This window comes from Cohaesibacter sp. CAU 1516, from assembly GCF_005771485.1.
Classification (GTDB): Bacteria; Pseudomonadota; Alphaproteobacteria; order Rhizobiales; family Cohaesibacteraceae; genus Cohaesibacter; species Cohaesibacter intestini.
Genome location: NZ_VANT01000006.1, coordinates 115344 through 172856 on the forward strand (window position 1 = coordinate 115344; position 57513 = coordinate 172856).

Below are 57513 nucleotides of genomic sequence, written 5' to 3' on the forward strand. Positions count from 1 at the left end.
ATCGATATTGTTGGCGACCAGATCAATATTGGCGTCTATCGGCAAAAGCTCCAAAGCGATATCGGGATATCGTTGCGTGAATGCCTTGAGATAGGGAACCACGCAGACATGAGCAAAGGAGACAGACGTGGTCATTTTCAGGATCCCCCGAGGTCCCTTGACCACATTGCGAGCCTCCTCCTGTGCCCGGTCAAACTCTTCCAGCAACGGGACAATCCGCGCGATATAGTTGGCCCCTTCCTCTGTGGTCGACAAGATCCGCGTTGACCGCTGGAACAGCCGCAGCCCCAGTCCGGCCTCGACGTTGGCCACGGTCCGCGAAACCGAAGACGGATCAACATCAAGCACTCTGGCCGCTGCCGCAAAGCTTCCATGCCGAGCCACGAGTGTCACGATTTTTAAGGCTGATAGATCCATTCGTGCAGAATACGCACGACTACAATGACAATCAATCTATTTCTCGGATGAACCCGCACGGATATCTCTTGCATCACCAACGCAAACCAATCGGAGATTTCAAAATGGAAATTCAGAACTCAATTGCTTTCGTGACGGGGGCCAATCGCGGGGTTGGCAAGGAATATGTTGCACAACTGATCCTTGGCGGGGCAGCAAAAGTCTATGCTGGCGCCCGCAACGTCGACAGCCTCGCAGACGTGATTGCCATCAATCCAGACAAGGTGGTGCCCATCAAGCTGGACGTGACAAACAGCGAACTGATTGAGAAAGCGGCGCAACAGGCCCAAGACGTCACCCTGCTCATCAACAATGCCGGATCCCTGACCTTCGGCGGTGCCCTTGACATCACAAAGGACGGACTGGACCGTGACATGGCTGTCAATCTCGAAGGCCTGCACAACATGACCCGACGTTTCACGCCTGTGCTGGCTGCCAATGGAGGCGGCACCATCGTCAATATGCTGTCGCTGCTTTCCTTCCTCAGCGCTCCGGGATTTTCAGGCTACAACGCATCAAAGGCCGCAGCCTGGTCCATGACCATGTCCCTGCGGGCCTATCTGGCACCCAAGGGCATTGCGATTTTGAACGCCTTCCCCGCCGGGATCGATACGGACATGCTGGCTGGCGTTGATGGACCAAAGGACAGCGCCCATGATGTCGCCCGCGATGTATTAAAGGCGGTCATTGCAGGTGATGAGGATGTCTATCCAGCCATGGCTGCGGGGGTCTACGAGGCCTGGCGTCAGGATCAAAAAGCCGTCGAGGCTTCCTTTGCACAAATGATGTGACCCGCACCCCCCCCAAAAAAAAGGGCAGGGTTGTTTCTCCCCTGCCCGATTGCTCATCTGGTGGCGATCGTCACGGTCGCATACCGACGAGGTCGGCAGCGTCCTGGGCCGTTTTGCTGTCGTGAATAACAGCGCGACAGGCCTTCATGAGGGCCAGAGGATCATCGGACTGGAAGACCGAACGGCCAAACAGGATGCCCGCAGCCCCCGCGCCGATAATTGTCGAGACCATTTCCAGCGTACCGAAATCGCTGTTTGTTTTTGGCCCCCCGGCCAGCATGATGGGCACCGGCAATTGTTTGGTGATGCGTTTGAGGGCATCGGCGCTCCCGGGCCAGTCCGTCTTGATGATATCGGCCCCCATTTCCATGCCGATGCGGGCGTGAAAGCTGACAAAGTCACCATCATGGATATCAGGTGCCAAAGCATGGCGTGCGCCCATCGTCTCGATAATATGAACAATGCCAAGACGGCGTGCTGCCTGATTGACGTCTGCATTGGCACGAAAGCTTGCCGTTTCGACAGCCGGATCATTGTGCCCGACAAACATGTAGGTGATCACGGCCTCTGCCCCGAGGGCAACCGCATCCTCGACGCAAGCAACCAACCTTGAATGTCCATCTTCGTAGCTAAGGGCCGTGCCTTCTCTCCACATGGTGGTCTGATCAAGCCGCAGGATCAGCGCGGGGCCGCCATTCTGCACCAGCCTTGGCCCATAATGCAGAGCGGATCCAAGCGGCAGAATGACCGCATCCACTCCGGCCTCGTTCATATTGTCCAGCATCTGCTCTGGATGCTCCATGCCCGGACAGGTGCCCAATTGCAAGGCATGGTCAAATGCAATGCAAAAACCACGTCGGGTTGCAGGGTTCAGGATTCGGGACAGGCGAATTTGTTGGCCTAGGGTCTGAAGCATCATCTTCATCCTTGCTATATGAGTTTGAAAGAGAGCGCCGTTTGATGAAGCTGACTGGCGATCGTCTCATCAAGTGTCTTGCTAATCAGGATGTGATCGAACTCAGACAATTCGGCAAACTGGTTGAGCGCCCGCGTCCTGAACTTGCCAGCCGTCAGCAGCAGAGCTGTGCGCTCCGATGCCTGCATGAAAGCACGCTTGACGCGCAAGATGTCCTGATCCTGATGGAACAGACATTCACCAATCACGGACGCTGCGGACAGAAAGGCCCAGTCAGAACGCAATTGGCCGATCACATTCTCACAGACAAGACCCGAAAAACTCTGGTGGGTATCATTATAGTCACCGCCCGTGATGACCAGATGGACATTGGCAACATCCCGCAGGCGATCACACACGGCCAGTGAGTTGGAAATAACGGTGACATTCTCGATTGCCTCAAGATAGTTACACATCATCAGCGTCGTTGTGCTTTCATCCAGCATGATGACATTGCCCGGCTCGATCAACGCCACGGCAGCGCGTGCCAGCTCCCGCTTTGCGCCTTCATCCGTTTGGCGCCGATAATGAAAATTGCTTTCAAACAGCAACGAGCTTTCCGCAGTCACCCCACCGCGTTGTTTGCGCAGAAGGCCCCGACTTTCCAGCACATCCAGATCCCGGTGGATGGTCATGCGGCTGACATTCAGCTCGGTGGTCAGTTGAGTGAGGGAGACGGATTTTTGCGCCTGCACCATCGACAAGATCTTTTGGCGCCGCGCCTCACCTTTTAACCGGGCATCATCCTGCTTCGAAGGAGCCATCGTCATGATGCGTCACCATTCATCGCCCGCCCGAAAAAGTCATCCCCGCCGACCTGCCCGCCTTTCAAGGCCACCTGCAGATTGTTGATTGCCTCATCCTCTGAGTGGATGCGGCACAAAGGAGCACCGACGACCAGCGGCCCCGCAACCTCCAGAGCCTTCACATGCATCGCGCTCATCGCATGACTTGAACTGTCGCCGCCTGCCAGAACCGTACGCTTCAGGTTGGTTTGCTTCACCACCGCATGCAGGACACGCCCAAGACTGCCACCCAGAATGGCGGAGCTGTCAGCCCCTTGCAGTCCATGGCGATCCAGCGCCGCCAATGTCTCAGCAATCTTTGGATCCTTGGGCCCTCTGGCGGTGTGAAGAACAACGCCCGGACGGTCTGAAGTGAGCGCCACCAGCCTTTGCACCAGCGCTTGCTCGGCTTGTGCGCCCTGTTCGATGAGAGCAACGGTGTCGACCGCCTCGACATGAAATCCATGGGCTTCAGCCCATGTGATCTGCCGATCCGTTGTTGGCGAACAACTGCCACAAATCGCAATCAGGCGATCAACCGCACCGCATGGAGCGGGCGGTGGTGCGATGGGCAGGCGTCCTGTGTCTGTAAGATAGTCGGCCAGCGCATATTCCACACCGGACGAGCCAACAACAAAGGCCGGATGGTCTCGACAATGGTCAAACAGCAACTGCCCGGTCTTGTAAGTGGTGGCCTCATCGAACGTATCCAGAATAACCAGATCATTCTGTGCGCATTCCAAGGCAAAGTCGTGTGCAGCATCGGTCTTCAGCATGCGTCTGAAATCGAAAGACCCGATCTTGCGCTGCGTCTGTCGTGCCAGATGCAAACGCAAGTCCGCTTCATCCATGGGCGTGGCAGGATGCTTGCTCATGGTCGGATGGCGGTCGATCCGAAAAGCTTCGCTCTCGCCCGCGACACTTGCTGCGGCAAACAGGGTGGAAAAAACCACATAGCGGCGCAGACGCGTCACCCCGACAACCACAGGAACACAGGTCCCAAAAATGTCCTGCCCGATCTCGATCGCCTTGCCTATGCTGCCGATCCTTGGTGAAGAATCGAAGGTGGAGCATGTCTTGTAGTGACAGAGGGGCGCTCCGAGCGCCTTCAGCTTTTCAAGAATGGGGGCCAAGTCAGTATCCATCCATTCGGGACTGCGGCTCCGACTGGTTCCGGCCACGCCGACCGCGCGCAAGTGCGGATGGGCCGCCAGATCCTCTTTTTCGGGCGGCTCAAGAAACAACATGGACGGAATCCCGGCCATTGTCACCGACTCCAGCGCATCTGTAGAGCCTGTAAAATCGTCACCATAGAAGGACAGCAGCAACTCGGACTGAGCGTCAGGCTTTTTGGTCATGATGGTTTGGAGCCTCCCGACATATTGAGACGTGATTGGATTGGTCCAGTTGCCGGAAAATGTAGCATATGAGACCATTTTTACAACATCATTCCGTTTTATTGTAACTAAATTTGTGATACAAATGCAAACCGTCTGCCATGGCATATTGGCGCAGTCCTGCAAAGGCCGATTGCACCACACAAAAGGACGCATCATGGCAGCAAGACACAAAGGAGTTGGTCGCTATGAATAGAATCGGAATCACAATGGGCGATCCGTCAGGCATAGGCCCCGAAGTCATCTGCAAAGCACTAAGCGCAATGACCCCAGAGGAGCGCTCTGGCGTGCTGGTCATCGGCGACCGGCTTTTCATGGACCGCGCAAGAGATCTGATCAAAAGTGACTTTCAGTTCTCTTGCGAAGAAAAACCAGCAGATGGCGATGTGCCATTTTTGCAGGTCGATGCCCCCAACGCCGCACAGATCCGCCCCGGTGAAATTCAGCCAGATGCGGGCGAAGCTGCCTGCCGGTGCGTGAAGAAAGCCGTGGAGCTGGCCCTCGCCGGAGAGATCGATGTCGTTTGCACCGCATCCCTGCACAAAACCGCCTTACGTGAAGCCGGATACAATCTCAGCGGCCACGCCGGTCTGCTGAAGTTGTTCACCGGCGTTAAAAAGAACTTCGCCGTTCTCGCAGGACCCAAGCTTTCCGTCATTCATGTTTCCACCCATGTTTCTTTGGCAGATGCAGCCAAATACTGCACAAAAGAAACGGTGCTGGAGACGATCCGCGTGGCCAACGAGCATGTGAAGACAACAGGGATCGCCACCCCGCGCGTTGCCATTGCCGGCCTCAACCCCCATTGCGGTGAAAATGGCCACTATGGGTCAGAGGATGACGACTATGTTGTCCCGGCCGTTGCCGCCGCGCGCGCAGAAGGCATCGAGGCGATCGGCCCCATTCCCGGCGACCTGGTTTTCGAGCAGGCAATTGCCGGCAAATACGACATTGTCGTCGCCCAATATCACGATCAAGGCCACATTCCCGCCAAGCTGATTGGCGGCCATGAATGCGTCAACATCACCGCCGGCCTCCCCATCCTCCGCACCTCGGTGGATCATGGAACGGCATTCGACATCGCGTGGCAAGGGATTGCAAACCCGGAAAACATGCAGGCTGCCATCACCATGGCCCGCCGGATGAAACCTCTGAAATAGCCCCATAGGCCCACACATCTTCAAAAAACAACGCCACAAGAAAACCCGCTGAAACTGTTCTCAGCGGGTTTTCTTGTGTGGGGACCGTATAATTTATCAATTATCAGGCAATTTATAACATAAAAAATGTTACATTAGATTTGCGTCAGATCAGGAAATGGCCGGACAGGATCTGTCTTGCCATCCCACCCTTCACTGGTTTCCCGGATCAGGTCGAACATGCGACCCTTGGGACCAAGAACCTCGGACAGCTCGATCACCGTTCCGGGATGACTTTCCTGCTCAAAATAGACGAACCGGCCATCGGCGCCTACTTTGCCGCTCATCTTCACGGTGAAACCCGCATCCAGCATACCCTGAAGATCTTCATCGAAATTCTGCGTCCAGTAGGCAACATGCTGAAGCCCGCGCAGTTGCCGTTCCTTGAAGTCACGATACATCGACGGTGCATCGTTACGCGTCTGGATCAGTTCCACCTGAATATAGCCATCATTGGCCAAGGCGACGGAATTGTGGACCTCGTGATGCTCACCGTCGAACTGATAGTCCTCAATCGGCACGCGAGGATTATAGAACCACGGCCCGACACCCATGACACTTGACCAATATTCCATTTCGGCCTCGATATCGTCGACGACGAATCCGAGCTGACGAATTGGTCCAATATGCTTAGTCATGCGACCCTCCTTACTTAATCATTACACTTGGGAGCCAGTTAGACAGCTCTGGGATTGCGGATACCAAAATCAACGACATCAACAGCGGCAGGAAGAATGGCATCACACCTCGGATGACATTGGCGACCGGCATTTTGGTGATGATCGCCACCATATAAAGGCTCATGCCCACCGGTGGTGTCAGCAGACCGATCATCAGATTGAGAACGAAAACGATACCCAGTTGCAGCGGGTCGACACCGGCCGAAACCAGAGCAGGCGCAATGATTGGCGCAATGATCAAAATGGCAGCGATGGACTCAAGGATCATGCCAACGACCAGCAGAAGAATATTGACCAGCAACAACAACAGGAACGGATTGTCCGTGATGCCCAGCAGCAGAGCAGAAGCCTTCATGGGAACCTGATCAAGGGTAAGAACCCAGGCGAACAAGGCTGCGGCCGCAACAATCATTAGAATATTGGCCGTGGCCTCCACCGTTTCACGCAGACAGTCGAGCATCTTTTTCCACGTCAGGGTGCGATAGATGAAAATGCCGATCACAACCGCATAGGCGACCGTGATCCCGGCCACTTCTGTGGGACCGAAATAGCCACTGAGCAGTCCGCCAACCAGCAACACGGGCGCAAGCAAGGCCGGGAAGGAAAAGACGAACTTCGACGCAACCGCTTTTTTGGTTGGTTTGACCGTGTCGCGCGGCAAATTATAAATCCGCGCCATGATGCCGATCTGGACCATCAGCAGCGCCGTTAGCAGCAAGGCTGGCACGATGCCCGCAAGCAGCAGCTTGACCGCCGAAACGTTGGCAACGCTGGCATAGATGATGATCGGGATTGAAGGCGGAAAGATCGGGCCGATCGTCGCTGCGGCAATCGTCAATCCAGCCGCAAAGTCCTCACGGTAGCCCTGCGCCTTCATCTGGCCAATCTGGATGGCACCAATCGCGCCGATATCAGCCAGAGCCGCACCGGAAATGCCGGAAAAGACGAGGGAAACAAGCACTCCAACCTGAGCAATCGCCCCGCGGATCCGGCCAAGGATCATGCGAACGAGATCAAACAGATGGGCCGTCACCCCCATGCTGTTCAGCAGGTTCGCCGCCAGAATGAACAAGGGGACAGCCAGCAGAGGAGAGCTGTCAAGCGAATTGACGGCGCGTTGCGCCAGAACGCTGATCGGAAGGTTATTGAGATACACCATCAAGGCGGCTGACAAACCAAGCGCCGCCGCAACCGGGGCGCCAACGATCAGCAAGCCAAGAAAGAGGAGAAGAAGCGTAAGGCTCATAATTCAGTCTCTTCTGGTGGCATGGGCGCCGTGCCCGACAGGGTTTCAACAATCAGCAGAATGACAGTCAGGGCCAACATGATCGTGCCGACAAGAGCAAGGCTGTAAAACCACCAGTTGGGCATCCCCATCGCCGGGGTCAGAAACTTGCCCGCACGAGGCAGATAGGCCGCGAAGCCCCACAGCATGAAGCCCGCAAAGGCCAGCAATGCCAGCTCGCTCAACAGGTGCAGCAAGCGCTTGACCCGCTCGCCAACCATTTCCTGCAACAGGGTAACCGACACCATCGAACGCCGCAGCGCAAGAAGCGGAACGCAGAGGAAAACCAGAGAGAAGCTGCAAAAACGTGCCAGTTCATCGGCCCAGGGAAGCCCTTTGTCAAAAAAGTTCCTGGCAACGACCTGAATGACAATCAGACTGGCAAGAAGCGCCAAAAGCCCCACACCTGCCCAAAGGCCTGTCTGATTGAGCCGTGTCATGAAGACACGGCCCTTTGTTGTGACATTCGCAAGCATGGCGTTATTTGACCGCTGCGATTTTCTTGTACAGATCGCCATACTTCTCGCCAAAGCGCTCTTGCACAAGCTTCTGAACCGAAGACCGGAAGGCTTCAAGGTCGAGCCCTTCATCAGGACCGATGACAGTCATACCCAGATCACGCAGGGCTTGGGTTTCTTCCTCTTCCTTGTCCTGAATGGCCTTGGTAGCCTTCTGACGAGTTTCTTCAGCGGCCTGCTTCACAGCAGCCTTCTGCTCATCGCTCAGGCTCTGCCAGGCATCTTCGTTCATGACCACGACTTCGGCGTTGGACATGTGGCCCGTCAGCATCAAATGGCTCTGCACATCATACAGCTTGACGGACAGCACAACATTGACCGGGTTTTCCTGTCCCTGCGCAACACCGGTTGCCAGAGCTGTCGGCACTTCAGACCAATCGACAGGAATGGCAACAGCCCCCATGCCTTCAACGGCGGTGGTATAGATCGGGAATGGCACAGCGCGCACCTTCACCCCGGCAAGATCCGCAGGTGACTTCACAGGCAGGTTGGCGGTCAGATTTCTGCGCCCGAAATAGTGCGCATAGATCACCCGAACGTTGGCGGCTTCGATCAGCCCCTTGTTCAACTCCTGCATGACAGGAGAATCCACATCCGTCACTTTCATCAAGTGATCGATGTCCCGATAAAGATAAGGCGTGTCGAGCGCAGCAAAGGGTTCATAGAGCGAGCCGATGCCGCCTGCCGTGTTATGCGAAAATGCAATGGTGCCGATGGAAACCGCTTCAGCCAGTTCCTGCAATTTGCCCAACTGCGAGGCCGGGAAGACCTGAACCGCGATGTCACCGCCAGATGCTTTCTGAAGGGCTTCGGCGAACCAATCAGCCTGCGCCCCAGCGACAGAGGCTGGCTCGTTATTGTGGCCATAGCGCAAGGTCAGCGATTGCGCATCCGCGCCAATCGGAGCCATTGCCATGATCCCGGCAGCGACACCCAAAGTCAGCGCCATCCGCCGTGTCCAACCATTCGGACGTTTCTTCGAATTTCTGTAAGTCATGATCACCTCCCATGATGCCTTTTGAGGTACTTCTTTCCCTCATACCAACTGTAAAGCTTTCAAACAATTGGCTTGACGTTGAGTGTGAGAGTTGGTCAACTTCAAGTCAAACTTCATTTAATGATGGGTTTTGATGTGCCTGAAGGATCAAACAAGAAAAAGTTCGTCGGCATGGCTGAAGTGGCCGAGCGGGCTCAGGTCTCCCTCGCAACCGTCGACAGGGCTCTCAATCGACGCAAAGGCGTTAAGCCCCGGACGCTACAGCGGGTTTTGGATGTCGCCCTTGAGCTTGGTTTCATTACGAAAGACGAGTTCACCTCTCTGTCCGGCACCAGACCGATGAATGTCGCGGTGCTTCTTCCCGCTGGCACAAATCCCTATTTGCGGTTGCTTGGCGAAAAAGTACACGAGCGCGCCGCCAAGCCAAATCAGGACACTGTATCGCTGCGTTGCTTCTTCATCGAGAGCTTTGATGCCAACGCACTGGCCGCCGCATTGCGTCATCACGCCGCATGGGCAGACGGCATCATCTTCATGGCGATCGATCACCCCACAGTGCGGGCAGCGATTGAAGACATCACCTCGAAAGGCACACGAATCGTCACCATCATCTCGGATGTACCGCACCCCGCGCGCAGTGCCTATGTCGGGCTGGAAAACCAGATGGCCGGACGGACTGCCGGTTTGTTGATGGGTCGGTTCTGCCGGACCGAAGTGGGCAGCGTCGCCATGCTGGCGGGCAGCCGAAACTATCGGGCCCATTCCGAGCGTGTCGCCGGGTTTCATGCCCTGATGGAAGAGATGTTCCCGGGCCTGACGGTAATCGGCATGCGAGAAGGCCACGACAATGCCGCGGAAAACTATCACCACTCGGTTTCCATGATCGACAACACGCCAGATTTGGTTGGGATTTACAATGTCGGAGGATCGTCCGACGGCATTGCCCGCGCCATTGCCGAGAAGCAAAGAGACGATCTCGTCTTCATTGGGCATGGCCTGACCAAAGACACCCGCCGGATGCTGGTTGACGGAACAATGGATGCGGTGATTGATTCCGATCCCGTCTCCATATTTGAAACCGCCTTGCAACTTGTCACCGACACTAAAGACAGCCAGACGCGTCACGCCGTGAAGATGGATATTTTTCTGAGGGAAAATCTGATGCCGATGAACTGTCCCTAGACCTGCGAGCGATGGCAGGGGCAGGTTTTGCACCCCCATCGCGCAACTGACAGATGCATTGCGCAGTTTTTGCATGAAAAATTCAGCACTAAATCTTAATCATCTCGTTAGACTGGCTTAATTTGCAGATAAACTGAAGTGGAGCATACGCTCACCAAGCACGCCTCTCGGCACGCCAATTAGAAGACTGTTTTTTCTTGTCCCAACAATTTATATATATATTTCAATCAACTAAAAACAGATCCATTTGATGGCCAGTCACTTTCACGCCTATCTGGAAATCTTTCCTAGCTGCAATTCTAACAATTTAGATGAATTCATTTCATGATTTTGAGAAATGAATTTGTTTGAAATTCTCTGCCATCAATCTCACAATCATGACAACAAATGATGGTTTCTCCATCTGCGAACCCGCACCGATCGCCTTGGAAAGCGATATGAAACAGTGCGGCATCGACTGGACCGCAGATGCAGACCCTTCACATCATTTCAGGGAGATCTGGGAGGATTGACCATGTGCCCGGCTGAATGGCTGGCGTGCAAACGGTATAACTTTGTCTGCATTCCTCTTTGCTTCTCTCAATGAACGCACCGACGCGTAGATCATCCTCTGATGGTTCCATCTTGAGGGCTTTTCTCGCTCACCGGCGCCCAAGACTGTGCGTAGCAAAGGACTCAGACATGTTCAAACATGCGGTGATTACCCCCTTCCTCGGGCAAACCAAAGACCGGTTTGCCGACTATAATTCTCCGCTCACCCTTGAAGAGAAATTCAAGCTGTTGCGGCAAATTGACGGGATGACCGGCGCTGAGCTCATCTATCCTTATGAAGTGAACTTTGAAACCATCGACGAGGTTTCCGCGCTGCTGAAAAAATATGACGTCAAGCTCGCTGCAATCAACGTCAATGTGAAAGCGGAAGAAGAGTTCAAATCGGGCGGCCTCACCTCCCCCGATGCCGCCATTCGGGCTCGCGCCGTGCAGTTCATCAAGGAAGCAAAGGATTTTGCCGAAGCACTGGGCGCTGACAAGGTCACCTGTTGCCCCTTGAGCGATGGCTATGAGTTTCATTTTCAGGCCGACTATGGAGAGATCTGGAACCACCTGCTCGACACCTTTGCCGAAGCAGGCAGCTACAAGCCGCACATTCCGCTTTTCATTGAATACAAGCCCAATGAAGTGCGCGGACGCTGCTATCTCGAAAATGCTGCCAAGACCATTGTTCTGATCAAGCGGATGGGTGTCCAATCGATCGGCGTGACGATGGATTATGGCCATTCGCTTTATGGCGACAATAACCCGGCCGAAGAACTGGCCCTGCTCCATGCGGAGAGCATCCCGACCTACGTGCATATCAACGACAATGATGGCAAATGGGACTGGGACTTCTTCTGCGGCAGTCGCAACCTGATGAGCTACATCGAGTTCGTCTATTATCTCAAGAAATACAAATATCAGGACTGGCTGACCTCGGACGCGTCCCCGACCCGCGTCGACATCGCCAAGATGTTCGCAGCCAATGTCCGCATCACCAACAAGATCTCCGCTCGCATTGATGCCATCGGCATGTCCACCTTCGAAGAGCTTTTGAAGAAGAAGGAATATATGGACGTCTGGGCCGAGCTGGAAAGTGGTTTCCTCAAACTTTGAACCCTTCACTTTGCGCCATGTAAAGGCGGGAAGGAAACAGAGAAGTCTAAAGTCAATCCAACACTGTCAACCAGGGAGGATACAGTGAAATCTAAGACCCTATTTACCGGACTAGTCATCGCAGCCGCGACGTGGGCAGCAGGCTCTGCGCTTGCCGCAGAGAATTTCCCAAGCCGCAACATCACCGATGTGGTAACTTGGTCGGCAGGCGGGGGCACCGATGTGACCAACCGCGTCATCACTGCCGCCATGTCGAAATATATCGGCACCAACATCAACGTCGTCAACAAAACCGGCGGGGTGTCCGGGTCTGTCGGCCTCTTGGAAGGCTTTGCAGCCAAACCCGATGGCTACACCCTGATCGGTCTTTCCGAATCCAATACGACGGCCGCAGTCATGGGCGGCTGGGACAAGCGCGTCGACGTGTTCGATTTCTTCATCGCGACAAGCTCCCCCGACATTGTCTCCGTTGGCAAAAACACCCCTTGGAAGAGCCTTGATGAACTCGTTGCCTTCATCAAGGAAAATCCGGGCAAGGTCCGCGTCGGTGCCGGTGGCGCAGGCTCCCTGCACCACATCAACGTGCTGGCCTTTGAAAAAGGCATCGAAGGGGAAATGAACTTCATCCCTTATCCTGGATCCTCTGCCAGTCAGAATGCGGCCCTGAGCGGTGAAATCGATGTGGTCATCACCACCGTTGCCGAGCAGAACCAGCTGATCCAGTCCGGAGACTTCCGCCCTCTGGGGACCCTCACGGAAAAACCCTACGCGCTGGGTGACATGGTCATTCCGTCCGCTCTGGAAGCCTATCCGTCCCTGAAGAAGCATCTGCCAATCTCTCAGGCCATCGGCTTTGCCGTGCGCAAGGAAGTGCCAACAGACGTGAAGAAAACCATTGCCAAGGCCTTCATTTCGGCCATTGGCAGCGATGAAGTCAAAAAATTTGCAGCTGAAAACCACTATGAACTGGTTGGTGCCTTTGGCGCTGAAGCCAACAAGAAAATGACACGCCTTGAATCCCTTTTCTCCTGGACCCTCTGGGAACTCGGAGCAGCAAAAGTGGATCCCGCTACCTTGGGCATTCCAAAACCGGAATAGTCCCCCCCAAGAAGGGCAGAGGTGCGCCGAGCGCCTCTGTCCACTTTCAAGCCAGACCTTTTTCCCTCACAGGAAGAAGCACAGAGCAACCTTAAGACCCGCACCCTTCTCTGGCACACATGCCTCACACAGCCAGCCATGCTATTGGCATTGGGAACGATGTGTGCAGCCGCAGACCATCAAGCGGCAAGGACCAGATGAAATACTGGCGGGGAGATGATCATGTCCAATCCAAGCGAGACTTCGCCTCAGCTCGATCCGAGCGAGCAGGAGAAACTGGAAGCAGAGCGGTTGATCGGTTGGGACTTCGTGTTTTCAATCGTCGTTCTCATTTTTTCCATCTTTGTCATTGCCAATTCGCTGACCATGCCCTTTTCGGGCAATGTCGGCGGGGTGACCACTGTCTGGTATGAATCACCGGGCCTGTTGCCGCTCTTCATTGGCTGTTGCCTTTTTCTGGCGGGGATCACGGTTTTCCTCAAAAGTGCCAGAGAAGGGGGCCGCAAGCTGTTCCAGCAGCATTTTGCCGATGTCAATCCGACCGGCTTCCTTCTGTCAGGCGGCGGTATCCTGAGCTACATTTTCGTCTTTATCACCTGGTTCGACTTCTTTCTGGGCTCCTTTGTTTTCCTGCTCTTCTATATCAGCCTCTATTATCTGGAAGACGACAAGCTTTCGCGCAAACTGATTGCCGTCTATTACGGCATCATCCTGCTTTGCCTGACTGTCTTTTTCAGTGGCCTCGATAAGGTGATTAACGCGCAGTATGACTATGCGACGGACTTCATACTGGTCGCCGCCGCCTTGCTGCTCATCCTGATGCTCGCCCACTATGCACACCAGAGCAAAGGGGCCGCGAGCCGCAAGGTGCGCACCGTCATTCTGGTGGCGCTGCTGTTTCCCTCAATTCTGGTGCCTGCCTTCCGCTATTTCCTGCTGGTGCCGATGCCAAAGGAAGGGCTGGTCGTCGAACAGGTCTTCAACCACACCTATTACACCTATCTCGCGCCGGTCAAAGAAGTCGAGGATGGCAATCTCTCCGCTGATCAACTTGATGCGCTAGAGAATGCATTCTGAGGAGGTTCTGATGGATATTCTACCGATTTTCGGCGCGACTCTGTTGGATATATTCCTGTCGCCAACCTTGCTGCTCATTCTGATCGGCAGCACCTTTCTGGGCATTGTCTTTGGCGCCATGCCGGGCCTGACGGCCACTTTGGGCGTCGCACTGCTGACGACCCTGACCTATGGCCTTGACCATGAGACCGCGCTCGTGGCGCTGCTCGCCATTTATGTCGGCGGAGTCTATGGCGGCATGTATACCGCGATCCTGATCAACATTCCCGGCACCGCCGCCTCCGCAGCAACTGCAATGGATGGCTATCCGATGGCCCGGCAAGGGCAAGCGGGGCGCGCCTTTGGCCTTGCCACGACTTCATCCCTGATCGGCTCTCTGACAGGAATGGTCTTTGTGGCCCTGCTCTCCCCGATGATCGCACAGGTCGCCCTGCAATTCACCTCATACGAGTATTTCCTGCTGGCCCTGTTCGGCATTCTGATTTCAGGCAGCCTGACCTCCCCGGATCTGGCCATCAAGGGCTGGATCGCCGGCCTGTTCGGCATCTGGCTGTCAACCATTGGTCAGGATCACATCCAGATGTATCCGCGCTTTACCTTTGGCATGCATGATCTGGACAATGGCATTGACGTGGTGCCGGTGCTGATCGGGGCCTTCGGCATTCCGCAAATCATGATGGTTCTGGAATCCAAGCTCAAACTGGGCAACATGAGCGGCACGAAGCTGGGTCGCCTGTTGCCAGATTTCAGCACAATGCTCAAGAATGGCCGCAACATCATCACCTCCGCCCTGACCGGGGTCGGCATTGGTGCGGTGCCCGGCATCGGCGAGGATATTGCTGCATGGGTGGCCTATGGTTTTTCCCGCAAAAGCAGCAAGGAACCTGAAAAGTTCGGCAAAGGCGCACCGGAAGGCGTGATTTCCACCTCGGTTGCCAATCAGGCCTGCGTCGGTGGGGCGATGATCCCGCTGTTGAGCCTCGGCATCCCCGGCTCTCCGCCAGCGGTCATGCTGCTGGGCGCCCTGATGCTGCACAATGTGGCCCCCGGCCCCATGCTGCTCAAGCAGAATCCCGATTTTGTGCCACAGGTCACCGCCATCCTGTTTGCGGCAGGCATTGCGATGTTCATCTGCGGCATGATCCTGTCCAAACAGGTCATTCACATCCTGCGCGTGCCGCAATCCCTGTTCATGCCACTGATTGCTGTGCTTTGTGTGATCGGCTCCTTCGCACTCGGTCTGCATGTCTTCAACCTGTATCTGATGGGCATCATCGGCATCATCTCCTACTTCTTCATCAAGCTTCAGCTTCCCATCGCACCTTTGGTGATTGGGGTCATTCTTGGCCCAATGGCCGACACGGCCCTCAGAACCGGACTGAAGACGACGGATGGCAGCCTCTGGCCACTGGTTCAGCGCCCCATCTCGCTCATTCTGGTGCTGATCATTCTCAGCATCGTTTGCAGTCAGATCCCGTTCGTCAACAAGGCAATCCGGTCTCTGTTCGGAGCATTGAAGTCGATCTTGTCGCGCAAGGGAGCAGCCTGACCTTCAAAGGAACAAGCCGCACCCCAAGGAAGAGCGTGTGAAGGCGCTCTTCCTATCCAAACCTTGAAAAGCCGTCAGCGCACCGTCCTTTCGGAACGGCACAGGCTCCATGCGGCCTGCGTTAGGCGGAACAAAGACAGATGCAATCCTCAAACCATGCCTGAGATGGTTTGACAGCTGCTGCAAAAAGCAGGCTTAGAAACAGGAGATACCAGTGAAACTTGGACTTGGTAGCTACGCCTTCCGCTGGTCAATCGGGATCAAGGACCGCGTTCCCGCACACCCCATGACAGCCTTTGATGTTCTGCAAGCTGCGAGTGAGTACGGACTGGGCGTTGTCCAATATGCCGACAACATGCCTCTGGACCGCCTCAGCGAGGCAGAGCACCATCGCCTCTATGAGCAAGCCCAGCAAAAAGGCATTGCGCTTGAACTTGGAACCCAGAGTTTCCATGCGGAGGAAATCGAACGCTATCTGGCGATTGGCCAACGCCTCCATGCCCGCATCATGCGTGTCGCTCTGGATGCCGATGACGCGAAGATGCCGGTGTCTGATCTTGTGGACCAGATGCGCCCCTTGCTGGATACCGCACGCAAGGCCGGGATCCGCATTGCGATTGAAAATCACTTCAACTTTCCCTCGCCAAGGATGGTTGAGGTTCTGGAGGTGGCCAATGACGACACCCTCGGGGTTTGCCTCGACGTCGCCAATTCCATCTGTGCGGGCGAATGGCCAGAGGAAACCGTCCAGCTGCTGGCCCCCTATACCATCAATTTTCACCTCAAGGATTATGTCATCATCCCGGATGAGCACGGCGTGGGCTTCACCATTCAAGGGGTGCCGCTTGGACAGGGGCGAGCGCCCATTGCATGGATTCTCGACCAATTGTCCCATTGCGATCCCGACATGAGCGTGCTGCTCGAACACTGGCTGCCCTATGACATGGCAGCCAGCGAACGGCAGTGGCTCGACCAGACGGTGGCGGAAGCCAAGAAGGTTTTAGGAGGACGATGACATGAGCGATATCAGGACAAAGAAACTCATCAATGAGCCTGAAGGCATTATCGCCGAAGCCATTGAAGGCATGATACTGGCCTATCCCGACAGGCTGCGTGTGGAAGGTGCGACCGGACGTGCTGTGGTCGCCATCAACGGTCCGCGCGATGACAAGGTTGGCATCGTTGTCGGTGGTGGCTCAGGCCATGAGCCGATGTTTGCAGGCTATGTGGGACGCGGTCTGGCCGATGCGGCGGCGGTGGGCAATGTCTTTGCCTCCCCAAGCCCGGACCATATCATGGATGCAGCCAGAGCCGTGGATGGGGGAGCGGGTGTCTTGTTCCTTTATGGCAACTATACCGGCGATGTTCTCAACTTTGACATGGCCGTTGAGGAATGCGAGGCCAGCGGCATCCCTGCACGCTCCATCGCGATCCATGATGACGTTGCCAGCGCCCCCGCTGACCGGATGCAAGAGCGGCGCGGCGTGGCAGGCAACTTTTTTGTCTTCAAGGTGGCAGGTGCCGCCGCTGAACAAGGCAGCAACCTTGAGGCATGCGAGGCCATCGGACGGCATGCCCTCGCCAACACCCGCTCGATGGGCGTGGCGTTGACCGCCTGCTCCTTGCCCCAGACTGGCAAGCCCAATTTCGACATCGGCCATGATGAAATGGAAATCGGCATGGGGGTCCATGGCGAGCCGGGCATGCGGCGCGGCAAACTCAAAAAGGCCGATGAGGTCACCGACGAATTGCTCGACACCATCCTTGCCGAGATGCAACTCGAACGCGGCGATAGCGTTTCGGTTCTGGTCAATGGACTGGGCGCAACGGGTCAGTTGGAGCTCTTCATCCTTCATCGCCGGGTTGCCAAGCGTCTTGAAGAGCTGGGTATTTCGATCTATCGCAGCTGGGTCGGAGAATATGCCACCTCGCTCGAAATGGCTGGTGCATCGATCTCTTTGATGAAGATGGATGACGAGTTGAAAAGCCTGCTTTCCGCTCCGTGTCAGGCCCCTTGCCTGACCGTTGCCGGTGCCTTGGCCCCACAAGGCAAACACACCCCTAGAGCGTCTGAAGCCGTAGCCGGGTTCACAGCGATTGATCGGTCCAAGCTGATCACCAAGGGCCCGGTCACCCCGGTTATTTTCCGCGATGCCATGCTGTCCGTAGCGGCTGCCATAGCTGAAAATCGCGACTGGCTGTCAAAGCTCGACGGGGTGATTGGCGACGGAGACCATGGCGTTACCATGGATATCGGCTGGACTGCCGTCAAGCAGGCCCTTGCGGACAGTGGCGACGAGACGATCACCGACATTTCCAACCGGATGGCACGGGCGTTTCTGAACGCGGTGGGCGCATCCACCGGGCCTCTTTATGCCAGTGCCTTCAAAGCGGCTGCGGTGAAGGTCGAGGATCGATTGAATCTGGATGCCACCGGCATGGTGGCCTGGATCGAAGGCATCAGCACGGGCATTCTGTCGCGCGGTGGGGCGGCTGCCGGTGACAAGACGATGATCGACGCTTGGATCCCGGCGGTTGCGCAGGCGCAAACAGCGCTGCGCAATGGCGGCGATCTAATGGCATGTCTGGAAGCCGCCTGCAAAGGGGCAAAGGAAGGACGCGATTACACAGCCGGGATTGAAAGCAAACGCGGACGCTCCAAGAAGCTGGGCGCAAGATCCATTGGTCATATGGATCCCGGCGCGGCATCCGCCCACCTGATGCTGGTCGCCCTGACACAATCAATCCGTCAGGCGACGTGATGCCTGTCCCCGCAATCAGCTCCCTGACGCCCCCATCAGGGAGCTGATACGACCCTTTGGGCAATACTTGCCCGTGGCTTCTGCAAAGAGCTTATCATGAAGATCGCATATGACGGTTTCGGCCATTTCTACAATCAGCCGGTGCGCAAGATAAGGCTAGAAAACGACCATGGCATGTCGGTGGAGATCCTCGAGCTTGGCGGTATCATCACCTCCCTTCTGGTGCCCGATAACAAGGGGGACATTGCCGACATTGTGCTCGGCTTTGATGATTTGCCATCCTATGTGCGAGACCAGCATTATTTTGGCGCCCTGATCGGGCGGGTGGCCAATCGCATCGAAGGAGCACAGTTCCACCTGAATGGCGAGACAGTCCGGGTTGATGCCAATGCCCATGAGGCGAGACACTGTGTGCATGGTGGCCGATTTGGCTATCATCGCCGGGTCTGGCGCCTTCTATCATCGCAAGAAATGACCGATAGCGTCGCCATCACCCTGGGGCTGTTGGATGGCGACGGGGAAGAAGGATTTCCCCATTCGGTTGACGTGACAGCGCACTATCAACTGGACAATGACAATTGCCTGTCGCTGACCTTTGAGGCAGCAGCCGACGGCCTCACGCCAATCAACCTGACCGCCCACAGCTATTTCAATCTTCTGGGCCATGACACAGGGTCGATTGCAGATCACCGGCTGGATATCTTTGCCGATCATGGTCTGGAGCAAGGCGCAGATCGCGTGCCCACCGGTCGCCGGCTTCCCCTCTCGGACATGGGGCTCGCCCTTGATGGCCGACATTCGCTGCGCGAAATGGTGGACCACGGTCTGGCTTTCAATCACTCCTACATTCCGGATCGCTCGCTGACATCGCAACCGACTGCCACCCGGCGCATGGCACGGCTCGAAGCCGGTGGCCGGGCGCTCGAAATATGGTCAAACGAGCTGACCCTACATTTCTACAATGGGCACAATCTGGATGGGGTCAGGGGCAAGGGCGGGGCGATCTATCCTCCCTTTTCCGGCCTGTGTCTGGAGCCCAAAGGCTATGTCAATGCCATCAACCAGCCCGCCTTTCCCGCTCGACTGATCGATCGGAACACGCGCTACCAGCATCGCATCGAATATCAGTTTTCTCCCGGCAACCGAACTTAGGATCGGGATAGGGCAAGCGCCAGCCCATTCGATCATCCATTTTGCACCCAAATCGTAAGACATAGCCAGACATCACGTCTATAGTGAGGGCGCACTCGACCAGACAAGATCCCGCGGGACGATAAAAGACCATGCGCAAGCTTCCGTCTCTCAAAGCACTTCAGGCCTTTGATGCTGCCGCCCGGCTTGGCTCCTTTTCGGCTGCGGCCGAGGAAATGAGCGTATCGCCGTCGGCCGTCAGTCATCAGATCCGGGCCTTGGAAGTGGAACTTGGCGTGATGTTGTTTGAGCGCATCAATCGCACGATTGTCCTCACCGATCTTGGCAAGGCATTTGCGGACAGGGTCGGGCGGGGCTTCAGCGAACTTGAGGCTGCCTCGGTCGCCATCGGGCGCACCACACGATTTGACATTCTGACCATTCATTGCGCCCCCAGTCTGGCAAAGCAGTGGCTGATGCCAAGACTCAAACAATTCTGCAATGCCAATCCGGATCTGGATGTGCGACTGAATGCAACGCCCAACCCGATTAATTTGCTGTCCATCGAAGCTGATTTTGACATTCGTTTTGGGCACTTTCCCTCGCAACCGGGCGTGCGACGCATCGCTTTCCCGCCAGAAACCATGCTGGTCCTTTGCGCACCAGAACTGTTGAACGGCGATGTTCCGATCCGGGCACCAATCGATATGGCCCGACAGTCCCTGATCCATTCGGAACTCAATCTGTTCAGCTGGAACGACTGGTTCAAGGCAGAAGGCTTGTCCGATCTGTTTGATGAAAAGGGTTTGCGATTTGATTCCTCCTTCATGGCCATCGATGCGGCCGTCGACGGACAGGGCGCAATCCTTGAAAGCCACCTTCACGTGCAGAATGAACTGAAAAGCAAGCGACTTGTCGCGCCCTTCGGGCTCGCTGGCTATACGGTTCAAGGTCATAGTTTGAATTTCGTCCAGTCCAGAACCCGGTTGCCCAAGGTCGAAGCCTTCAAAAGCTGGATACTAGCAGAACTGGGCATTGACGATGGGAGTGAGGCATCATGATGCATCTCAGTTCGCGCCTGCCGCTCAAGGCCATTGTCTATTTCGAAGCCGTGGCGCGTCTTAGAACCCTGACGCGGGCGTCCGAAGAATTATCGGTTTCCTCCTCCGCAATCAGCCAGCAGATCAAGTTGCTCGAAAATTCGCTGGGCATTGCCCTGTTTCGCCGGGTGAAGCGCAATCTGGTTCTGACCGAAGACGGAGAACGCCTGTTCAAGGCCACCTCCGAAGCCCTATCCATCATTCGCAGAACCGAACGCCAGATCTCGCGGCGCATGCAGCAACGCCCGTTGATGGTGCGTGTGGCACCATCATTCGGAACCTTGTGGCTGACCAAGCGGCTGCCTGATTTCATTCGCGCCAATCCAGACATCGACATTCGCGTTGATGCCACATCCGAGTTGACCGATTTCGACAAGGAACAGGTCGATATCGAAATCCGCTATGGGCGTGAAACCATAGACCGACAATCCTCGCAATTGCTTGTTGAAGACACCGTGCTGCCTTTGTGCAATCAGGAAATCTATAGCCATTTCGCCTATCGGGACCCTGTCGAGGTGTTGCAATCCATTAGCCTAATCCAGTCGGTCAAATCGGACGTGTCTTGGGAACGCTGGATGGTCGAAAATGGTCTCAATGTCGACAATGCGGCACGGATACAGCAATTTGACCGCTCGGCGATGGCTATTTTCATGGCTCAGGAAGGGCTTGGCGTGACGTTGGAAAGCACCACATTGACCCATGATGCGATTGTCGATGGAAGCCTGCGGCCGCTCTTTCCGATGCTCAAACCAGTCCGCAATGCCTCCTATTGGATGATCTGTCCGAGCCATCATCTGTCTCGGCGCCCTGTCCATGAGTTCCGCGCCTGGCTGCTGGAGGAAGTCGCCCGTGACAAGGCGGCTCTCACCGAGTTGCAAGACCAGATGTTCCGCATTCATACGCTGGAATGACCGCACTGGTGTGAAGGAATGTTAGGGAGCGCCCCACCACCCAAGATGCGGACCAAGACACTCCGACAGCACATCAGAGGCAGCGAGGAATGGCAACATTGTCCAACTTCCGGTATACATTGCCGAACACTGAATCCACCATCGTCGGCACGAATTAACAAGCCATGCCGAAAAGGGCAGGACTCTGGGAGAGATCGGGAACCCGAATGGACAAGCTTTCCGTCATGCACGCCTTTCGCCGCATCGTCGAGCGCGGCAGCTTTGCCCGCGCCGCAGAGGATATTGGTGTCTCGCCCGCTCTTCTCAGTCGTGAAATCAAGTTGCTTGAGGAAAGTCTGGGGACCACGCTCCTCACGCGAACCACCCGTTCCATGTCGCTCACGGATGCCGGTCGTCTCTATTACGACGAGGCAAGCGGCATTCTTGATGCGGTGGCCCAGACCGAGACCCGTATTCGTGAGGGGGCAGGCGCGATACGCGGACATCTCAAGGTCAATGCATCTAGTTCCTTCGGGCAAACGGTCATTGCGCCGATGCTTCCGGCATTTCTTGAAGCCTATCCAGACTTGCGTCTGACCATGTCGATGGATGATCGGGTGGTGGACATGGTCGAGGGAGGGTTCGATGTGTCGATCCGCATCCGTTCCGTCATGCCGGATTCCGCGCTCGTGGCCCGCAAGATCGGCACGATGCATCAGCGAATCTTTGCGGCACCTGCCTATTTGCGAAAGATGGGCACCCCAGCCACCCCCCAAGACATCAGGCAACATCGGATCATCGGCTTCCTGCTGGCCGATCATTTGACCAATTGGGCCCTGCATGGACCATCGGGTCAGGCCAGCGTCGATCTCGACCCGCCTGTGCGTGTGGGCAACAGTTTGGTCTTGCGTGATCTTTTGATCGCGGGCGCAGGGATGGGAACCTTACCGGACTTTGTCTCCAAAGACGCTGAAGCGACGGGCGCACTGGTCCGTGTCCTGCCAGATTGGGAGCTTCCAGCACCGGAGATTTATGCAGTGACGGCTTCAAGGCTGGGCATGGATGCTCGGGTGACGGCATTTCTCGATCATCTCCGGGCCGCGTTGCAATCTTAGCATTCTTCAACAGGCGTAAAGAATGAAGTGACACAGGGTCGGTTTTTCCAACCCGGCTCCTCCCCCATTCTCTCGGGCATGGAAACCCAACCCCCGAGAGGATCCCATGACCAATATTCTTGTTCTTTATTACTCCAGCTATGGCCATGTCCGCACCCTTGCCGAGGCCGAGGCTGAAGGCGCCCGCAATGTGCCGGGCACACAGGTCGATGTGCGCCGTGTCCCCGAAACCGTGCCCGATGCAATCCGTCAACAAGCAGGATTCGTCGAAGACGATACCCCGGTCGCCAGTCCTGCCGACCTTGAACAGTATGATGCCATCATTTTCGGCACACCGACCCAGTTCGGCATGATGGCCGGACAAATGAAAACCTTCCTTGATCAGGCAGGTGGACTTTGGGCCCGCAACGCCTTGGTGGGCAAGGTTGGTGCGGTGTTTGCGTCAACCGGCTCGCAGCATGGTGGCCATGAGGCAACGCTGCTCTCGACGCAAATTCCGCTTCAGCATTTCGGCATGCTGATTGCAGGCATGCCCTACAGTTTTGCTGGGCAAACGACGGCCGACGAGATTATCGGCGGCGCCCCCTATGGGGCAGGCACCATTGCTGGCGGCGACGGATCGCGCGCACCGTCCGCCATCGATTTGGCCGGAGCCCGTTTTCAAGGTGCCCATGTGGCCCGGATCGCCCGAGCCTTGGCCGGAGCCAATCTTGCTGAGGAGGCTGCATGACGTCCTCGCTCACCATTGATTTCTTTCATGATGTTGTCTGCTGCTGGTGCTTCAACATTTCCTCGCGGATGCGCTCGCTTGCCGCCGAGTTCGACCTGACGGTTCAACACAAAACCTTTGTCCTGCAAGCCAGTCGGGCAGAAATGGCACAAAGATGGGGGTCGCCGGAAAAGGCCCGTGAGACGATCCTCGGCCATTGGTCGGTTTGTCGCAATGTCAGCGATCAACCCGACCAAGTTGATATCGAGGCGATGCGGTCAGCACCCTTCGACTATCCGCACGGCATGACCGCAGCGCTTGGCTGCAAGGCTGCCGAACGCCTTGGCGGACAGACGGCCCATTGGGACATGTTTGACCGGCTCCAGCGGGCCCATCTCTCAGAGGCGCGAAACATCGCTGATCCAGACACGGTGATACAGGCAGCTCGCACGCTCGAACTCGATATACCGGCTTTCATCGGCCAGCTTGAAGATCCGTCCACCCTAAAGGCTGTTGAAGCCGACCGGCAACAGGCCCGTCGCCTTCAGGTCCAGTCTGTACCGACCCTGATTGTCCGCGAAACCGGTGCCCGCCTCGTCAATGGGCCGCGCGACGATCTGGCCGCTCAATTGCGCACCGCGCTTCGATCAGTTGCTTGACAGGAGGTTCTATTGTTACTTTCCCTCTTTGGCCGCCGCAAATTTCACCCTCAGGGCCCGCAAAGACTGTCCCGTCGTGGCCTGCCCTTTCACCTGCTCAGATGAGCCACCGACAAGAAGATGAGAGCCATGTCACGAACAACTGACATTTTTCTAACGGCGCTCGCCCCGGCCATCTGGGGCAGCACCTATCTGGTGACCACCGAAATGCTGCCAGACGGCTATCCGATCACCGTCGCAGCTTTGAGGGCACTGCCTGCGGGCTTGATGCTGATTGCCATCACCCGTTCGCTGCCTCCCCGTCACTGGTTGGGGCGAACCTTCCTGTTGGGCAGTTTCAATTTCTCGCTTTTCTGGGTTCTTCTCTTCGTGGCGGCTTATCGCCTGCCCGGCGGAGTGGCGGCAACGCTTGGTGCTCTGCAGGCGATGATCGTCATTTTCATGGCGCGTGGCTGGCTTGGAACCCCCATCCGTTCAAGCGCGGTGGCTGCCGCCGCAACGGGTGTCTTCGGTGTGGCCCTGCTTCTCATTGGCCCTGATGCAAGCCTTGATCCGATTGGGGTCGCGGCAGGGATTGGTGGTGCAGCCTCGATGGCTGCGGGCACGGTCCTCAGTCGCAAATGGCAGCCGCCGGTTTCCGCGCTCAGTTTCACAGCCTGGCAACTGACAGCAGGTGGTTTGATTTTGATGCCGCTTGCCTTGGTGTTTGAACCGGCCCTGCCACCTCTGACCGCCTTGAATCTTGCTGGATTTGTCTGGTTGGGACTGATCGGGGCAGCCTTGACCTATGCGATCTGGTTTCGAGGAGTCGCTCGGATCGAACCCGGCGCGGTCTCGATGCTTGGCATGATGAGTCCGTTGACGGCGGTGCTGCTTGGCTGGGGGCTGCTCGGTCAGTCCCTGAGTCCGATGCAGATTGCAGGTGCCGTGATTATCATCGGCTCTGTCTGGGCGGGCCAACGGGCAAACCGCCCGCCGCCGACAAAAACGGCCCTGCCCCCGGTTTGTGAGCGCCCCGAGACCGCCTGATGTCTATCCCCGAAAGGAAGATTGCGATGTCTCTTCTCACTCCCACTCCGGATATGATCGCCAAGATCAAATTGGCCGGCTTGCTCTATCTGGTGGTGATCCTGACGGGACTGGGCGGAGAGCTTGGTCTGCGTGCCCCCTTGATCGATCTGGCAGATGCCGATGGCACAGCCGCCGCGATCCTCGGGGCACCGGGACAATTCCGGCTGGCCATTGCCGCCGACATCCTTATGGCACTTTGTGATGCCGGATTGGCAGTCCTGTTCTATTTGATCTTTTGCCCCATGGCACCGGCTCTTGCCTTGCTGACTATGATATTGCGATTGATCCAGACCGTGCTGATTGCGGTCAGCGTGATGGCATTGTTGACCGCATGGCTGATTTTAACCAAGGGCGATGACCTGACAAACGCGGCGCCTCTTGCCTTGATATTTCTGGATCTTCATGCCCATGGCTACGATTTGGGGTTGATTTTCTTTGGCGTCAACAGCCTTTTCATGGCAGTGCTTGTTTGGCGATCCGGGCAGTTTGCCAGAATTTTCGCACTGGGCCTCGCCGCCGCCGGTGGTGTCTATCTGGTCGGCAGTGGGCTGCGCTTCTTCGCGCCCGAATGGTCGACGCCCTTCACTCCGGTCTATCTGGTGACAATCCTCGCCGAGACGGCCTTCTGCCTGCGTTTGCTGTTCCAGAAGAAGAGGCCTTAAGCACGCGAGATTGGCTGAAAGATCATTCGATTGTGCCCTGGGCGGGCGGCCCAGGAGTGCGAAGATCAAACCCATTACAAACAGAGGAGGCAGGCCAACGGAGCGTGGCCTACCTCCTCTGATCGGTCACTTGGTGTGCGTTACCAAGGCTGGTTTGCTGGGCCAACGGTGAATTCGTTGATCGTGGTGTCTTCCGGCAGATCCAGAGCGAACGCAACGATGTCCGCAATGCGATCAGCAGAAATTCCATAGGTATCATACATACCCTGATAGGCTTCAGCGGTCGCTTTGTCGGAGATCGTATCAAGCAGCTCGGTGTTGATCGCAGCCGGATAGATGGTTGCAGTGCGGATGTTGGTGCCTTCCATTGCGGATTCCATGCGCACAACTTCCATGAAGGATTTGACGAACCATTTGGTGCCGCAATAAACGCCATTGCTTGGATAGGCTTTGAGGCCAGCAACGGAAGATGTTGCCAGAACATGGCCTGATTTTTGCTCGGTGAAGGTTGGCAGAACAGCGGCAACACCGTTCAGCACACCTTTGATATTCACATCAACCATCTGGTCCCACTCATCGGTCTTGAGAGCCGAGACGTTGGAGGCTGGCATGACACCGGCATTCAGGAAGATCGCATCGACCTTGCCATAAGTGTCCTTGGCAAGCGCCACGATGGCTTCATTCTGGGCCTTATCGGTCACATCCAGAACCTGATAAACCGCGTTACCTCCGGCTTTGGAGATGTCTTCGGCAATCTGCTTGAGCTTGTCTTCACGGCGGGCACCCAGAACGATTTTCGCGCCTTTGCTGGCCAGCAACTTGGCTGACGCTTCGCCGATACCGGACGATGCGCCGGTGATGATGACGACTTTATCCTTGATCATGATCTCTCTCCTCATATTCTCAAACCAGCGAACAGACGATGCTGTGCGTTTGATACAGACATGCGGCAAACAGAAACGACCCGTTTGCGTTGCTTCCAATATAATGGCACATCGACCGCCTGTTTATGGGGCTGTTTCCACAAACACTCATGATCAACACTCATCAATGGCTCGCCGATCTACGATAAATATCCTCCCCCTCGCACATGCAGGGTGATGCGCGAATGGGGCGATTTGCTGCCCCGCAGCGGCTATATATGAATCCTGCACATATGTGCTATCATTTCATAGCAATTATTCCGTGATAACAGCCTGATAGAATGGATTCCTCTTCAGGATCATTCTGTCTGAAGCCCCACCCCAGTCAGGCGCTTTGACAGCGAGCATTGGTCAGCATATGCCGGAAAAACAGGATACCTACCAAAAAGATCTGTCACGCGTACTGCGCGACAACATCACCGATCTTATTGCCTTGATGGCGGTTGCCGAAGAGCGCAGCTTCACCAAGGCGGCTGCCCGGCTGAATGTGTCTCAGTCAGCCCTGAGCCACACAATCAAGGCCTTGGAAGAGCGGCTTGGCCTGCGACTTTTGACCCGAACAACGCGCTCGGTCGCCCCCACCATTGAGGGCGAGGACCTGATCGCAACGCTGGCGCCATGCCTGACCACCATCGAAGACCGCCTGATCGCCCTGACCGACAGTCAGGGGGCGCCCAGCGGCACCGTGCGCATTGCAGCCACAGATTATACGATCGAGACCCTGCTTTGGCCCAAACTGGCCCCTGCCTTGAAAGCCAATCCCGAAGTCAAAGTCGAGTTTGTCATGGACTATGGCTACACCGATCTGGCGTCCGCCCAGTGCGACGCCGGGGTGCGTTATGGGGAACAGGTCAGCGATGGAATGATCTCCATGCGCATCGGACCCGATGAGCGGATGGTCTGCGTCGGATCGCCTGACTATTTTGCGCAATATGGCAGACCCGAGACCCCCACAGATCTCGACCAGCATGAATGCATCAATCTGCGCCTGTCGACCCATGGTGCGCTCTATGCTTGGGAATTCGAGGATGAGGACGGGCGCGAGCTGCGGATCAAGGTCAAGGGACAGGCCTGCTTTGATACGGTGATGCCGATCCATACCGCTTGCCGGGACGGCCATGGTCTGGCCTTGCTGCCGGAATTGCTGGTTCAGGCGGATCTCAAGGCGGGTAGACTGGACATCTGCCTGGGGGACTATTCGCCCTATTTTCCGGGCTTTCACCTTTACTATCCCAGCCGTCTGCGCAGCTCGTCAGCCTTTCAGGTTGTCCTCGATGCCTTGCGGCAACGGGACAAGTAAGGCGGGAAAAAGGAAGATTAATTAGCTCTGATCATGACTGGGATCACATCTTCAGTCATTAAGTTTGCCAACCGCATGCCCACCTTATTGAACGAAGCCCACAGCATCCAAGGCCTCTTACATAAGGATAGTGATTGATGAAAAGTCTCAAGACAATTGCAGCCGCCTCCACCTTCGCCATGATGCCTTTCAGCGCATTTGCAGAAGACGTGACCAAGACCTTCCCCAATGCCGTCGCCAAGGTTGCTCCTGCTTTGCAAGCCTATTCCGCGCAAGCCTTGGCCGGGTCCGTCTGGCAGGATGAAGCCTTGTCCAAGCGTGACCGGGCGCTGGTCACCTTTGCAGCCCTGTTGACCCGCCATGAAGCAGAGGCACTTGCCGATCATGCCGCCTTGGCTCTGGATGTTGGCGTCAAGCCGGCCGAGCTATCCGAGACCATCACCCATTTGGCTTTTTACACCAGCTGGGGCAATGCCATGGCGGCCGCCAAGGCGGTCGCTCCGGTCTTTGAAGCCCGCAACATTGCAGCCGAAGATCTGCCAGCTGCCGAAGTCGATCTTTTGGCACTGAATGAGGAAGCCGAGGCCGCTCGCCAGACCTTTGTGTCCGATACATATGGTTCGGTCAGCGCGGGGGTTGTGCGCGACACAGAACAACTGCTGTTTCTCGACCTCTGGCTACGCCCCGATCTGGCACCGCGCGACCGCAGCCTGATCACCGTCGCCGCCTTGATCGCTGCCGGGCAGCCCGAGCAAATGACGTTCCATCTCAACAGAGCCATGGACAATGGACTGACCAAGAGCGAAGCCGGTGCGGTTCTCTCTCATCTGGCTTTCTATGCGGGCTGGCCGAAAGTGTTCTCAGCCATGCCCGTCGCCAAGAAGGTATTTGAAGCCAGAACGGACTAACCGAGCACCACCTGCCAATCGGCCAAACCGAACTGGACCCTGTCATGACAATGGCCGGGTCCTTGGCCATTTGACCTCTGGCCAGCCACAGAAGCGCCACAACAGGGGCGCAACACAGGAATGGACGCATGAAAATCGCAATTGTCGGATCTGGTCGGATGGGCACAGCCCTTGGAACCATTTGGGCCAAGTGCGGCCATGACATCATCTTTTCTTATGCGCGGAGCGACAAACGGCTCGCGGCCTTGGCCGCTCGACTTGATGCCCGGTGGGCGGATGTGGCCAGCGCAGTTGAACAGGCGGATGCAATCCTGCTTGCTGTGCATTGGTCTCGCATTGAAGACGTGCTGTCGCAGACCGGTGCAATGACAGGCAAGATCGTGCTGAATTGCTGTGTGCCGCTCGATCCATCAGACAGCAGGCTGGTGCTCGGAACGGACAGGTCCGGCGCAGAATATCTTGCCGAACACCGCCCCGAGGCGGCTTGGGTCGGCTGTTTCAACACCGCCCCTTCCGAAAGCTTTGACGCTGTCTTTGCCCGCAGAGACCGGCAGCAACGCCCGCAAAGCCTCTGTTATGGCGATCATCCCGAAGCCAAACGGCAGGCCAAAAAACTCATTGAACAGGTGGGCTTTGACCCGGTCGATCTTGGTGACCTTGCCAATGCTCGCTTTGTTGAACCCTTCGCCATGGTGACGGCAGTTCTGGCCTATGAGCAGACCGGCGGACCGAACCTCACCTATCGATTTGAAAAGCTGCGGGACTGAACCCGCACAGAAAGGAAAGACCATGAAAATCATTCGCGGCGGCAGCGCCCCATCCTTTGCAGGACCAGAAGACTGGTTTACCGGCACGGTGCGTGTGGATCCTCTGTTTCAGGCCGAAGATCCCGGACGCGCGGGCGGAGCCCATGTGACCTTTGAGCCCGGCGCTCGCACCGCCTGGCACACCCATCCGGCAGGCCAGACCCTGATTGTCACCTTTGGCTGCGGTCGCGTACAGCGTGAAGGTGGTCCGATCGAGGAAATCCGTCAGGGCGACATTGTCTGGTTCCCGGCAGGCGAAAAGCACTGGCATGGGGCCTCACCGGAAACCGCCATGAGCCATATCGCAATACAGGAAAGCGTTGAGGGATCAGCGGTAACCTGGATGGAGCACGTCTCTGACAAAGACTATCAAGGCTAAAAACCACGCCAGACCAAACTTGGTTTCACCCAAACAAGGCGGACCGGGAAGCAATGGTTTCGCAATCCGCCTTGCTGCTGATCGACCCATCAGCGCCGAACGAAAGCTATCCGTCCCCATGCAAGCCACGACCCCTCAAAGACCCGAAATCATTTGCCACATGATCAGTTCGCTCGATGGTCGGCTGTTGCCCGACCGGTGGCAAGGCCTGCCTGAAGCGGCCATTGATCTTTATGAAGAAGTGGCTGAAAAATACAAAGCAGACGGCTGGATTGTCGGTCGCAAGACAATGGAAGCCTATCTGCCGACCGGACCCGCTGCCCTTGCGCCGCAGCCCGCAGCCAGCTCCGCCACTTTGACCTCCTATATCGGGCAAAGAGGCAACCGCCCCTTATGCGTGTGCTTTGATCGCACAGGCGTCCTGCGCCCACAAAGCGATGAGGTGGATGGCAGTCACTTGGTGTTGGTTCTGTCTACCGGGGTTAGTCAGGACCACGTCACAGCATTGGCTGCCAAAGGCATAACGGTCTTGTTTGCTGGCGCGGATGGAGATGATATTGCCGCAGCCCTGCAATCCCTCGCATATGCCTTTGGAAAGCAGTGCCTTTTGCTCGAAGGGGGCGGCATACTCAATGGAGCCTTTCTGGCCAAAGGCCTGATTGATGAAACCAGTACCCTGATCGTGCCCTATCTCGATGGTCAATCTGGCATTCCAACCATTTATGATCATCAGAAAGAAACACAAGGCCAGCTGGTTGAACTTGTGGGTGTCGAACGGCTCGATCACGGGGTCGTTTGGCTGCGCCATCATGTGAAGCACAGATGATTCCTGCCATGCGCCTCATGATGATTGGATTTGGGCGCAGGAGCCTTGCCGGTTCGATGATTGACGGCATGGCATAGACACAGGAACTGGTCGGTTATTCCGCTTTTTCATCGACATGCGCAGCGTCTAGAGGCGCGCAACCCAACGCGTGAAGATGCCAAGGCGAGGGCAGAAAGCTGTCCTCGCCTGATTGATTTTGAACCCGGACAGCTCACTCCGCGATTTCTATGCGCACCGGACCTTTATCCAGTTTAGACAATTGGGCCACGGTTCCTGCCTCAAATCGACCAAGCCGCACAAGCCCACGTGAATAGCCGAAATCACGATAGAAAATGGCCACATCGCCCCATGGCGCATAATAGGTGATATCGCCCGGGTCTGGATCAATCCCGTCTGGTGTGTCGGTCGTCGCAAGCTTTTGGGGCGGATAAAAGATCTTTTCAATCCCCGCATAATCTTCCAGCTCCACCTCCAGCGGCAATTGCTTGAGAAAATCTCTGCTGGCCGAATTGTCTTCGATCGTTGCCCTCAAAGTGGTTTCTCCAATGACAAATTGAATCTTCATGTCGTCTGCCGCTCCTTGTCCGCTCCACAAGACCAGTGGAACCAAAATCGTCAGCGCAGAATGGAGCCTTTGTCGGCGCAAAAATCTCATCACAGCGCATCTCCTGTCATCCGGAAAGAAGTCAAGAGAATGAGGCTCCCCGCCTCTTTCGGCAAGATCAAAGTCTCTCAAAACACTTATGAAGAGCACGCATGAATGTCATGGATGCAGTCTTCAGCCTGATCGAAACAGCCAATCAGCGCCATGGGCATAAACTGTGGGTTTCCAGAGCATCACGGGGCGACGGAAACCCAAAGTTAGCAGTTTACTGTTATCGACTAATTACAAAGTTGGCACATTTTAATGCGCTGACCTGAATCGAACCTTGTCGAACCATGCTGCTGATAAGCCGTTCGATGCCCAAATGCGACATGCCAACCGGTTGGACGCCAAAGGATGCCAACGAATGAATGAAACGCCATTCGGACCTATATTGCATCACGATGGATTTCTGCAAACTGATGGGAAGCAGCAATGAATCCCCTTCATTATAGACCGGTTCAGGACTATTGGCCCGTATTTGGTGCCTTGATCTTTCTGATCGCCATGACGGTCGTTGCGTCTCATATCAACGAAACGCACAAATCGATGCTGTCGCTCGCAGACCAGAGCTTTCTGACGTCGGCTCAGAAAAAGGTCCAAGATGTCGAACTTCATTTTGACCGCTTGAAGCAGACAGGGGAGCGCATCGCGGCGTCTCATTCCGTTGAAAGCTACATAACCGGCAAAAAGAGCGAAGACGGAACCGAACAGGTCCTCTCAAAGAGAATTGACGAAATCGAGCAGCGTTTCAATCGCTTCCTGAGAAACTCAAACTCGCTCGAATACAACGTCTTCAGCTATCTTGCTTTCATTGATCGCGACGGCACACTGATAGCCAGTTCGGGCCACGCACAATCCCGCAAAACTTGCGGCGAGGCCACGTCAAAATTCGAAGCCAAGGTCAGTCTGGACTTCGAGCATCGCTTTGTCGTTGCGACCGCCCCGGTTTACCACCGCGCCGCCTATCAAGGCTGTATTCTGACACTCAGTGCCTTTGATGAGGTTCTTGATCTGCTGCAGCCCAGCCTTTCGGAACCCGACATCTTCGCTCATTTGGTGATGGATGATGGCCAGCTCATTATAGGCTCGGATGAAGTGGCTGCCTCCCACGGCGTGCATCTGAACGCCGATATACTGACGGCACATAGCAAGAAAACAGTCCTGCATGATCTCCAGCTAGCCGAAGGACGTGGCAAGATGGTGGGGGTTTCCGTGCCGCTCAGAAATATGGCTGCATCCATGCACATGCTGCAGCCCGCATCCGGGTTTGCTGGGGGGGCCTTGTCGGACAATTTCGCTCTGCCGCTGTTGGGATTTTCCTGCTTCATGCTGATCTTTACGATCGGCATTAATCATCTGAGAATAAAGAACAACCGATTGAAAACCGAGTTCGGCATCATCAGAGAGCAGAGCCGGTTGCTTGCAAGGAAAAACAACAAGCTCTCCAGAGAGATCGAGCGCAGAAAGTCGGCGGAGGCAGATTCGCGCGAAAAGGCGCTTGAGCTGGAATCGCTGAACACGGATCTGCAAATTGCAGCCACCGCATTCGAGAGCATCGAAGGGATGGCAGTGATCGATACGAAGAAAACAATTCTCAAGGTGAACTCAGCGCTGCTGGACATGCTGCAAACTGATGAAGCCACGCTCTTGAACAGACCCATTCTCGACTTGTTAGACTACACTCTGGAATTAGAGAATGCATTCTCCGAAGTCTGGGAAACCTTGGAAGCCAGACAGGGCTGGCAAAGAGAGGTTCAGGTCAGAAACAAATCCGGTGATAAAATTGAACGTTGGATGGCGGTCTCTCCGGTTTTGAACAAACACGGCAATCCAACCCACTATATTCTCACTTTCTATGACCTGTCGGCGCAAAAACAGGCAGAAGACAGAGTGCGCCAATTGGCATTCCATGACCAGTTGACCGACTTGCCCAACCGTTCCCTGCTGATCGATCGCTTGCAGCTTGCCATGAAGGCCAATGCACTGAAGGGCACCTATTCAGCGGTAATGTTCCTCGATCTTGATAACTTCAAGACCCTCAATGACACCTTGGGTCATGATGCAGGGGATGAACTCCTCATTGCCGCCGCAAGACGACTGCAAGCCAGCGTCGGAAAAGAGCAAACCGTCGCCAGATTCGGTGGAGATGAATTCGTCATCTTGATGCCGAAGCTCAATGGCCAAACGGCCAAAGAGGCTGCTCTGGATGCAGAAATCTTCTCATTCAGTATATTGGACGCTTTTGAGCAGCCATTCCAACTTGCCGGCGTCGCACATCGCTGTACGACAAGCATCGGCATCGCAACATTTGGCCCGGAAGTAAAAACCTATGAAGACATCCTGAAGCATGCCGACATTGCCATGTATCAGGCAAAGAGGGACGGGCGGAATGCCGTGCGCTTCTATGACCCCGCACTTCAGGAAAACCTGTCGCACAGGATGCGGCTGGAACGAGATCTGCGAACAGCCGTCAAACAGCAGGAATTGACGCTATTCTACCAGCCTCAGGTCAGTTTCCAAGGCGCGGTGACCGGCGCAGAAGCGCTGCTACGCTGGAAGCATCCTGAACTGGGCTATGTGTCGCCCGCCGAGTTCATTCCCATAGCGGAAAGCTGCGGACTGATACCGGAGCTGGGCAACTGGATTCTGGATACCGCGTGTCAGCACCTGGCTGAATGGCAAAACAATCCGGACCTGCGCGATCTGACACTTTCAGTCAATGTGAGCGCCATTCAACTGCATCATTTCAACTTTGTCGATCAGGTCCTGACAAGGCTGGCAAAGCACAAGGCTCCCGCCACCAAGCTGAAGCTTGAAATTACGGAAAGCCATCTGGTGGACAATGTCGAAGACGCAATCACCAAGATGGAACAGTTGCGCCAACAAGGAGTCCGTTTCGCGCTTGACGATTTCGGCACCGGCTACTCCTCGCTCTCCTATCTCAAGAAGCTGCCTCTTGATCAATTAAAGATCGATCAGAGCTTTGTCCGATCGCTACCCTGCGAACCGAACGATGCCGCCATCGCCAAGATGATCGTCGCGTTGAGTGAAACGCTTGAACTGTCGGTGATCGCGGAAGGCGTTGAAACGGAAGAGCAGCGCGATTTTCTCCACTCCGTCGGCTGTGACGACTATCAGGGCTTCTTTTTCGCCAAACCATTGCCACATGACGAATATGTCGAGTTTGCCTCTCTCTTTTCAGGCAAGTCACCCCATCAGACTGATAGCGCGAACCGCGCTGCCAGTTGATCAGGTGGAGCCGAGGATGCAGGCACCCCCGGCAGAGCAATCTAGGCCCTTCCAACAAAAGCACCCGTCACCGCCGGGTTGCCCGTCCCTCACGTTTTCGGCTTGCCATAACCGAAATCCGTGAGAATGGCGAACAGGCTTGGCACCAGGAACAGAGACAGGACCGTGGCCGTCAGCAAACCGAATGCAAGGCTGTTGACGAGCGGGATGAGAAACTGCGCCTGCGTACTGCTTTCTGCCAGCAATGGCAACAACCCGGCAATCGTGGTCATTGACGTCATCACCACGGCTCTGAAGCGGGCTTTTGCGGCCTGTTTGGTCGCGTCCATCGGGTCATGCCCGGCTTCCATTTCCCCATGTATGAAGGAGACCAGAAGGATCGAATTGTTGACCACCACCCCCGACAGGGTCGCCAGACCGACAAGACTTGGAATGGAGATGTCCAGTCCCATTGCCAGATGCCCGAGGACCATGCCGATGGCCCCAAGAGGGATCGCGGCAAGGACAATGATCGGCAAGACATAACTCTTGAACTGGAAGCTGAGCAGAATAAAGACAAAGGCAAGGCCAATCAGGAAGTTGGTCCGCAAGGAGCTGCCCGTTGTTGACGCTTCTTTGCCCTGACCGTTGAAGGCCATGGACACACCGGGATAGTTCTTCTTCAGGGCCGGAGCGAACTTGCTCTTCACCTCCATCATCAATTCACGCGCATTGACGATGTTGGGCTTGATCGCCCCGATGACAGACACGGTACGCATGCCATCGACACGGTTGATGCGCGCATAGCCGCGACTTTCGGTGACATCAGCCACCGTGGCCAGAGGCACCTTCGAGCCGTCCGCGGCGGTTACATAGATCGCATTGATGCCACCACGGCTGTCAATTGCGCCATCGGCAAGCCGCACACGCACATCAACACCATAGCGACCGGTCTGAACCTCAAGGCCAGTATTGCCCTGCACGATAGAGCGCAATTCTTCTGACACGCCCTTGCCCGTCAGCCCAAGACTCCCCGCATCGTCATGCAGCTTGACAACATATTCAGGCTTGCCAGGACGCAGATCATCAAGCACATCGACAACTCCGTCATAGCCATAGAGAAAGACCTTTAGATCATCGGCCGCTTTCTTGATTTGCTCCAGATTGCCGCCCCGCAGACGCAGATCGATGGCATTGCCAGCAACACCGCGCTCCTTGTCGGTGAATTTCATGGCAAGGCTCCCCGGTACAGGTCCGGTCAGTTTCCGCCAACTCGAAAGCATCTCCTGCAAGGAGCCTTTGCGTTTCTGCGCTCGGATCAGGTCGGCACTGATGGTCGCCTGATGCGGCCCTTTCTCATGAGAGTCTGCATTGACCCCATAATAGACCAGAATATTGTTGACCAGATCGCGCTGTTCGCTCTGCAGGGGTTTGAACTTGTCATTGACCTTCTTGAGCGCTGCAACAACCTGCTGCACCGCCACTTCGGTCTCCGCAAGCGGCGTTCCCTGTGGCATCAGAATACGGGCCTGAATGGTATCGCTTTCCAGTTTCGGGAAGGAACGGAATTTCAGCATCCCACTGGAAAAGGCCCCGTAAGACAGGATCAGCATGGCAAGGATCAGCCCGGTGGTCAGATAGCGCCAGGATATCGCCCAATCGATCATTCGGCCAAAGACCCCATTGCGAAAGCCTTCGAACCCACGATCAAAGGCGGCGTGGAACCGAGATGGCTTTCTCTCTCCCTGTTTTTTGAGAGAATGATACAGATGGGACGGCAGAATCAGGAAGGCCTCGATGAGACTGATTGCCAGCGTGATGACAAGGATCACCGGCAGGACCTTGAGCACCGCCCCGATTTTACCGGCCATCAGAGCCAATGGGCCGACAATCAAAATCGTCGTGAGGAAGGACGAAATGACGCTTGGCAACACCTGCAAGGTGCCTTTCACCGCCGCATCCAGTTCATCTTCGCCCTTTTTGAGACGCGCGCCGATATTTTCCGAAATGACGATGGCATCGTCCATCAGCAAGCCAGTCGACACGATCAGCCCGACCATGGTCATGGTGTTGAGCGTATAGCCCAGCCCCTGCATGGCAAAGATGGCCCCGAGAAAGGAAACCGGCAGCCCCATCGCCACCCAGAAACTGTAACGCAGCGAGAAGAACAGCCACATCACCAGAAAGACGAGCGCCAGACCCTGAAGGCCATTCTCGGAAAGGATGCGCAACCGATCCACAATGTTGGGGGAGACATCCTGAGAGATGTTGAGACTGACGCCCGGAGGCGCCATGGACCGTTCATTTTCCAGAATGGTATCAATCAGCGCCTTGACCTTCAGGGTATCCTGTTTGGGGGTCTTGGCAATTTCGATCAACGCGGCACGCTGGCCGTTGAACGTGACCTTGTCTTCGGCAAATTCAAACGCACGGGATAATGCTGCAATATCCTTCAGGCGCACCACACCACCATTGGCCGAGCTTTTGACGACGATATTGGCAAATTCGCGCGGTTTTCTGCGCTGGTCGGCATAGCGCAGAACCAAATCACCGCTTTTGGTCTCCAACGTACCCGATGGCAAGTCGACACTCTGGGCCTTGATGGCAGACGTGACGTCATTGATGCTCATGCCCAGATCCCGCAGCGCGGCTTCGGACACGCGAATATCAATCACCGGATCAGAAAACCCCTTCAGGGTTGCCTGAGCGATCTGCTTGTTACGCATCACCCGCGAGAGGACCTTGTCGGCATAGGCAAACAAACCGCCCGGATCATCGATGCCCGTGATGGCAATCGTCGAAATGGTTGCAGTCCGCTCCATCTTGGTGACTGAGGGCCGTTCAACATTGGCCGGGAAGCCGGTTATGGCTTCGATTTCGCTCTTGATGTCATTGTAAAAGGTATCGAAGTCCCGCCCCTCGATCATCGTGACCACGCCAATGGCCAGATTTTCCCGTGCTTCACAGGTCAGTTCCAGCTTGTCGGGAATGACCCCGAGGGCTTCCTCGACGCGCAAACAGATCGCCTCTTCCACATCGAGCGCCGTTGCCCCCGGATAGGTGACGCGCACTTCCACCTGCGTCGGATCAGTGATGGGAAAGGTATCCCGTTGCAGCTTGGGCAGCGCCAGCACGCCGACAAGCAGGATTGCGACCATCAGCAGATTGGCTGCTGTGGGATGCTTTGCAAAATAGCGGATCATGATTATTTTGCCCCTTTGCTTGGCGCTTTGCCAGAGGCTTCTGCCATCACGCGTTCGAGCAATTTCTTGTCAGGCTTGGGTCCCACCAGCATGCCGTCGACAGGGGCGGGCATATCGGACACGATGACCTTCTCCTTTGGCTCCAGACCAGACATCAAAACGGCGATGTCTCCCTGAATATAGGCCACCTTGACCGGCTTGAAGCGAAGGCGCTTTTCCGCATCGACCACCATCACCTTGCCCTTGCGAATGGCAGAGGCCGGGAGCGCGAACATGTTCTTTCTCGGCATCCCCTGAAGAATGACCTCGACCGCAGTATCCGTCACCAGAGGCGGTTTCTGCCCCGGGCTGGCCTGCCCATAGGGGTCCTGCACGGTCAGCACGATCCCCCGCGTTCGGGTTTTGGGATCCATCGCCGCAGTCACGCGGTCAACCCTTGCCTCCCAAATGATGTCGGACCGGGGTGTATGCAGAACCACCTTGGCTTTCATGGCCTTGTGACGGTTGGCATCCGCTCCCTGCTGAGAAGACAAGGCATTGAGTGGTGCACCGACTTCGCCCGCTTTTCCGATCAGGGGACGCAACGCCCCGATTGGCAATTGTGCGACAATCTCCGCAACAGCAATGCCATCTCCTGAAAACAGCTTCTGCCCTTTATTGACATATTGGCCCACCGAAATATCAACCGACGACAATCGCACATCAAACGGCGCCTTGAGCTCGGTGCGCTTAAGGTTGAGCAGCGAGATCTCGCGTTGCTGCTGGAGAACTTTACCTTCCGCTTCGTTGAGCTTCAGGGTGCTTTTGAGCGTCTGAACCTTGGCATCTTGAGTCAGCAATGCCCGTTCTGCAGCATCAACACCAGCCTGCGAAGTCGAGCCGCGCGAAAGCAGGGATTTCTTTCGGCCCAGATCATCCTCAAGCAGAGCCAAGGCTCGTTGTTCGATTTTCAACGAAGCCGCAATTGTGTCCGTTTTGGTGTTCAACGCCTCGATCTGGGCCTCGATCTGGGCGAGCGCCAGTTCATATTCCCGCTCGTCGATTTTCAAAAGGCTTGCGCCTTTCGCAATGAGCAACCCATCCCTCAGACTGTCTGCCGTCCAGATAACCGGACCGGCCACCTGCGCCACAGCGTCCCATTTGCGATCCGGCTGCACCTTGCCATAGGCCGACACGGACGGGACAACCGTCATTGGCTTGGCACCAATGACTTTGACCGGCGTCGGCTTTTCCTTCCCTTGCGTTGCGACTTGAGGAGATTTGGCCGATTGCCCGGACAAAACGAAAAGGCCGATTGCGAGGGCCACCGGAGGAACAATCAGGAGTTTTTTCAGGATACTCATATCGAAGCTCTTTGCGCAGCTATGGAAGGGAAAACCGCGTGCCCGCGATCATGTTTATTATTTCGAAAATACTGTAACAGAAAATTTAGCTCAAGATACAAAGCGTAACGAAGCGTATCGCTTTGTAATCAAATGTCAGCCCAAAGCATCATGTGCGCTGGACAAAATAAAATAATTGCGAATAAATGAATATTAGGACCCCAACCCCAGAGACCGGACAAACCATATGACCAACAAACTCGGACCTGTTGCCCTTTTGGCAGCAATCTGCCTTTCAGCCCCCGCCGCCGCACAGAGCGGCATCGCGCTTTATGAAGACAATTGTGCTGCCTGCCATGGCGGCTACGAAATGGGAGATGATCGTGTTGCTCCGCCGATTTTCGCGGTTCAGGGCCATTACCTCTCGGCCTATCCGGACAAGACCACCTTCACCAAAGCCATTGTGGCATGGGCAAAGGACCCAAGTCTGGCCCGCGCCCGCATGCCCGGCGCCATTCGTCGGTTCGGCTTGATGCCAGCGGTCGAACTCTCCGATGAGGATGCGGCAAAAATCGCAGAATTCATCTATGACGGTCAGTTTGATCGCCCGGGATGGTATGCCGATCACTATCGTCAAGAGCATGGCAAGGCGCCCAAATGATCGCCGAACCATCAGCTTGGTCAAAATGACGCAGCATAACCATGCATATGTTTGTCATTTTTGACTTTCGTATAATTTCTTCACAGAGATGCATCCTGTTTGCTAACACGGAATCAAATCTGATGAAGGGGGAGCCGGTCCAAACCGGCTTCTTGATCTGACAATGCAATCCATACGCAAGGACATGTTGGCCCTGTGCATCACGCTGATCGCGCTGATCAGCCAGATGTTCTTTGGCATTGTTCATGCGACATCGATCTGGACCGCAGCCGCCGGCCCGATCGCTCAGGTTGAAGTCGGGTCCGTTGCACATAGTTTCCTTCAGATTTGTTCTGCCGGTGGTCTCGTCACCCTTGAGGGCGAGACCGAGGGCTCTGGAACCTTTGATCCAAGCCTCTGTTCTGTCTGTTCTTCTGCTGTCGCCTCTCCCACACTGGAAGGCGAGCAGCCGGTTCTGCCGACGGCACAGCAGGTCTTCACAACAGTCTCTTTCAAGTCCGGTGACCAAATTGGCACACCAAGGCTGGCGCAGGCCAACTTCGCTCGCGGTCCTCCTCTCTTTTCCTGACATTGATGCAAGGCCAGACCAACTGCACCCATTTCCCATGGGCGCATGCGCCAGATATTGAGCCATCGTCGGCTATTGCCCGCGGTTGGTCTTGCCTTTCCCTTCATTCCGTTTTGAAAAGAGAGACCAACTCATGAACCGTCGTACCCTTTTGACCTCGGCAGCGCTCGCCCCTGTTGCGCTGGCCCTGTCCTCCCTCGCCGCCTCTGCCAAGATGGTCACCCCTTGGGAGTGGACCCGCAAGAATGGCGTCACGGGCCATATGCAAAAAGACCCCGATCCGACCGACAAGGAATTCGAGAAATATCCGCGCTGCACCTATTGCGGCATGGTGCGTGAACAATGGAGCCACTCGCGCCATCTCATTCAGTATGACGATGACTCGACCGAGGGCACCTGTTCGATCCATTGCGCCTCCTTGTCCATCGGCCTCAATATGGATCGTGCACCCAAAAACATCTGGGTGGGAGACGCAGGATCAGACGCCGAGGTCAAACCGTTGATCAAGGTTGAAGATGCCCACTACGCCCTCGACCCCTCCAAGCCCGGCACCATGTCAGCAACGCGCAAATGGGCCTATGCCGACCCGGCCAAGGCTGCTGCGGTTGGAGCAGAGCGCGTGGTGCCTTTCGAACAGGCGCTGGAAGCGGCTTATTCCGACATGGCGAAAAACACGCTGATGATCCGCAAGCGCCGGGCTGAGAAGCGAGCCCACATGGCCAAGAAAATGAAGATGATGAAAGACAAGGCCAACTAAGCCACAACCTCCATCATCTTGATGGAATGGAGGACAAGCCAACGGCGGAGTGAGCCCCGTCACGGCTTGTCCTTTATTCGCATCCTCTTGCCGCGGGAGCGCGCCAATGTGCACAAGACCCAATCTGACCAGACGCAGCCTGATTGCCGCCGGGTTGTCAGCGCCAATGATGCTGCACGCAGCAAAGGCATCGGCCTCCGAGCTGCTTTTCACACCCTTTGGCACGCCTATGCCGCATGATCGCGACGCCTGCCCGGTTTGCGGCATGTTTCCCGCGCGTTATCCAGACTGGATTGCGACGGTGCTCTACAAAGACGGCCATGCCGACCATTTCGACGGAGCAAAGGACCTGTTCAAATATCTGCTCGATATGGACAAATATGCCTCGGGGCGCAAAAGGGAAGACATCCTGCATGTGGGCGTAACGGACTATTATGCAATCGAGCGGATAGACGCCCGTAAAGCCCTCTATGTCATAGGCTCCGACATTTTGGGACCGATGGGCCATGAACTTGTGCCCCATCCGGATCGCTATGATGCGGATGAGTTCATGAAGGACCATCAAGGCAAGCGCATCCTGACCTTTGGGGATGTGACGATGGATCTTCTGCTTGGCCTGGACAACGGGGAGTTCCGGCTCAAATGACCCTTCGTCCATCCCTCGCCATCGTCTCCTTGCTTTGCGTCCTGACGGTCCTGCTTGGTGCAGCCCTGCTCCATGCCGGCCTGTCCCCCATGCGCCAGCAACATGCAAGCGGCCCGGTCCGACAGTTAGGCTTGAGCGATCTCGCGCTGTTCACCGAAGCCCGCTACACACGCCACCCGACCATGGCCGACCTTCACACCCCCTTTCAGGATCATCCGGTCTCTATTGATCACTTTCCCACCGGCTCACTGGTCGGACCGCCACAGCATCTGCGACAGCTTGGTGGACAGATGACAATCGAGGGAGTGTTAAGACCATGACCCATTCTCCTCTGCGGCGACAGTTGAACTTGATCGACTTCACACTCGCCGCGATGCGCCGACGCCTCGGGCGCAACGCCATTCTCTTTGTCGTTTATGTGCTCGTTATTTTTCTCCTCGCCTCCGTCATGTTCTTCTCCCATGCCATCCGGCGCGAAGCGTCTGTGATGCTTGCCGACGCCCCGGAAATCACCATCCAGCACCTTGTCATGGGGCGTCACGATCTGGTGCCCCTCTCCTATCTCGACAAGATAGGCAAGATCCGCGGCGTTCGATCGGCAGAGGGGCGGCTCTGGGGTTACTATTATGACCGGGGCACCAAGGCGAATTATACCCTGATGGTGCCGGGCAAGAACGCAACAAACCTCAAGCTGGAGGAAGGCCAAACCATTCTTGGCGAAGGGGTTGCCCGTCTGCGCAAGGCCCAAAAAGGGCGCATACTGGCTCTCAGCTCACCGACAGGCAAACCGCTTGTCATGCGCATCAAGGACATTCTGACCAGCGACAGCGCTCTGGTCACCTCTGATCTGGTGCTGGTCAGCGAAGCGGACTTCCGCAAGTTTTTCAACCTGCAGCAAGATGTCTATACCGATCTGGTCCTCAGCGTACGCAATCAGCGTGAAGTCGCAACGATTGTGGGAAAAGTATCCTATCGTCTGCCTGATGCCCGCATCGTCACCCGCAGCGATGTGTTGCGCACTTATGAGGCCATTTTCTCCTGGCGCGAAGGCTTGCTGCTGGCCCTGCTCGGCACCTCGATCATTGCCTTCACGATTTTCGTCTTTGACAAGGCGTCGGGTTTGTCCGGAGAAGAGAGACGGGAAATCGGCATATTGAAAGCCATTGGCTGGGACACCGGAGACATTCTGGCGATGAAAGTCTGGGAGGCAGCACTGCTGTCCGGCCTGTCCTTCCTGACGGGAACATTGACAGCCTATGCTCATGTCTTCCTGTTTGACGCTGGATTGCTCAAGCCGGTCTTGCAGGGCTGGGGCGTGCTCTATCCCGACTTCACCCTTCCCCCCGCGATTGATGGCTTGCAATTGGCGACGCTCGCCTTTTTCACCATTGTGCCCTTCACGGCCGCCACCATTGTGCCGATCTGGCGGGCCGCCATCACAGACCCGGAACAGGTGATGCGATGATCACACTTGAAAATGTGTCCAAGTCCTATAATGACGGCCAGCCAAACGAGGTCCGGGCCGTCCAGTCTGTCTCCCTGTCCCTCCCCCTCAACCAGACGACTGTCTTCAAGGGTCCAAGTGGCTCTGGCAAGACGACCCTTCTTAGCGTGATCGGCTGCCTCGCGCGGCCGACATCAGGTCGCGTGCATCTGAAAGGAGAGCTGATTTCCGGGTTGCCCGAGAAGTTCATGACCGACATTCGCCGTCAGACATTCGGCTTCATCTTCCAGCGTTTCAATCTCATTCGCGGCATGACGGCCCTTGAGAATGTCATGGCCCCGGCCTTGCCACTGGGGCTTGACCATGGAGCACTCAAGCGAAAAGCGATGGATTTGCTCACCCAATTGCGACTTGATCACCGCGCCTCTGCCCCATCCGAGCTTCTTTCCGGCGGCGAAGCGCAACGGGTCGCCATTGCCCGTGCGCTGATCAACGATCCCGCCATCCTCATTGCTGATGAGCCGACCGCCAATCTCGACACCACCCTCACTGCAGACTTTCTCGCCACCATGGACACGCTGCGTCAGGCAGGCAAGACCCTGTTGATGACCAGTCATGACCCACGCATTTGGCAGGCCCCGTTGGTCGACAGGATTGTCAGCATGGAAGATGGGGCCGTTGTCGAGATCGAGCTCGGAACCAAGACGGGACATGCGCCATCATGATTTTTCAAAGCACGATTCTGGCGCTCTTGCTGGTGGCGAGCCTTTCCAGCCTCATCCTGCTCTGGGCGGCGCATTTTTCCTATCAGATCCTCCAGCGTTGGAATCTGGACAGCGGGTTGGCGCAGCAAATCCGGATGGAACGCAAGACCTACCTCGTCTCCACGGCGCTGGCTTTCGTCATGGGGATCGAGCTGATCAGCCTGTTGCTGTTTGTCTATAATGCGGACCGGATGGCGGTGATGTTCACCGGCGCCATGTGTGCGGTCGGCACCCTCAATGTCAACGCCTATGGTTTTCCGGCCTTGCTGTTCAAACTGGCAGCCTTTTTCGGGGCCTTTGTCTGGCTCATTCTCAACAAAGTGGATGGCAAGGGGCGCGATTATCCCCTCACCCGTTTTAAATATGCCTTCCTGATTGGATTGGCCCCCGTGATGCTCGCCAGTGCCGGGCTGCAACTGGCCTATTTCCTCAATCTGGAAACCGAAGTCATCACCTCCTGTTGCTCGCGCCTCTTCACCCCGGAGGTGTCCGGCCTTGAAGCCCAGCTGGCATCAATGGATGCCGAGTTGGCTTTGTGGCTGCTCTATGCCGGTCTTGGTGTCCTGACCTTGCTGGCAACGCTTGGGCTGTGGCGATCCCGCCTGTCTGCCCTCTATGCTTTTGTCAGCCCTTTCTATTTTCTAGCGGCCATCACGGCGATCATCTCGGTGATTGCCCCCTACATTTATGCCCAGCCGCACCATCACTGCCCGTTCTGCATCCTCAAACCTGAATATGACTTTATCGGCTATGGGCTTTATCTCAGCTTGTTCATTGGCACCGGTTTCGCCTTGGCAGCGGGCTTTCTGTCTTTGCCCATCAAGGCCACACGGGCCGCAAGCCTGACATCTCACCTGCCGCAAGCTGTCTCACGCTATATCGGATATTCAATCGCCGCCTATCTGACCTTTGGTGCCCTGTGTCTCTTTGCGATCTGGACGTCCAATCTACGGCTCTTTGGCTAAATGACCTTGCCCGGTGCAGGCAAAGGTGCGATGTCACATTATCCGCCCTGTTCTCGCAGGCACTGTCATTCTGGGGGCCATCATGAAGATTCACATTCTCGACGACTGGTTCGACACCTTGAAAACGCTGCCATGCTTTGGAAAGCTGGACCAGCATCAGGTGACGGTCTGGACAGACCATGTCGAGGATGAGGCCCGTCTGGCAGAGCGCCTCGGGGAGGCCGACATGTTGGTTCTGTTCCGGGAGCGAACAAATATCACCCGCGCCCTGATCGAAAGACTGCCCAATCTCAAACTGATCAGCCAACGGGGCGCTTACCCCCATATTGATGTCGAAGCCCTGACCGAAAAGCGCATATTGCTATGCTCGAAAAAGCCCGCCAATGAGCCGAACTACGCAGCGGCCGAATTGACCTTTGCCCTCATTCTGTCCGCCATGCGGCAATTGCCCCAGCAAATGGCATCGCTCAAGGCCGGACACTGGCAAATGGGTGTCGGCAAAGGCCTGCGGCACCGGACCCTTGGATTGTATGGCTATGGCAAGATCGCCAAGGCTGTCGCCCACTATGCCCAAAGCTTCGGCATGAAGGTGGTTTGGTGGGCGTCCGAGGAAGGCCGGGCACGGGCCTTGAAAGAGGGTCAAATGGTTGCAGCATCCCGGCAGGCCTTTTTTGCCAACAGCGATGTGGTGTCCCTGCATGTGCGCCTGACGCCTGAGACACGTGGGCTCATCACCGCCGATGATCTGGCCGCAATGAAACCCGACGCCCTGCTGGTCAACACGTCCCGCTCAGGCCTCATGCTGCCAAATATACTGCTTGAGGCGCTCAAGGCCGGTCGCCCCGGCATGGCCGCTGTCGATGTCTTCGACAAGGAGCCTGTCACGGATCCCGATGATCCGCTGCTCTGCCACCCCAATCTCATTGCCACTCCGCATATCGGTTTTGTCACCGAGGATGAGCTAGATATCCAGTTCGCGGACATCTTTGATCAGATCAACGCCTATGCCAACGGGGCACCTGTCCACATGATCAACCCTGAAATATGGCCTCAAGTGCAGCCCGATTGAGCAATCCTGCCCACTCTGACGAAACCCAATTTCAGGCCTCTGGTCAAAACGCAATCAGGCTTCCGGTACGAAGCCGTTATGCTTGGTGATCACCTCCAGCATGGCTGAATCATCCTCTTCTGCGACACTGGACAGAGCCTCCTTATACCAGCCATAGGCGGTCTCGCCGATGGACAGACCCGTCTCGTGCGCCTTGGCCATCGCCATGCAGTAACGTGTGTCCTTCTCCCTCAGACCGATGGCAAGACCGGCCTGATCGGACAGTTTGTTATGGGCCATGGCGCGGATCATCCGTACTGTATGGCGGCTCGCACAAGGGCCACTTTCCACCGCAGCAACCAAGGTGTCGGGATCTAGGTTCAACTTGTGCGCCAAATGGGTGGCCTCGGCGATCGCGGCAACATGCACCGCCCCCAGCATATTGTTGATCAGCTTGAAGCTGGTGCCCGTCCCCACCGCCCCAAAATGCAGAATTGACTCCGAGAGAACCTCCAGAACGGGGCGCGCCCTTGCAAGCACGTCCGCATCGGTTCCAACCAGCAGAACAAGGCTGCCACTGGCAGCGCTGGCAGGAGGGCCGAGCACCGGACAATCGATATAATGCACACCATGGGCTTTGGCGGCTTCTGCAAGTCGTGTCACATGAACATGCGAGATCGTGGAACATTCCACCACCATCATGCCCGGCTTGGCGGCGGACAGAGCCCCATCCTCAGCCATCCAGACCTGCTCCGAGGCACCATCATCGGCCACCATGGAAATGACCATATCAGCCTCTTTCGCAGCCCCTGCAGGATTATGCGCCACGCTGGCACCCAACGCAGCTAGCGCGTCGCATTTGTCCAAAGACCGGTTCCACACCGTCACCTCATGACCTGCCTTCAAGAGGCACGCCGCCATGCCGCGTCCCATTAGGCCGAGGCCCAGAAATCCGATTTTTGCCATGAGTTTCTCCTTTTTATGGGTCCCTGAAAGGGCGCACAAAACCGTGCCGCCAAGGCGGTCTGACCGACAGGGCGTAGAAAGTGACAACAAACCAGCATGCAGGATTCGCAGGAAAATTCCAGTTTGCAGATTTTTATCAGATCCCGGATCAACCACCCGACAAACGACCCCAGCGCTTTGTCCGTCATTTCGGCCCTTAAGCCATTATGGACCAAAGCCATGGCGCATCTCCCACCCAAGCATTTTACAGCAAATGCCCCGTCATGATCGGGTCAACAGCTAGGGCAAAGTGGAAATAATGCACAATGATCATGGGAGAATGCTTAGTCAGCAACTGCGACAAAAGAGTAGAAGAGGCGGCACGAAATCAGTCGGGAGGATTATGCCTTCTGGTTTCCTCCAATGGCTTTTGAGGCAGAGGGACAAAGCGTCTTCTGTCAACACTCCCACATGGTCATTGGAGATCATTCTGTCCATGATGGAGGAAAAATTGTTCAAATCTTTCAATACACTACTTGCCGCAGCCACTGTCGCCATTGGCCTCTCCACGGCGGCTCAAGCCGCTGATGCGCTCAAGATCGGTTTCTCCAACCGCACGCTGAATGGTGCCTTCTTTGTCGGCCTGACCGAATATATGAAGCTCAAGGGCGAAGAGGCAGGATATGAAATCCTGACCACCGATGCAGCCGGCAACCTCGACAAACAGGTCTCTGACGTTGAAGATATGCTTGCTCAGGGCATCGACTATCTGGTGCTCAATCCGCAAGATCCGGCAGCTGGTGTCCGCATCGTTGACATGGCCACCAAAGCAGGCATTCCAGTCATCGATCTGGACAGCGACATCTCGCTCAACGCCCCGGTCGTCACCCGTGTGATGGCCAACAATGCCGCCAACAACCGCCTGATCGGTGACTTCGCTGTCGAACAGTTTGGCGATGCACCTATCAACGCGGTGGTCATTTCCGGCAATCAGGGCAATCTGGTCGGCGAAGCCCGCCGCGTCAACTTCATGTCCGGTGTGATGGAAGCCCAGATCCGCGATCATGGCTCTTCCAATTTCACCATTCTTGCTCAGAGCTGGGGCAACTGGGACCAGCAGGGCGGCCTGAAAGCCATGGAAGACGCCCTTGTGGCCCACGGCGACAAGATCAACGCTGTCTATTCCGAAATGGATGACATGGCGCTGGGTGCCATTCGCGCGCTCAAAGCCGCTGGCAAATTGGGCGACGTCAAGGTCTTTGCCCATGATGGTTACAAATTCGCTCTCGATTCCATCGAACGGGGCGAACTACAGGCAACCGCCTCCAACAACCCCAAACTGCTGATCGAAAAAGTGATCGAAGTAATCAAGGGCTATGAGGCCGGCAAACGCGACTTCAGCGATTATGAATATATCGCGCCGCTGCTGATCACCAAAGACAACGTCACTGAATATTACGACCCTGATTCCCTTTACTAACCATTAGACAGGTGGGCAGATCCCTGCCCACCTGATCGTTACCGGATAAGCGACGGGAGGATCAATCCATGACACACCCTGCGATTGTCGTTGAAGGTGTCAAGAAGCGCTTTGGCGGTGTCCGTGCCCTTTCAGATTTCAACCTGCGGGTCGACAAAGGCACCATCCATGCGATCGTTGGAGAAAACGGCGCTGGAAAATCCACTTTCATGAATATCTTGTCGGGGATCATTCGACGCGATGCCGGGCGGGTGCTGCTTGACAATGTCGACGTCCATTTCGAAAATCCGCAACAGAGCCAGCAGGCGGGTGTCGGGATCGTTCATCAGGAACTGGCCCTGTCGCCGGACCTGTCGGTTGCAGAGAATATCTTTCTCGACGATATGGGTCTGGGGCGCAGCACCATCAACTGGACTATCATCAATGCCCGTGCGGGCGAGTTGCTGAAATCCTTTGGCTTTCCCATTGATCCGCGCACCCGCGCTGGTGATCTCTCGGTTGCCTATCAGCAGATGGTGGAAATCACCAAGTCGCTGGCCAAGGATGTCAACATCCTCATTCTCGATGAGCCGACCGCCGTTCTGACCGACCCGGAAATCGACCTGCTCTTTGCCAATCTCAACAAGCTGAAGGCCAAGGGCGTCACCATCCTCTATATCTCGCACCGTCTGGAAGAAATCTTCCGCATCGCCGATGGCATCACAGTCATCAAGGATGGCGTGACCGTGCGCGATCTCGACCCCAAGACCTGCACGGAAGCCGATATCATTCAGGCAATGGTCGGACGTGAGCTGAAATCCCTCTTCCCGGAAAAGAAACCGGCCAGTGAGGAAAAACTGCTCGAGGTGCGCAACCTCACCCGCCGGGGTCTGATCGACGACATCAACTTGCATATCCGCAAGGGTGAGGTGGTCGGTCTGGCTGGTCTGGTGGGATCGGGACGCACCGAAATCGCCGAATGCATCTTTGGCTTGTCCGGCTACCAATCCGGCGAAATTCTCAAATCAGGCAAGCCCATCAAGGTCGCCCATCCGGCGGATGCAGTGGCTAAGGGCATCGGCCTCGTGCCGGAAAATCGCAAAGAACAAGGCGTCGTCCTACCCATCGGCATCGATGTCAATATGACCATGTCGCGTCTGTCCGGGGTTTCCACCTTCGGCATCTTGCAAAATGGTCGGGAAAAGTCCCTCACCCAGCGTCTGCGCGAGCAATTGGTCATCAAGCTCGGCCGCCTCAGCGACCCGGTTTCCAGCCTGTCTGGCGGCAACCAGCAAAAGGTGGTGCTGGCCAAGTGGCTCAATGTCGGCTGCGACGTCCTGATCTTTGACGAACCCACCCGCGGCGTCGATGTCGGAGCAAAGTCCGAAATCTACAATCTCATCCATAATCTGGCGGAAAATGGCTGTGGCCTGCTCGTCATCTCTTCTGAACTGCCCGAAGTCATCGGTTTGTGCCACCGCGTCTATGTCATGAGCGACGGACAGGTGGCCGGCGAGCTTGAGGGCGATGCTCTCACAGAAGAGAACATCATGCACCATGCCATCCCGAAACGCAGCATCCAATGAGAAGGCGTCCGTGTCCAAACGGCCCATGTCTCAAGGGAGTGAAACAACCATGACGAATTTGACCTCGCAAAGCAGCGCATCCGCAGAGTTCGAAGGCTGGAGCCGCACCAGGATCACCCGCCTGCTGCTCAACCAATCGACCCTGATTGCCTTCATTGTCATGCTTCTGGTGGCAATGGCCCTGACGGATCGCTTTTTCACCTACCAGAACTTTGCCAACATCATGCGCCAGTGTGTGCCGCTTGGCATCGTGTCTCTTGGCCTCTTGTTTGTCATTCTGACCGGCGGCATTGACCTGTCGGTCGGCTCGCTGATGGCCATTGTCTCGGTCGGAGTGGCCCTGTCCATTCCGCTCTACGGGCTTGTCCCGGCGCTGGCCATCGGCCTGATGATCGGCACCGTCTTTGGCGCTTTTTCCGGCATATTGGTCGCCTATTTCCGCGTAGCCCCCTTCATAGCGACATTGGCGGTGATGACCATTGCCCGCGGCGGGGCGCTGATCGTCTCCAAAGGTCAGCCGCAATTCATCAACGACTATACCTTCAACGACTTCGGTGTCAGCTCGCTGTTCGGGCTGCCCTCGACGCTCTATGTGCTGCTGGCCTGCTTCATCGTCGCCCTGTTTCTCTATGGCAAGACCGTCTTTGGCCGGCTGGTCATCTCGATCGGGTCGAACGAGATCGCCACACGCTTTGCCGGCATTCGGGTCGAACGCTACAAGTTCGGCGTCTATGTGCTATCCGGCTTTGCCTGCGCCATTGCCGGGATCATCGCCTCGACCCGAACCGGGGTCGGCTCGCCCATTCTCGCCCTTGGCTTTGAGCTCGACGCCATCGCGGCAGTCGTGGTGGGCGGTGCCAGCCTGTCTGGTGGCCGGGGTCGGGTGCTGGACACCCTGATCGGTGCCCTGATCCTGTCGGTGATCTCCAACGTGATGAATCTGCTCAACATTCCCGGCTACAACCAGCAGGTCGTCAAGGGGGTCATCATCATTCTCGCCGTGCTGCTTGAAAGCCTCAAGCTGCGGCTTCTCTACTCCACCCGCTCATAACCCATTGAGGAGGGTTCGAACATGACAAAACTCAACAACACCACGCTTGCAGCGCTACCCGAAGGCGTGATCCGCCCAACCTATGACCGCGCAAAAGCCACCATCGGCATCGTGCATTTCGGGGTCGGCGGCTTCCACCGCGCCCATCAGGCGATGTATCTCGACCAGCTGATGAATCGCGGCGAAGCGCTCGATTGGGGCATTTGCGGCGTTGGCGTCATGCCCGGCGACATGCGCATCCGCGACGCGCTGAAAAGTCAGGATTGTCTTTACAGCCTGATGGTCAAGAATCCCCACGGACGCTATGAAGCCAGCGTCATCGGTTCGATCCTTGATTTCAAATATGCGCCCGATGACCCGGAAGCTGTGATCGAATTGATGGCATCGCAAGAGGTGCGCATCGTCTCGCTGACCATCACCGAAGGCGGCTACAATTTCCATCACGTGACCGGCAAGTTCAATCTCGACAATCCGGACGTCGTCAAGGAACTGGCCGAAGGGGCCACCCCGATCACGGTCTTTGGTTATGTCACCGAGGCGCTCCGCCGCCGTCGCGAGCGGGGCATCGCCCCCTTCACCGTGTCGAGCTGCGACAATATCCAGAGCAACGGCGATGTCGCCAAAGAAATGGTCTGCGCCTTTGCCAAGGCCAAGGATGCGGAGCTCGGCGCATGGATCGATGCCAATGTCGCCTTCCCCAATGCCATGGTCGACCGCATCACCCCGGTCACTGCGCCCGAGGACATCACCGAGCTTGAAAAACGGTTTGGCATTGTCGATGCATGGCCCGTGGTCTGCGAACCCTTCACCCAATGGGTGGTGGAAGATCACTTCCCCCAAGGCCGCCCCGCCTATGAAAAGGTCGGCGTGCAAATGGTCGAAGATGTCGTCCCCTATGAGTTGATGAAGCTGCGCCTGCTCAATGCCAGCCATCAGGCCCTGACCTATTTCGGCTATCTCGCCGGGCGGCGCTATGCCCATGAAGTGGCAGGCGATCCGATTTTCGCGACCTTCCTGCTCAATTATATGGAAATCGAGGCCACCCCGACCCTGTCTCCGGTGCCGGGCATCGACCTCGATGCCTATCGCCACACGCTCATCGAGCGCTTTTCCAACCCGGAAGTCCGCGACACATTGGCGCGTCTGTGCGCCGAAAGTTCCGACCGCATTCCCAAATGGTTGCTGCCTGTGGTGCATGCCGAACTCGAAAAAGGCGGCGATATCTCCCGTTCTGCGGCAGTCGTGGCCAGTTGGGCCCGCTATGCCGAGGGCAAGGATGAGCAAGGAGCACCCATCGAAATCGTCGACCGGCTGAAGGACGAACTGATGGAAATTGCGTCCCATAACAACGACAATGATATTGCCTTCATTGAAAACCGCGAGGTCTTTGGTGATCTGGTGGATCAGCCGCGCTTTGTCAGTGCCTATCGTCAGGCGCTGGATTCGCTGCACACCGTTGGCGCTCTGGAGACGGTTCGCCGCTTCTCCTGATCTTTTCCGGGTGGTGGTTTCGCGCATTTTGAGACGCAAACGACCCTCCCAAGTTTCGCTACCCGGATCCCATGTCCGCCACACCCGTTTGATAACAGACGGGTGTGGTGGCCTATCGGCCTTTGCCATCAGTTGGGAGGAAATGCGAGGAGGATTGCATGCTATTTCTGGGAGTTGACTGCGGCACGCAGGGAACCAAAGCGCAGATCATCGATGAAGACGGTAACACGCTCGGGCGAGGACAGGCTGCCCATGACCTGATCGAGCAGGCCAACGGGGCACGGGAACAACAGCCCCAATGGTGGATCGATGCCATGATCACCGCCGTCAGGGGCGCAATCAAGGATGCCGATATCGACGGGAGCGCAGTGACAGCCCTTGGCATTTCCGGCCAGCAGCATGGCCTTGTGGTGCTCGATGATGCGGCCCAGCCCATCCGCGCCGCCAAATTGTGGAATGACACCGAAACCGCCCCTCAGAATGAAGCACTGATTGAAGCCTTTGGCGGTCGCGCCAGCTGGACCAGAAAGCTCGGCATCGTACCGCGCACCGGTTACACCATCTCCAAGCTGCTTTGGCTCAAAGACAATGAGCCAGACAATTTCGCCAAAATCGCGTCCATCCTGCTGCCTCACGACTATCTCAATTTCTGGCTGACCGGTCGCCGTGTTGCCGAATATGGCGATGCATCGGGCACCGGTTTCTTTGATATCCGCAGCCGCAGCTGGGCAGCAGAACCGCTGGCCCTGATTGACGGCGGCACGGGTTTGCTGGAACGCGCCTTGCCAGAATTGGTCGCTGCCGACGCACTGGTTGGCCCTCTGACCGACGCTGCAGCAGAGGCCTTGGGCCTTTCCACCAACTGTCAGGTCTCGGCAGGGGGTGGCGACAATATGATGGGCGCCATCGGCACGGGCAATGTCCGCCCCGGTGTGGTGACCATCAGCCTTGGCACCTCGGCCACCGCCTATTGCTATTCCGACCAGCCGGTGATTGATGACAAGGATTGGGCTGCGCCCTTCTGCTCCAGCTCCGGCGGTTGGCTGCCCCTCATTTGCACGATGAATGCCACCAATGTCACCACCGGCATGGTCCATGCCTTTGACAAGGATATCAACTTCCTCTCCGATGCCCTGCTGGCAACCGAACCGGGCGCAGGCGGCCTCACCTTGCTGCCCTATCTCAATGGCGAGCGCACCCCGGACCTGCCCACCGCAACCGGCAGCCTGCTCGGCCTGCGCAGCGACAATATGAGCATGGAAAACCTGACCCGTGCGATGGTTGAAGGGGTCAGTTTCGGGGTGATTGGCGGCATGAAACGCATCCTCAATGGCCGCAAGGCCGAGCGGATCTTCCTTGTTGGCGGGGGCGCCAAAAGCGCGCCGTGGCGTCAGCTGATGGCGGACGCAACAGGGGCTGAAATTGTCGTGCCACTGGGCGAGGAAGCTGGCTGCCTTGGCGGTGCATTGCAGGCCATGTGGGCAATCAAGAAGGCAAACGGCCAACCCGAGAGCCTTTCGGACATTGCCGAACGCTGCATTGCCGTGGATGCTGAGAAAACCACCAAACCCGACACATCCCGTCGGGCCGCCTATGAGGCAGCCATGCAACGCTATGGCGAGGCCTTAATGACCTTGCACGGCCTCTCTTCTGACTAAGCAGGCAGATAAGGCAACAAGCAAAGCGCCGGCAGCCCGCAACTGCCGGCGCTTTTGTTTCAGCGATTGGTTGAGGAAGAAAGGGGTTGACCCGGCTCGATGGTCCAGTCAAAGCCACGCTTGAGCCGAAAATCCCGCGGCGCGACGCCGATATAGCGGATGAAATTGCGGTTGAAGGTCGAGAGCACATCGAAGCCCACATCATAGCTGATCGAGGTGATCGGGATGCGGGTTTCAATCAGCAACTGGCAGGCCTTATAGATCCTCAGCCGATTGATATATTCCTGACAGGAGCAATTCAGACTCTTGGCGAAAAACCGCGAGAAGGTCGAAAATGGCATCCGCTCCCGCTCCGCCAGCAAGCCGCAGGTCAGGTCCGGGCGGTTAAAATTTTCCGCAATATACTCCAAAATCGCGTCGATCCGCTCGGTATGTTCCAGCGGAATTTCCGGCATAGCTTCGCCCAGCAACCGGCGATCCTTGTCGGCAGCCAGCACGGCAAAAATCTCGAAAAACAACGCAAGACGCGACAGACCAGACATATTGATCAGACGCTGCAGCAAATCCTGCACGATCTGGGACGTTTCCATGGTGAACTCGATGCCCGAGCGGGATTGATGCAGCAGAAACTCGAACTCTTTTGTCCCCTCGAAATCGCCGATGCAATTTTTCGAAAAGGCCTCGGAAAATTGCAGCACCATGTCGCGATTTTCGATGAACAGGCTGTCTTCGCGCTCACTGCAGGCCGCATCGGACACCCACATATGCGGCAGGTTGGGTCCCATCAACACCAGATTGCCCGGCTCGAAGCGCCCCGCATGGGTGCCGACAAAATAGGACCCGGTGCTGCGCCGGATGATGTGGATTTCATATTCCGGGTGATAGTGCCAGCCGGTGAAGGGATAGGGATAATTGTGCGAGAAGGCAAGCACGCTGCGATCCAGTGGCGCAACAATGACTTCCCTGACCAGATTTGTTGTGACGTCGACATTCTTCAGCAACACCACCTCCTGACGACCGGCGCATTCCAACCGCTTCCCCTGACGGGAAAACCGATCTTCATCTAGCCAAATCGGCAAGCAGATGCATTGATTTAAGTCGCTTTGCAGCACGGTCCCATCGGGGCGATTACGAGACGGCCAGCCCCTCGATCCATTGCCGCTGGGCACCATGGCACCTTGCGGCTGTCAAATGGTCAATAATCCTTTGCCGCACTCTGGCAAAGGGAACGACATGCCCGTGCTGGATATCCTCGCACAGCAAGATGTGAAAGCCCATTTCGCTCTCCAGAACGCCGCTGAGCGTTCCTTCATCCATCATAAAAAGAGTCTCGTCGAGAAGGCTGTAAAGCTTGCCGCGTGGCACAGATCCAAGCCGTCCGCCGTCAAGCGCCGTCGGACATTCCGAATGCTGTTTGGCAAACTGTTCGAACTGCGGCACCGAGCCATCCAGTTGATCGCGGATGGCTTCGATCTTCAACCGGGCCTTGCCGCGGACATTGTCGGCGAGCGCCTCGTTGACGGTGATCAGAATATGGCGGACCGCTCGGGTTTCGGGCATCAGAAACCGCTCTTGATGGCTGTCATACCAGCGCTTGGCCTCCGCGTCGCATGGGGTCGGCACATCCTGCACCACCTTGCCCAGAACCGCGTCCACCCACAATTCGCGCGCCAGTGCCAGTCTCAGGATTTGCAAATCCAGCCCGTTTGCCAGCAGATCCTGCTCAAAATCCAATGCACTGTCATAGCGGGCCCGAACGCTCTCAACGGCTTCATCGATCACCTTTTCAGACAGAAAAACATCCCATGCTTCCCGGCTCGATAGAACGGTGCTTTCGATGGCCATGGCTTTTTGAGCCGTTTTCTCGATCACTTGCTGCTGCTCTTCGCTCAACTGATCGAACCGGCACTCAAAGGCAGACAAGGCCGCCCGCATCAAGTGATGGGAAAAGACACCTGCCTCATTCTTGTCCGCCCGATACATGCCATCGCCAATCACACAGTCACCAATCATGCCCGTCTCCAACCACACAATCCTCAAGCGCACTTTCCGGCACCAAGAGCGTCCGGCCAGGGAAACGCACGTGATAGGCCACGGATCCGACCGCCTCAAGCGTCGCCGCGTCACGCAGCACTTTCAGAATTTCCCCTTTCGCCCCCTCCTCCACGATCACGTTGCCCTTGATGCCAAGCGCCAGACGTGCCGTTACCACTTCGCCATATTCATAACGGCTTGGTGTCCAGTCCTCTTCAATCGATAGCAATTCCCGATCGCGACAGCCAACAATCCGGTCTTCATCGGTGAAATGCACCGTATAGATCACCTGATCCTGCAGGAAAGTGCCCACATCACGCACCACCCCGGTTGAGCCGCGCCGGATCAGCAAGGTGCCGGTCTTTTCACCCGGATAAGTGCCGTCATTGCGCACATTGCGCAGGACGCGCACGACATCACCATAATCAAAGCGCGGAGGCGGCAGAGCAACGGCACTCATTTCAACAACTCCTCCAACGGAACAAAAGCAGGTTGCGACGCCTTGAAGACCTTGAACACCTTCTCGGTCTGGGCATCGGATTGGACGAAGTCTTGATAAGCAAGGCCGAGCTGACGAGTATAATAATCCCACCAGGCTTCGCCAGAAACCGGCCCATCCCGGTCCAAAGTGAGATAGTCATGGAAGCGCTGCAGGATATGCAGACGATTGACTGTCACGACATGGGGATCATAGGCAATGTCGAAATAGTCCAGAAACTCCTCTGCACTCGACAGATCCACCAGATCCGCTTCAATTTCTTCATTTCTCATCGGGTTCTCCTGTCTGTTGTCCAGCCTAGGCGGCACGCCCTTCGCTAGCCAGATCACGGTGAAAAGCCAACAGATCTGCCTCGTTCGGCGACCTTTTGTAGATTTCCGCAAAGCGCCGCACCCGGGTCAGGATCTCCAACGCTTCGGCCACCGACAGGGTCAGCCCCAGCTTTTGATAAACATGCAGCACCGCCCGCGTGCCGGAATGTTTGCCGAGCACCAATTCATGCTGACGCCCCAGCGTCAGCGGATCGAGGCCCTGGTAATTTTTGGGATCCTTGACCAATCCGTCGACATGAATGCCGCTCTCATGGGTAAAGACACAGGACCCGACCAGGCTTTTCTGATGTGGAACCGGCCTGCCCGAGGCCGTTGCCACCAACTCCGACAAGGCGTGAAAGCGCCG

At 56.2% G+C, this 57513-nt stretch carries 55 protein-coding genes (2 of these 55 running past the window's edge); 37 read left to right on the forward strand and 18 right to left on the reverse strand.

All coding sequences use genetic code 11. The features are described 5' to 3' along the window. A protein-coding gene (locus FDK21_RS15445; protein WP_138149621.1) for a LysR family transcriptional regulator crosses the window boundary here: on the reverse strand, positions 1-417 show its start. Its footprint begins 498 nt before the window's first position; only the first 417 of its 915 coding nucleotides appear in the window; the start codon lies at positions 415-417; its stop codon lies beyond the left edge, outside the window. A 104-nt stretch (positions 418-521) separates the two neighbouring features. Here FDK21_RS15445 and FDK21_RS15450 point away from each other — a divergent pair, with 104 nt between their 5' ends. Further along, positions 522-1247, forward strand: a complete 726-nt coding sequence (locus FDK21_RS15450) for an SDR family NAD(P)-dependent oxidoreductase (RefSeq protein WP_114010984.1) — start codon at positions 522-524, stop codon at positions 1245-1247. Between the two features lie 70 nt (positions 1248-1317). On the opposite strand, the gene FDK21_RS15455 is transcribed toward FDK21_RS15450, so the two are convergent. Genes FDK21_RS15455 through FDK21_RS15465 form a run of 3 tightly spaced genes read right to left on the reverse strand, consistent with a single transcriptional unit; the run spans position 1318 to position 4345 of the window. Continuing rightward, the gene (locus tag FDK21_RS15455; protein WP_138149623.1) at positions 1318-2163 is read right to left on the reverse strand and encodes a fructose-bisphosphate aldolase; all 846 of its coding nucleotides are present in this window, start codon (positions 2161-2163) and stop codon (positions 1318-1320) included. Between the two features lie 14 nt (positions 2164-2177). Continuing rightward, entirely contained in the window at positions 2178-2972 is a 795-nt protein-coding gene (locus tag FDK21_RS15460) for a DeoR/GlpR family DNA-binding transcription regulator (RefSeq protein WP_138149625.1), read from the reverse strand. Continuing rightward, positions 2969-4345 (reverse strand): four-carbon acid sugar kinase family protein, encoded by a 1377-nt coding sequence (locus FDK21_RS15465; RefSeq protein ID WP_171022117.1) that lies wholly within the window; start codon positions 4343-4345, stop codon positions 2969-2971. The genes FDK21_RS15460 and FDK21_RS15465 overlap by 4 nt, the downstream gene beginning before the upstream one ends. Before the next feature lie 227 nt (positions 4346-4572). Here FDK21_RS15465 and pdxA point away from each other — a divergent pair, with 227 nt between their 5' ends. After that, positions 4573-5544 (forward strand): 4-hydroxythreonine-4-phosphate dehydrogenase PdxA, encoded by a 972-nt coding sequence (pdxA, locus tag FDK21_RS15470; protein ID WP_246657594.1) that lies wholly within the window; start codon positions 4573-4575, stop codon positions 5542-5544. A 134-nt stretch (positions 5545-5678) separates the two neighbouring features. Here pdxA and FDK21_RS15475 read toward each other — a convergent pair whose 3' ends face one another. Genes FDK21_RS15475 through FDK21_RS15490 form a run of 4 tightly spaced genes read right to left on the reverse strand, consistent with a single transcriptional unit; the run spans position 5679 to position 9063 of the window. Continuing rightward, positions 5679-6221, reverse strand: a complete 543-nt coding sequence (locus tag FDK21_RS15475) for a VOC family protein (RefSeq protein WP_114010988.1) — start codon at positions 6219-6221, stop codon at positions 5679-5681. Positions 6222-6231: 10 nt separating this feature from the next. Beyond that, positions 6232-7509, reverse strand: a complete 1278-nt coding sequence (locus FDK21_RS15480; protein ID WP_138149629.1) for a TRAP transporter large permease — start codon at positions 7507-7509, stop codon at positions 6232-6234. Further along, positions 7506-7988, reverse strand: a complete 483-nt coding sequence (locus FDK21_RS15485; RefSeq protein ID WP_210238805.1) for a TRAP transporter small permease subunit — start codon at positions 7986-7988, stop codon at positions 7506-7508. The genes FDK21_RS15480 and FDK21_RS15485 overlap by 4 nt, the downstream gene beginning before the upstream one ends. 40 nt (positions 7989-8028) lie before the next feature. Continuing rightward, positions 8029-9063 carry a TRAP transporter substrate-binding protein gene (locus FDK21_RS15490; RefSeq protein WP_198663017.1) on the reverse strand — a complete coding sequence of 345 codons (1035 nt, stop codon included), beginning with the start codon at positions 9061-9063 and terminating at the stop codon, positions 8029-8031. Positions 9064-9198: 135 nt separating this feature from the next. Here FDK21_RS15490 and FDK21_RS15495 point away from each other — a divergent pair, with 135 nt between their 5' ends. The 15 genes from FDK21_RS15495 (at position 9199) to FDK21_RS15565 (ending at position 25718) form a co-directional block, all read left to right on the forward strand. After that, positions 9199-10245, forward strand: a complete 1047-nt coding sequence (locus FDK21_RS15495; RefSeq protein WP_246657595.1) for a LacI family DNA-binding transcriptional regulator — start codon at positions 9199-9201, stop codon at positions 10243-10245. Between the two features lie 681 nt (positions 10246-10926). Next, positions 10927-11895, forward strand: a complete 969-nt coding sequence (locus FDK21_RS15500) for a sugar phosphate isomerase/epimerase family protein (protein ID WP_157967756.1) — start codon at positions 10927-10929, stop codon at positions 11893-11895. 84 nt (positions 11896-11979) lie between these two features. Further along, positions 11980-12993 carry a tripartite tricarboxylate transporter substrate binding protein gene (locus FDK21_RS15505; RefSeq protein WP_246657596.1) on the forward strand — a complete coding sequence of 338 codons (1014 nt, stop codon included), beginning with the start codon at positions 11980-11982 and terminating at the stop codon, positions 12991-12993. A gap of 222 nt (positions 12994-13215) precedes the next feature. After that, positions 13216-14070, forward strand: coding sequence for a tripartite tricarboxylate transporter TctB family protein (locus tag FDK21_RS15510; RefSeq protein ID WP_138149635.1), 855 nt, complete (start codon positions 13216-13218; stop codon positions 14068-14070). A gap of 10 nt (positions 14071-14080) precedes the next feature. Continuing rightward, on the forward strand, positions 14081-15619 hold the full coding sequence (locus FDK21_RS15515) for a tripartite tricarboxylate transporter permease (protein ID WP_114011136.1): 1539 nt from the start codon (positions 14081-14083) through the stop codon (positions 15617-15619). A 214-nt stretch (positions 15620-15833) separates the two neighbouring features. After that, positions 15834-16634: a TIM barrel protein gene (locus FDK21_RS15520; RefSeq protein ID WP_138149637.1), complete on the forward strand. Its 801-nt coding sequence runs from the start codon at positions 15834-15836 to the stop codon at positions 16632-16634. Position 16635: 1 nt separating this feature from the next. Then, positions 16636-18381: a dihydroxyacetone kinase subunit DhaL gene (gene dhaL / locus FDK21_RS15525; RefSeq protein ID WP_138149639.1), complete on the forward strand. Its 1746-nt coding sequence runs from the start codon at positions 16636-16638 to the stop codon at positions 18379-18381. Positions 18382-18477: 96 nt separating this feature from the next. Further along, entirely contained in the window at positions 18478-19533 is a 1056-nt protein-coding gene (locus FDK21_RS15530) for an aldose epimerase family protein (protein WP_138149641.1), read from the forward strand. A 131-nt stretch (positions 19534-19664) separates the two neighbouring features. Further along, on the forward strand, positions 19665-20573 hold the full coding sequence (locus FDK21_RS15535) for a LysR substrate-binding domain-containing protein (protein WP_138149643.1): 909 nt from the start codon (positions 19665-19667) through the stop codon (positions 20571-20573). Continuing rightward, positions 20570-21523: a LysR substrate-binding domain-containing protein gene (locus FDK21_RS15540; RefSeq protein ID WP_138149645.1), complete on the forward strand. Its 954-nt coding sequence runs from the start codon at positions 20570-20572 to the stop codon at positions 21521-21523. The genes FDK21_RS15535 and FDK21_RS15540 overlap by 4 nt, the downstream gene beginning before the upstream one ends. A 206-nt stretch (positions 21524-21729) precedes the next feature. After that, a complete protein-coding gene (locus FDK21_RS15545) occupies positions 21730-22617 on the forward strand; it encodes a LysR family transcriptional regulator (RefSeq protein ID WP_138149647.1) in 888 nt (295 codons plus the stop codon). Positions 22618-22723: 106 nt separating this feature from the next. Further along, positions 22724-23347 (forward strand): NAD(P)H:quinone oxidoreductase, encoded by a 624-nt coding sequence (gene wrbA, locus FDK21_RS15550; protein ID WP_138149649.1) that lies wholly within the window; start codon positions 22724-22726, stop codon positions 23345-23347. Further along, positions 23344-23985, forward strand: coding sequence for a DsbA family protein (locus FDK21_RS15555; protein WP_138149651.1), 642 nt, complete (start codon positions 23344-23346; stop codon positions 23983-23985). The genes wrbA and FDK21_RS15555 overlap by 4 nt, the downstream gene beginning before the upstream one ends. Positions 23986-24114: 129 nt before the next feature. Then, positions 24115-25014: an EamA family transporter gene (locus tag FDK21_RS15560; protein WP_138149653.1), complete on the forward strand. Its 900-nt coding sequence runs from the start codon at positions 24115-24117 to the stop codon at positions 25012-25014. Positions 25015-25040: 26 nt separating this feature from the next. Next, positions 25041-25718, forward strand: coding sequence for a DUF4386 domain-containing protein (locus tag FDK21_RS15565; protein ID WP_138149655.1), 678 nt, complete (start codon positions 25041-25043; stop codon positions 25716-25718). Between the two features lie 140 nt (positions 25719-25858). Here FDK21_RS15565 and FDK21_RS15570 read toward each other — a convergent pair whose 3' ends face one another. After that, the gene (locus tag FDK21_RS15570; protein ID WP_114011003.1) at positions 25859-26602 is read right to left on the reverse strand and encodes an SDR family oxidoreductase; all 744 of its coding nucleotides are present in this window, start codon (positions 26600-26602) and stop codon (positions 25859-25861) included. A 397-nt stretch (positions 26603-26999) separates the two neighbouring features. Here FDK21_RS15570 and FDK21_RS15575 point away from each other — a divergent pair, with 397 nt between their 5' ends. The 5 genes from FDK21_RS15575 to FDK21_RS15595 all read left to right on the forward strand — a co-directional run bounded on the left by FDK21_RS15575 (position 27000) and on the right by FDK21_RS15595 (position 30860). After that, complete coding sequence (locus FDK21_RS15575) at positions 27000-27941, forward strand: LysR family transcriptional regulator (protein WP_114011004.1); 942 nt, start codon at positions 27000-27002, stop codon at positions 27939-27941. A 137-nt stretch (positions 27942-28078) separates the two neighbouring features. Beyond that, a complete protein-coding gene (locus FDK21_RS15580; protein WP_138149657.1) occupies positions 28079-28849 on the forward strand; it encodes a carboxymuconolactone decarboxylase family protein in 771 nt (256 codons plus the stop codon). Between the two features lie 77 nt (positions 28850-28926). After that, positions 28927-29616, forward strand: a complete 690-nt coding sequence (locus FDK21_RS15585) for an NAD(P)-binding domain-containing protein (protein ID WP_281405411.1) — start codon at positions 28927-28929, stop codon at positions 29614-29616. A gap of 22 nt (positions 29617-29638) precedes the next feature. Then, complete coding sequence (locus tag FDK21_RS15590) at positions 29639-30034, forward strand: cupin domain-containing protein (RefSeq protein WP_138149661.1); 396 nt, start codon at positions 29639-29641, stop codon at positions 30032-30034. A 118-nt stretch (positions 30035-30152) separates the two neighbouring features. Further along, positions 30153-30860, forward strand: coding sequence for a dihydrofolate reductase family protein (locus FDK21_RS15595; protein WP_138149663.1), 708 nt, complete (start codon positions 30153-30155; stop codon positions 30858-30860). A 211-nt stretch (positions 30861-31071) separates the two neighbouring features. Here FDK21_RS15595 and FDK21_RS15600 read toward each other — a convergent pair whose 3' ends face one another. Beyond that, positions 31072-31425: a cyclophilin-like fold protein gene (locus FDK21_RS15600; RefSeq protein WP_138149665.1), complete on the reverse strand. Its 354-nt coding sequence runs from the start codon at positions 31423-31425 to the stop codon at positions 31072-31074. 627 nt (positions 31426-32052) lie between these two features. Between FDK21_RS15600 and FDK21_RS15605 the strand changes: the two genes are divergently transcribed. Next, positions 32053-34755 carry a GGDEF and EAL domain-containing protein gene (locus FDK21_RS15605; RefSeq protein ID WP_210238807.1) on the forward strand — a complete coding sequence of 901 codons (2703 nt, stop codon included), beginning with the start codon at positions 32053-32055 and terminating at the stop codon, positions 34753-34755. Between the two features lie 89 nt (positions 34756-34844). Here the strand turns inward: FDK21_RS15605 and FDK21_RS15610 are convergent, their stop codons facing one another. Together FDK21_RS15610 and FDK21_RS15615 are read right to left on the reverse strand one after the other, a co-directional pair. Continuing rightward, a complete protein-coding gene (locus FDK21_RS15610; RefSeq protein WP_138149669.1) occupies positions 34845-37937 on the reverse strand; it encodes an efflux RND transporter permease subunit in 3093 nt (1030 codons plus the stop codon). A gap of 2 nt (positions 37938-37939) precedes the next feature. Next, entirely contained in the window at positions 37940-39280 is a 1341-nt protein-coding gene (locus tag FDK21_RS15615) for a hypothetical protein (RefSeq protein WP_138149671.1), read from the reverse strand. 226 nt (positions 39281-39506) lie between these two features. Here FDK21_RS15615 and FDK21_RS15620 point away from each other — a divergent pair, with 226 nt between their 5' ends. The 9 genes from FDK21_RS15620 (at position 39507) to FDK21_RS15660 (ending at position 46133) form a co-directional block, all read left to right on the forward strand. Then, entirely contained in the window at positions 39507-39920 is a 414-nt protein-coding gene (locus FDK21_RS15620) for a cytochrome c (RefSeq protein ID WP_138149673.1), read from the forward strand. A 163-nt stretch (positions 39921-40083) separates the two neighbouring features. Next, positions 40084-40488: a hypothetical protein gene (locus FDK21_RS15625; RefSeq protein WP_138149676.1), complete on the forward strand. Its 405-nt coding sequence runs from the start codon at positions 40084-40086 to the stop codon at positions 40486-40488. A gap of 133 nt (positions 40489-40621) precedes the next feature. After that, complete coding sequence (locus tag FDK21_RS15630) at positions 40622-41245, forward strand: twin-arginine translocation pathway signal protein (protein ID WP_138149678.1); 624 nt, start codon at positions 40622-40624, stop codon at positions 41243-41245. Between the two features lie 106 nt (positions 41246-41351). Beyond that, positions 41352-41891, forward strand: a complete 540-nt coding sequence (locus FDK21_RS15635; RefSeq protein ID WP_114011016.1) for a nitrous oxide reductase accessory protein NosL — start codon at positions 41352-41354, stop codon at positions 41889-41891. Then, the gene (locus tag FDK21_RS15640) at positions 41888-42211 is read left to right on the forward strand and encodes a hypothetical protein (RefSeq protein WP_138149680.1); all 324 of its coding nucleotides are present in this window, start codon (positions 41888-41890) and stop codon (positions 42209-42211) included. The genes FDK21_RS15635 and FDK21_RS15640 overlap by 4 nt, the downstream gene beginning before the upstream one ends. Then, a complete protein-coding gene (locus FDK21_RS15645) occupies positions 42208-43356 on the forward strand; it encodes an FtsX-like permease family protein (protein WP_138149682.1) in 1149 nt (382 codons plus the stop codon). Before FDK21_RS15640 ends, FDK21_RS15645 begins: the two co-directional genes overlap by 4 nt. Further along, positions 43353-44060, forward strand: coding sequence for an ABC transporter ATP-binding protein (locus tag FDK21_RS15650; RefSeq protein WP_138149684.1), 708 nt, complete (start codon positions 43353-43355; stop codon positions 44058-44060). The genes FDK21_RS15645 and FDK21_RS15650 overlap by 4 nt, the downstream gene beginning before the upstream one ends. Next, entirely contained in the window at positions 44057-45064 is a 1008-nt protein-coding gene (locus FDK21_RS15655; RefSeq protein WP_138149686.1) for a hypothetical protein, read from the forward strand. Before FDK21_RS15650 ends, FDK21_RS15655 begins: the two co-directional genes overlap by 4 nt. Before the next feature lie 82 nt (positions 45065-45146). Then, positions 45147-46133 (forward strand): D-2-hydroxyacid dehydrogenase family protein, encoded by a 987-nt coding sequence (locus FDK21_RS15660; protein ID WP_138149688.1) that lies wholly within the window; start codon positions 45147-45149, stop codon positions 46131-46133. Positions 46134-46187: 54 nt separating this feature from the next. On the opposite strand, the gene FDK21_RS15665 is transcribed toward FDK21_RS15660, so the two are convergent. After that, positions 46188-47078, reverse strand: coding sequence for an NAD(P)-dependent oxidoreductase (locus FDK21_RS15665; RefSeq protein ID WP_138149690.1), 891 nt, complete (start codon positions 47076-47078; stop codon positions 46188-46190). 475 nt (positions 47079-47553) lie between these two features. Here FDK21_RS15665 and FDK21_RS15670 point away from each other — a divergent pair, with 475 nt between their 5' ends. The 5 genes from FDK21_RS15670 to xylB all read left to right on the forward strand — a co-directional run bounded on the left by FDK21_RS15670 (position 47554) and on the right by xylB (position 54302). Beyond that, a complete protein-coding gene (locus FDK21_RS15670; RefSeq protein ID WP_210238808.1) occupies positions 47554-48537 on the forward strand; it encodes a substrate-binding domain-containing protein in 984 nt (327 codons plus the stop codon). 68 nt (positions 48538-48605) lie between these two features. Further along, a complete protein-coding gene (locus FDK21_RS15675; RefSeq protein WP_138149692.1) occupies positions 48606-50102 on the forward strand; it encodes a sugar ABC transporter ATP-binding protein in 1497 nt (498 codons plus the stop codon). Between the two features lie 49 nt (positions 50103-50151). Next, positions 50152-51153, forward strand: coding sequence for an ABC transporter permease (locus tag FDK21_RS15680; RefSeq protein WP_114011024.1), 1002 nt, complete (start codon positions 50152-50154; stop codon positions 51151-51153). Positions 51154-51174: 21 nt separating this feature from the next. Further along, a complete protein-coding gene (locus FDK21_RS15685; protein WP_138149694.1) occupies positions 51175-52644 on the forward strand; it encodes a mannitol dehydrogenase family protein in 1470 nt (489 codons plus the stop codon). 158 nt (positions 52645-52802) lie between these two features. Beyond that, the gene (xylB, locus tag FDK21_RS15690) at positions 52803-54302 is read left to right on the forward strand and encodes a xylulokinase (protein ID WP_138149696.1); all 1500 of its coding nucleotides are present in this window, start codon (positions 52803-52805) and stop codon (positions 54300-54302) included. A 59-nt stretch (positions 54303-54361) separates the two neighbouring features. Here the strand turns inward: xylB and FDK21_RS15695 are convergent, their stop codons facing one another. The 5 genes from FDK21_RS15695 to nifV form a co-directional block, all read right to left on the reverse strand. Next, a complete protein-coding gene (locus FDK21_RS15695) occupies positions 54362-55303 on the reverse strand; it encodes an AraC family transcriptional regulator (protein ID WP_171022119.1) in 942 nt (313 codons plus the stop codon). A gap of 127 nt (positions 55304-55430) precedes the next feature. Continuing rightward, positions 55431-56315, reverse strand: a complete 885-nt coding sequence (nifM, locus tag FDK21_RS15700; protein WP_138149700.1) for a nitrogen fixation protein NifM — start codon at positions 56313-56315, stop codon at positions 55431-55433. Next, a complete protein-coding gene (locus FDK21_RS15705; protein WP_114011029.1) occupies positions 56305-56796 on the reverse strand; it encodes a nitrogen fixation protein NifZ in 492 nt (163 codons plus the stop codon). The genes nifM and FDK21_RS15705 overlap by 11 nt, the downstream gene beginning before the upstream one ends. Next, complete coding sequence (locus FDK21_RS15710; protein ID WP_114011030.1) at positions 56793-57107, reverse strand: nitrogenase-stabilizing/protective protein NifW; 315 nt, start codon at positions 57105-57107, stop codon at positions 56793-56795. The genes FDK21_RS15705 and FDK21_RS15710 overlap by 4 nt, the downstream gene beginning before the upstream one ends. 25 nt (positions 57108-57132) lie before the next feature. Continuing rightward, positions 57133-57513: the 3' portion of a homocitrate synthase gene (gene nifV / locus FDK21_RS15715; RefSeq protein ID WP_138149702.1), read on the reverse strand. 762 nt of this gene lie beyond the right edge of the window; 381 of the gene's 1143 nt are visible here — the last part of the coding sequence; its start codon lies off the right edge, out of view; it ends in the stop codon at positions 57133-57135.

Coding starts and splice junctions, on each gene's coding strand:
- FDK21_RS15640 (WP_138149680.1), top strand. CDS start 41,888: ATGACCCTTCGTCCATCCCTCGCCATCGTCTCCTTGCTTTGCGTCCTG.
- FDK21_RS15625 (WP_138149676.1), top strand. CDS start 40,084: ATGCAATCCATACGCAAGGACATGTTGGCCCTGTGCATCACGCTGATC.
- wrbA (WP_138149649.1), top strand. CDS start 22,724: ATGACCAATATTCTTGTTCTTTATTACTCCAGCTATGGCCATGTCCGC.
- FDK21_RS15450 (WP_114010984.1), top strand. CDS start 522: ATGGAAATTCAGAACTCAATTGCTTTCGTGACGGGGGCCAATCGCGGG.
- FDK21_RS15620 (WP_138149673.1), top strand. CDS start 39,507: ATGACCAACAAACTCGGACCTGTTGCCCTTTTGGCAGCAATCTGCCTT.
- FDK21_RS15530 (WP_138149641.1), top strand. CDS start 18,478: ATGAAGATCGCATATGACGGTTTCGGCCATTTCTACAATCAGCCGGTG.
- FDK21_RS15630 (WP_138149678.1), top strand. CDS start 40,622: ATGAACCGTCGTACCCTTTTGACCTCGGCAGCGCTCGCCCCTGTTGCG.
- FDK21_RS15710 (WP_114011030.1), bottom strand. CDS start 57,107: ATGAGAAATGAAGAAATTGAAGCGGATCTGGTGGATCTGTCGAGTGCA.
- nifM (WP_138149700.1), bottom strand. CDS start 56,315: ATGATTGGTGACTGTGTGATTGGCGATGGCATGTATCGGGCGGACAAG.
- FDK21_RS15460 (WP_138149625.1), bottom strand. CDS start 2,972: ATGACGATGGCTCCTTCGAAGCAGGATGATGCCCGGTTAAAAGGTGAG.
- FDK21_RS15540 (WP_138149645.1), top strand. CDS start 20,570: ATGATGCATCTCAGTTCGCGCCTGCCGCTCAAGGCCATTGTCTATTTC.
- FDK21_RS15575 (WP_114011004.1), top strand. CDS start 27,000: ATGCCGGAAAAACAGGATACCTACCAAAAAGATCTGTCACGCGTACTG.
- FDK21_RS15665 (WP_138149690.1), bottom strand. CDS start 47,078: ATGGCAAAAATCGGATTTCTGGGCCTCGGCCTAATGGGACGCGGCATG.
- FDK21_RS15650 (WP_138149684.1), top strand. CDS start 43,353: ATGATCACACTTGAAAATGTGTCCAAGTCCTATAATGACGGCCAGCCA.
- FDK21_RS15490 (WP_198663017.1), bottom strand. CDS start 9,063: ATGACTTACAGAAATTCGAAGAAACGTCCGAATGGTTGGACACGGCGG.
- FDK21_RS15635 (WP_114011016.1), top strand. CDS start 41,352: ATGTGCACAAGACCCAATCTGACCAGACGCAGCCTGATTGCCGCCGGG.
- FDK21_RS15455 (WP_138149623.1), bottom strand. CDS start 2,163: ATGCTTCAGACCCTAGGCCAACAAATTCGCCTGTCCCGAATCCTGAAC.
- FDK21_RS15610 (WP_138149669.1), bottom strand. CDS start 37,937: ATGATCCGCTATTTTGCAAAGCATCCCACAGCAGCCAATCTGCTGATG.
- FDK21_RS15465 (WP_171022117.1), bottom strand. CDS start 4,345: ATGACCAAAAAGCCTGACGCTCAGTCCGAGTTGCTGCTGTCCTTCTAT.
- FDK21_RS15670 (WP_210238808.1), top strand. CDS start 47,554: ATGATGGAGGAAAAATTGTTCAAATCTTTCAATACACTACTTGCCGCA.
- FDK21_RS15475 (WP_114010988.1), bottom strand. CDS start 6,221: ATGACTAAGCATATTGGACCAATTCGTCAGCTCGGATTCGTCGTCGAC.
- FDK21_RS15605 (WP_210238807.1), top strand. CDS start 32,053: ATGCTGTCGCTCGCAGACCAGAGCTTTCTGACGTCGGCTCAGAAAAAG.
- FDK21_RS15590 (WP_138149661.1), top strand. CDS start 29,639: ATGAAAATCATTCGCGGCGGCAGCGCCCCATCCTTTGCAGGACCAGAA.
- FDK21_RS15555 (WP_138149651.1), top strand. CDS start 23,344: ATGACGTCCTCGCTCACCATTGATTTCTTTCATGATGTTGTCTGCTGC.
- FDK21_RS15485 (WP_210238805.1), bottom strand. CDS start 7,988: ATGACACGGCTCAATCAGACAGGCCTTTGGGCAGGTGTGGGGCTTTTG.
- FDK21_RS15565 (WP_138149655.1), top strand. CDS start 25,041: ATGTCTCTTCTCACTCCCACTCCGGATATGATCGCCAAGATCAAATTG.
- xylB (WP_138149696.1), top strand. CDS start 52,803: ATGCTATTTCTGGGAGTTGACTGCGGCACGCAGGGAACCAAAGCGCAG.
- FDK21_RS15660 (WP_138149688.1), top strand. CDS start 45,147: ATGAAGATTCACATTCTCGACGACTGGTTCGACACCTTGAAAACGCTG.
- FDK21_RS15510 (WP_138149635.1), top strand. CDS start 13,216: ATGTCCAATCCAAGCGAGACTTCGCCTCAGCTCGATCCGAGCGAGCAG.
- FDK21_RS15645 (WP_138149682.1), top strand. CDS start 42,208: ATGACCCATTCTCCTCTGCGGCGACAGTTGAACTTGATCGACTTCACA.
- FDK21_RS15500 (WP_157967756.1), top strand. CDS start 10,927: ATGTTCAAACATGCGGTGATTACCCCCTTCCTCGGGCAAACCAAAGAC.
- FDK21_RS15580 (WP_138149657.1), top strand. CDS start 28,079: ATGAAAAGTCTCAAGACAATTGCAGCCGCCTCCACCTTCGCCATGATG.
- FDK21_RS15600 (WP_138149665.1), bottom strand. CDS start 31,425: ATGAAGATTCAATTTGTCATTGGAGAAACCACTTTGAGGGCAACGATC.
- FDK21_RS15560 (WP_138149653.1), top strand. CDS start 24,115: ATGTCACGAACAACTGACATTTTTCTAACGGCGCTCGCCCCGGCCATC.
- FDK21_RS15655 (WP_138149686.1), top strand. CDS start 44,057: ATGATTTTTCAAAGCACGATTCTGGCGCTCTTGCTGGTGGCGAGCCTT.
- FDK21_RS15675 (WP_138149692.1), top strand. CDS start 48,606: ATGACACACCCTGCGATTGTCGTTGAAGGTGTCAAGAAGCGCTTTGGC.
- pdxA (WP_246657594.1), top strand. CDS start 4,573: ATGAATAGAATCGGAATCACAATGGGCGATCCGTCAGGCATAGGCCCC.
- FDK21_RS15705 (WP_114011029.1), bottom strand. CDS start 56,796: ATGAGTGCCGTTGCTCTGCCGCCTCCGCGCTTTGATTATGGTGATGTC.
- FDK21_RS15545 (WP_138149647.1), top strand. CDS start 21,730: ATGGACAAGCTTTCCGTCATGCACGCCTTTCGCCGCATCGTCGAGCGC.
- FDK21_RS15570 (WP_114011003.1), bottom strand. CDS start 26,602: ATGATCAAGGATAAAGTCGTCATCATCACCGGCGCATCGTCCGGTATC.
- FDK21_RS15595 (WP_138149663.1), top strand. CDS start 30,153: ATGCAAGCCACGACCCCTCAAAGACCCGAAATCATTTGCCACATGATC.
- FDK21_RS15685 (WP_138149694.1), top strand. CDS start 51,175: ATGACAAAACTCAACAACACCACGCTTGCAGCGCTACCCGAAGGCGTG.
- dhaL (WP_138149639.1), top strand. CDS start 16,636: ATGAGCGATATCAGGACAAAGAAACTCATCAATGAGCCTGAAGGCATT.
- FDK21_RS15535 (WP_138149643.1), top strand. CDS start 19,665: ATGCGCAAGCTTCCGTCTCTCAAAGCACTTCAGGCCTTTGATGCTGCC.
- FDK21_RS15515 (WP_114011136.1), top strand. CDS start 14,081: ATGGATATTCTACCGATTTTCGGCGCGACTCTGTTGGATATATTCCTG.
- FDK21_RS15615 (WP_138149671.1), bottom strand. CDS start 39,280: ATGAGTATCCTGAAAAAACTCCTGATTGTTCCTCCGGTGGCCCTCGCA.
- FDK21_RS15480 (WP_138149629.1), bottom strand. CDS start 7,509: ATGAGCCTTACGCTTCTTCTCCTCTTTCTTGGCTTGCTGATCGTTGGC.
- FDK21_RS15680 (WP_114011024.1), top strand. CDS start 50,152: ATGACGAATTTGACCTCGCAAAGCAGCGCATCCGCAGAGTTCGAAGGC.